The following is a 56,771-nucleotide window of genomic DNA, read 5'->3' as shown; positions in this document are numbered from 1 at the left end:
AGCGCACGCGCAGGGTGTCGCCGCTGGTTGGCTCCTTGTCCATACCGATGAACCACTGCGCAGTAGCGCGGTAGATCAGCGGGGTCTTGTGGCGCCAGCAGTGCATGTAGCTGTGTTCGATGACGGTGGTGTGCATCAGCGCACCGACTTCGGTCAGTTTTTCGACGATGGCCGGGTTGGCCTTCCAGATGAACTGGCCGCCAAAGAATTCCAGCGACGGCACGTACACGCCGTTGCTCTGTACCGGGTTGAGGATGTCGTCGTTGACCATGCCGTATTTCTTGCAGGTCACAAAGTCGTCCACGCCGTAGGCCGGGGCGGAGTGAACCACGCCGGTGCCAGCGCCCAGTTCAACGTAGTCAGCCAGGTACACCGGCGACATACGATCGTAGAACGGGTGACGGAAGTTGATCAGCTCCAGCTCTTTACCGGTGGTGGTGGCGATGACCGAACCTTCCACGCCGTAGCGCGCCAGGCAGGCTTCGACCAGCTCTTCAGCCAGCACCAGCAGCTTGTCGCCGATATCGACCAGGGCATAGTTGAATTCCGGGTGCACGTTCAGCGCCTGGTTGGCCGGGATGGTCCACGGGGTGGTGGTCCAGATCACGATCGCAGCAGGTTTGCTCAGCGACGCCAGACCGAACGCGGCAGCCAGTTTGGCCTCGTCAGCGATCGGGAATGCAACGTCGATGGTCGAGGACTTCTTGTTCTCGTACTCGACTTCCGCTTCAGCCAGAGCCGAACCGCAATCGAAGCACCAGTTCACCGGCTTGAGGCCCTTGAAGACAAAACCACCCTTGACGATTTCGGCGAGGGCGCGGATTTCACCGGCCTCGTTCTTGAAGTCCATGGTCTTGTACGGATTGGCGAAGTCGCCGAGCACGCCGAGACGGATGAACTCGGATTTCTGCCCTTCGATCTGCTCGGTGGCGTAGGCACGGCACAGCTCACGGGTCTTATCCGCGCCAAGGTTCTTGCCGTGGGTCACTTCCACCTTGTGCTCGATCGGCAGGCCGTGGCAATCCCAGCCCGGGACATACGGCGCGTCGAAACCCGACAGGGTTTTCGAGCGGATGATCATGTCCTTGAGAATCTTGTTCAGTGCGTGACCGATGTGGATCGTGCCGTTGGCGTACGGAGGGCCGTCGTGCAGGACGAACTTCGGACGATCCTTGCCAATCTCGCGCAACTTTCCGTACAGGCCAATACTGTCCCAGCGCTGCAGGATCTGCGGTTCGCGCTGTGGCAGGCCGGCCTTCATTGGGAAGGCGGTGTCCGGAAGGTTTAGCGTGGCTTTATAGTCGGTCATTTAAGGCTCTTCATTAGCGATGGGCGCTAGGTGCGGCTAGTGCACGGGCGGTGGCGACATCCGCATTGATCGCCGTTTTCAATGCCTCCAGAGAGGCGAAGCGCTGCTCTTCACGCAGCTTTTGGTGGAAAACCACCGTCAAACGCCGGTCATACAGATCGCCGGCAAAATCTAACAGATGGACCTCGAGGTGGGCTTTGCCATCCCCTTGCACCGTGGGGCGCACGCCGATATTGGCGACGCCGGGCCAGGTCTTGCCGTCGATGTCGACATTCACCAGATACACCCCGGTAAACGGCACGCGACGACGCTTGAGTTGAATGTTGGCAGTGGGCGTGCCCAGTTGCCGGGCCAGTTTCTGACCATGCAGCACGCGACCGGCGATGCGGTACGGACGGCCGAGCAGGCGTTCGGCCAAGGCAAAATCGGCCGCAGCCAAGGCGTTGCGCACCTGCGTGCTGCTGACGCGAATGCCGTCCAGCTCGACGGTTTGCGCCGCTTCGACGGTGAAACCGTGAACCTGCCCGGCCTGCATCAGAAAATCGAAATCGCCGAGGCGGTCGCAACCGAAACGGAAATCGTCACCGACCTCCAGATGCTGCACGCCAAGGCCATCGACCAGAATGGTATCGACGAACTCACTGGCGCTGAGCTTGCTCAGCCGCTGGTTGAACGCCAGGCACAGCACCCGGTCGACGCCTTCAGCGGCCAGTAATTGCAGCTTGTCGCGCAACCGCGCCAGACGTGCCGGTGCGGTGTCGGGAGCAAAGAACTCCCGTGGCTGCGGCTCGAAAATCACCACGCAGCTGGGTACGCCCAACTCGAGCGCACGCTCACGCAGCCGGGCCAGGATAGCCTGGTGACCACGGTGAACACCGTCAAAGTTGCCAATAGTGGCGACGCAGCCCCGATGCTGGGGGCGCAAGTTGTGGAGGCCTCGAACCAGCTGCATAACGCGCTTCTTGCTCATAAAGTGGTCGATTATAACCACACCCGACGGCCGACGACAGGCAACACCGTAACGCAAAGTGAACGAGCCGACAAAACCGCCGGCCCGTGCCTGTCGATAAAGGCTGAAACCTCAGCTCAAGGCTTTGCGATTGAAGTCGCGCAGGCGGAAACCCAGCAGCAGCAACATACCGAAATACGCCACCACACCGGCCACCACCAGTGCGCCCAGGCGCAGGAAGCGCTCTAGCATATGCCCCTCATCCCAGGCGGGCATGAAATGCATGCCGGCCAGCAACACCGCCGACATCACGGTCACTGCAACGACCAGCTTGAAGCCGAATTTGCCCCAGCCCGGTTGCGGTTGATACATCTTTTGCTTGCGCAGTTGATAGAACAGCAGCCCGGCGTTCAGGCAAGCACCGGCACTGATCGCCAAGGCAAGGCCGGCATGGGCCAGTGGGCCGATCAACGCCAGGTTGAACAACTGGGTACAGACCAGCGTGAAAATCGCGATTTTCACCGGGGTGCGAATGTTCTGTTGCGCATAAAAGCCCGGCGCCAGCACTTTGATCACGATAATCCCGAGCAGGCCGACCGAATAGGCAATCAGCGCACGCTGGGTCATCTCGGCATCAAAGCCACTGAACTGGCCGTACTGAAACAATGAAACAGTCAGCGGTTCAGCAAGAATCCCCAGCGCCAATGCGCACGGCAGCACCAGCACAAAGCACAGGCGCAACCCCCAATCGAGGATCCGCGAATACTCGTGGCGATCCTTGCTGGCGTAGGTCTTGGCCAGCGTTGGCAGAAGAATCGTGCCGAGCGCCACGCCCAATACGCCCGACGGCAATTCCATCAAGCGGTCGGCGTAATACATCCACGACACCGAACCCGCGACGAGAAACGAGGCGAAGATGGTGTTGATGATCAGCGAAATCTGACTGACCGACACGCCGAGAATCGCTGGCAGCATCTGCTTCATCACCCGCCACACGCCGCTGTCGCGCAGGTTCAGGCGCGGCAGCACCAGCATGCCGATCTTTTTCAGGTGCGGCAGCTGATACAGCAACTGCGCCAGACCGCCGACCAGCACCGCCCAGCCAAGAGCCATGACCGGCGGATCGAAATACGGCGTGAGGAACAGCGAAAACACGATCATGCTGACGTTGAGCAGAGTCGGTACGAAGGCCGGCACCGAGAAGCGGTTCCAAGTGTTGAGGATCGCGCCGGCCAGCGACGATAGCGAGATCAGCAATATATAAGGAAAGGTCACCCGCAACAGATCGGAGGTGAGCTGGAATTTCTCCGGGGTATCGGTAAAACCGGGCGCTGTGGCCCAGATCACCCAGGGCGCAGCGATCATGCCCAGCGCCGTCACCACCGCCAACACCAGCGTCAACAGGCCCGATACATAGGCAATAAAGGTGCGCGTCGCCTCTTCGCCCTGCTGGCTTTTGTATTCGGCAAGGATCGGCACGAACGCCTGGGAAAACGCCCCCTCGGCGAAAATGCGCCGCAGCAGGTTGGGCAGTTTGAACGCAATAAAGAAGGCATCCGTGGCCATCCCGGCGCCGAATGTCCGCGCGATCAGCGTGTCACGAACAAAACCCAGAATCCGGGAAAGCATCGTGATAGAGCTGACGGCGGCCAACGATTTGAGCAGATTCATTGAGAGAGTTTGTGCCTGTCGATAAACAGCAGGCGAACAATGCGCCTACTTGTGCGATACTCCGCGCCGCAACAGCACAGAGCCAAAGCTCGCGAGTTTACAGGTCAAGCGCCGGAAATAAATATCCCGCCTCTTTATACCTACCACTTAGCGGAACGATTCAAGTGCCCTTGACAAGACAAGTCTTCATCGGCATGATTCGCGGCCTATTTTGTTTGCTATTTCCTAAAAAGTCTTTCGAGGAGCTCGACGGTGGCCAACTCACCTTCCGCCAAAAAACGTGCAAAACAGGCTGAGAAGCGTCGCAGCCACAACGCCAGCCTGCGTTCCATGGTTCGTACCTACATCAAGAATGTAGTTAAGGCCATCGACGCAAAAGACGCTGAAAAAGCTCAAGCTGCATACGTTCTGGCTGTGCCAGTTATCGACCGTATGGCCGATAAAGGCATCATCCACAAGAACAAGGCTGCTCGTCATAAGAGCCGTCTGAATGGCCACGTCAAAGCGCTGAAAGAAGCCGCTTAATCGACGTAGTCATTAAAAAACCGACCTCAGGGTCGGTTTTTTATTGCCTGTGATTTAACAAGCTACAGGCAAAAAAATGTGGGAGCGAGCCTGCTCGCGAATGCGATCTGCCAGTTGGTATTTCTATCGACCGACATGACCTCTTCGCGAGCAGGCTCGCTCCCACAGTTCGGATTGGTGGCGCTTATTGCTGGACCGGCACCCACGGCAGGATCGGGATAGCCGTGACCGCATTCTGCGGACTGCCCTCGATCAAGCGATCGCTGTAGACCAGGTACACCAGCGTGTTGCGCTTCTTGTCGAGGAAACGCACCACCTGCATGGTCTTGAACACCAGCGAAGTGCGCTCCTTGAACACCTCATCGCCATCCTTCAGCTCACCCTTGAACTTGATCGGCCCGACCTGGCGACAAGCGATCGACGCCTCAGCACGATCCTCGGCCAGACCGAGACCACCCTTCACTCCACCAGTCTTGGCGCGCGACAGGTAGCAGGTCACGCCCTCGACTTTCGGATCGTCGAAGGCCTCGACCACGATCCGGTCATTCGGCCCGACAAACTTGAACACCGTCGACACCTGACCGATTTCCTCGGCCGAGGCCAGCAATGGCATGGCCATCAGCAGGCCCAACAATCCTTTCGCTACACGCATCGAATTTTCCTTAGACCAGAATCAGGTTGTCACGGTGAACCAGTTCCGGTTCCGCCATGTAACCGAGCAAACCGACAATCGCATCCGACGACTGACCGATGATTTTTTGCGCTTCCAGAGCGCTGTAATTGGCCAGACCCCGAGCGATCTCCCGACCGTCCGGCGCCACACAGACGACCATCTCACCGCGACGGAAACTGCCTTGAACCAGTTTCACACCCACCGGCAGCAGACTTTTGTTGCCCTTGGACAACGCCGACACCGCCCCCTCATCCAGCACCAGAGTGCCACGGGTTTGCAGGTGACCGGCCAGCCACTGCTTGCGCGCCGCGAGCATGCCACGCTCCGGCGATAGCAGCGTGCCGATGCGCTCGCCCGCCTTCAGGCGATCGAGCACACGCTCAAGGCGCCCGCCGACGATGATGGTGTGCGCACCGGAACGCGCTGCCAGGCGCGCTGCACGCAGTTTGGTCTGCATGCCGCCGCGCCCCAGCGCACCGCCGGTACCACCGGCAACCGCATCGAGCGTCGGATCATCGGCGCGTGCTTCATAAATCAGCTGCGCATCGGGATTGTTGCGCGGATCGGCGTCGAACATGCCGTCGCGATCAGTGAGGATCACCAGCAGATCGGCCTCGACCAGATTGGCCACCAGCGCCGCCAGCGTGTCGTTGTCGCCAAAACGGATTTCATCGGTGACCACGGTGTCGTTTTCATTGATCACCGGAATGACTTTCAGCTCGACCAGCGCACGCAAGGTACTGCGGGCGTTGAGGTAGCGCTTGCGGTCGGACAGGTCGTCGTGGGTCAGGAGAATCTGCGCAGTGTGCCGGCCATGCTCGGCGAAGCTCGACTCCCACGCCTGCACCAGCCCCATCTGACCGATTGCAGCGGCCGCCTGGAGCTCGTGCATGGCACTGGGTCGCGCGGTCCAGCCCAAGCGACTCATGCCGGCCGCCACCGCCCCGGAGGACACCAGCACCAGCTCGACGCCCGCTTCATGCAGCGCCACCATCTGCTCGACCCAGACACTCATTGCCGCGCGATCCAGCCCTTTGCCGTCAGCTGTCAGCAAAGCGCTGCCGATCTTCACGACCCAACGCTGCGCACCTGTCACCTTGCTCCGCATCATCTTCAACCTTAGCTTGAGGGCAGCGCGACCTGGCACTGCCCGTGACGTTAATCGTGGCGATTGCTGACCAACGATCGATTTCCGGATACTAAAACGCCGCTCGATTGAGCGGCGTTCAAGTTTATCGCAACGGATCAGTCACGCACGTAAATGATTTCCGGACCGTCTTCGTCATCCACATCTTCTTCGTCCCAGTCATCGTCGCCGATGTCATGGACCGACTTAACGCCGCTGCGACGCAGGGCACGCTTGTCGTCCAGCGCCTGCAACTGCGCACGGGCTTCGTCTTCGATGCGCTGATCGAGATCGGCCAGCTCTTCCTTGTACGCAGGATCTGCGGCGAGGCGATCGGCACGGTCTTCCATGTAACGCATGATGTCGTGGCACAGACGCTCGGTACCGATCTTGGCGATGGCCGAGATCACGTACACCGGACCGGTCCACTCCAGGCGATCGACGATTTCCTTGACCCGAGCATCGTGCTCTTCTTCAAGGATCTGGTCGCACTTGTTCAGCACCAGCCAGCGATCACGCTCGGCCAGCGACGGGCTGAATTTGATCAGCTCGTTGACGATCACTTCAGCTGCATCCGGAGCACTGGAATCATCCAGCGGCGCCATGTCGACGAGGTGCAGCAGCAAACGCGTACGCGCCAGGTGCTTGAGGAAGCGAATGCCCAGGCCGGCACCGTCGGAAGCGCCTTCGATCAGACCCGGAATGTCGGCAATGACGAAGCTCTTCCAGCGATCGACGCTGACCACACCCAGGTTCGGCACCAGCGTGGTGAACGGGTAGTCGGCGACTTTCGGCTTGGCCGCCGAGACCGAACGGATAAAGGTACTTTTACCGGCGTTCGGCAAGCCCAGCAGACCGACGTCGGCCAGCACTTTCATTTCCAGTTTCAGGTCGCGCTGCTCGCCCGGCTTGCCCGGCGTGGTCTGACGCGGTGCACGGTTGGTACTGGATTTGAAACGGGTGTTGCCCAGACCGTGCCAGCCGCCCTGCACTACCATCAGTTTCTGACCGGCCTTGGTCAGGTCGCCAATGACTTCCTGAGTGGCAGAGTCGATCACGGTGGTGCCGACCGGCACGCGCAGGATCAGGTCTTCGCCCTTCTTGCCGGTGCAGTCGGTGCTGCCACCGTTGGAGCCACGCTCGGCATCGAAGTGACGGGTGTAACGGTAGTCGACCAGGGTGTTGAGGTTCTCGTCGGCCATCATGTAGATGGAACCGCCGTCACCGCCATCACCGCCGTTCGGGCCACCGTTTTCAATGAATTTTTCCCGGCGGAAACTCATGGCACCGTTGCCACCGTCACCGGCCTTTACGCGAATCGATACTTCATCAACAAACTTCATAACCAACGCCTCTCGCCGTACGGACGAGCCGAAAAACAATCAAGACATAAGACTCTTGCAAAAATGAGCGCAGCGACCCCAAGACACGACCTGCATCGCACGCCGACAGCCCATACAAACAGCTTTGCAAGAGACTCACCCCACAAACGAAAAAGCCCCGTCGCAAGACAGGGCTTCTCCAGCGATCTCGCGATTAAGCCGCGATTACGCTCACGTAACGACGACCGAAGGCGCCCTTTACTTCGAACTTGATCACGCCTTCGATTTTAGCGAAGAGAGTGTGATCCTTGCCCATGCCAACGCCGTAGCCAGCGTGGAATTGGGTGCCGCGCTGACGCACGATGATGTTGCCGGCCTTGATGACCTGGCCGCCATACATCTTCACGCCAAGGCGTTTGGCTTCTGAGTCGCGACCGTTACGGGTACTACCACCAGCTTTTTTGTGTGCCATGAGTTCAATTCTCCTAGTGAGGAATTAGGCTGTAATTAAGCCTGAATACCGGTGATTTTGATCTCGGTGAACCACTGGCGGTGGCCCATACGCTTCATGTGGTGCTTACGGCGACGGAACTTGATGATGCGGACTTTATCGTGACGACCTTGGGAGATCACTTCAGCCTTGACGGTTGCGCCAGCAACAACTGGTGCGCCGATGTTCACGTCGTCGCCGTTGGCGACCAGCAGAACGCGATCAAAAGTCACGGATTCGCCAGTAGCGATTTCCAGTTTTTCGATCTTCAGGTATTCACCTTCAGCGACCTTGTATTGCTTACCGCCGGTAACGATTACTGCGTACATGGTATTTCTCCGATAATCCTGCTCACCCAGCTCTTTATAAGAAGAGGTATTGGCTGGCATGGCTGCATGGGGCTGGAACGGCCCAAGTGCAATTGCGTAAGGCAGGTGCTGCCCAGGAAGTTCAGGGTGCGCGATTGTACGCAAGCAATCTGCCTCGCGCAAGTGGCCGTCCATCGCGCCTTGACAGGTCTGGACGGGGGTCCTAGCATGCCGCGCAACCCTTCTGGAGCGACTCTCGCTGATGCAACCCCAAGCTTTCTACCGCGCGGTGGCGGACGATTTTAGCGCCGTCGACGGCATCATCAAGAAGCAGCTGACGTCTCGAGTGCCGCTGGTATCGAAAATCGGCGATTACATCACGTCGGCCGGCGGCAAACGCCTGCGTCCTTTATTAGTGTTGCTGTGTGGCAAGGCCCTGGGTCGCGAAGGCGACGACATGCGCCTGCTGGCCGCCACCATCGAATTCCTGCACACCGCGACCCTGCTGCATGACGACGTCGTCGACATGTCCGGCATGCGTCGTGGCCGCTCGACCGCCAACGCCATGTGGGGCAATGCCCCGAGCGTGCTGGTCGGCGACTTCCTGTACTCGCGCTCGTTCGAAATGATGGTCGAACTCGGCTCGATGCCGGTGATGAAGATTTTGTCTCAAGCCACGCGGATCATCGCTGAAGGCGAAGTGTTGCAGTTGTCCAAGGTGCGTGACGCCAGCACCAGCGAAGAAACCTACATGGAAGTCATCCGCGGCAAGACCGCGATGCTCTTCGAAGCCTCGACCCACAGCGCCGCCGCGCTCGCCGGCGCGACCGCCGAGCAGAGCGAAGCCCTGCGCACGTTCGGCGATCACTTGGGTGTGGCGTTCCAGCTGGTTGATGACCTGCTCGACTATAAAGGCGACGCGGAAACCCTGGGCAAGAACGTCGGCGACGATCTGGCCGAAGGCAAACCGACCCTGCCGCTGATCTACACCATGCGCGAAGGCACAGCCGAACAGGCGGCACTGGTGCGTCAGGCGATCCAGAAAGGCGGGATCGAAGACCTGGAAAGCATCCGCATCGCCGTCGAAGCGTCCGGCTCGCTGGAGTACACCGCGCAACTGGCCCGCGATTACGTGGCCCGTGCGATCAAGTGCCTCGAGGCGCTGCCGGCTAGCGAATACCGCGATGCGCTGGTGGAACTGAGCGAGTTCGCGGTAGCCCGCACGCACTGATTCATCCCCTGTGGGAGCGAGCCTGCTCGCGAAAGCAATCTGCCAATCGACTCAATGTTGACTGACACAGCGCTTTCGCGAGCAGGCTCGCTCCCACAGTTGTTTCTGCGCTATGCCCTCCTCCGCGTAAAACCCTATACAATGTGCGCCCTTTAGTCCTCCTGATACCCAAGGAACCTTAGTGAGCACGTTGCCACCCTGCCCGAAATGCAATTCCGAATACACCTACGAAGACGGCACCCAACTGGTCTGCCCCGAGTGCGCCCACGAGTGGTCTGCCAGCGGCGAAGCCGAAGTGGCGGCTGATGATGCCGTGAAGAAAGATTCGGTCGGCAACGTCCTGCAGGACGGCGACACCATCACCGTGATCAAGGACCTCAAGGTCAAGGGCACATCGCTGGTGGTCAAGGTCGGCACCAAGGTCAAGAACATCCGCCTGTGCGATGGCGATCACGACATCGACTGCAAGATCGACGGCATCGGTCCGATGAAGCTCAAATCCGAGTTCGTCAGAAAAGTCTGAGCCTTGCGTCATCCATCCTGCGCCAGCCGTGGGATGGAGCTTTGCCCTCCCCGCTTCGGCTCAATGAATCCGCGCATGGCCATCAGCCAGTCATTTTGACCTGACACAACCTTTACCCGGAAAACTCCACGATCCGCCAATAGGCACTTGCTATTTGATGAATAAGAATTATTCTCATTGAAACCTTTCAAGGAGATGAACCCCATGACTTATTTGATCGACGCCTGGCTGGATCGCCCACACCCTTACCTCAGAATCCTCCATCGGGAAACCGGCGAAGTCTGTGCGGTGCTTGAAGAAGAAGCCTTGCATGAGCTGCAGGATCAAGGCGATCTGGACGTCAGCAGCCTCAATTCCAGCGAGCCGCTGGTGCTCAAGGAGCTGGTGCGCAATCTGTTCCTGTTCTGCTATGCCCGGGCGTTGCGCCCGACCAATGAGCTGCACAACAAGATCGAAATATGAGCAGCATTAAAAAAACCTGTGGGAGCGAGCTTGCTCGCGAAAGCGATAAATCAGTCAACGAATGAGTCGACTGAAAAACCGCCTTCGCGAGCGAGCTCGCTCCCACATTTTTCAGCCCGCCATCAAGGCAGGCTCGGTATTACAGAACGTCCAGCAGCTCGACGTCGAACACCAGAACGCTGTGCGGCGGGATGCTGCCCACGCCTTGTGCGCCGTAAGCCAGTTCGCTCGGCACGTACAGGCGCCATTTGCTGCCGGCATTCATCAGTTGCAGGGCTTCGGTCCAGCCAGCGATCACGCCGCCAACCGGGAATTCTGCAGGCTGGCCGCGCTCGTAGGAGCTGTCGAACACAGTGCCGTCGATCAGGGTGCCGTGGTAGTGCGTACGCACCTGGTCTTCACGGGTCGGCTTGGCGCCTTCGCCCTGAGTCAGCACTTCGAATTGCAGGCCGGAAGCCAGGGTGGTGATGCCGTCACGCTTGGCGTTTTCGGCGAGGAAGGCCAAGCCTTCGCCAGCCGCGGCTTCAGCCTTGGCAGCTGCTTCGGCTTGCATGATCTCGCGGATCACTTTGAAGCTGGCGGACATTTCTTCCTGGCCAACACGGCTTGGCTTGCCGGCGAAAGCGTCGGTCAGACCGGCCAGGATCGCGTCCAGGCTGACACCCGGTGGCGGGTTATCGCGCAGCTGGTCGCCGAGTTGACGGCCGATACCGTAGCTGACGCGGGTTTCGTCGGTGGACAGATTTACTTCGGACATGACACTGCTCCGCTGTGCGGACGGCCACAGGACTTGCCGTGCGTGCACAGCGCGTCCCGGCGCGCCCGGAACCAAAAGGGCGAGCAGACTAGCACAGATACCCCGGACTTGGGGCCGAGCCTACAGGGCCGAGCGCCAGGCGAGCGGCACTTTCAGGCTTTCATCGAGGTCAGCGACCAGCCCGCACATTTCGTCATGGACTGAGGTGTGCACAAGGTTGAATGGCAGAACCGGGAAGGCATGCAGCAGATCCCGCGCGTGCTCCACTGAGCGCAGCGTCAGCATATTGCCCTTGAGATCGCTCAACGGATACGCCGTCCCATGCATCCTCGCTTCCAACAGGTAAATGCCTCCTTCCATGGAGATCAGGTTCAACTCGTCGACCTTTTTGGCAACAGCAAACGCGTTCAACTCTTGCAGGTTCATGGAAGCACCTCACGCCGTGGCGAATCGCACCGTTACAGGCATAGGCCGCTGCGCTTGAAAGCACAAGCCACAAACGAAACCGCCCGTCTGTTTCGCAACAGACGGGCGGTTTTTTTGCCTTGATCGGCTGATCAGTGCTTGGTGACCTTGTCCAGGTAACCCATGGCAAACGCGGACACCACAAAAGTCATGTGAATGATCACGTACCACATCAGATGCTCGGGATCGACGTTCTTGGCATCCATGAAGATGCGCAGCAGATGGATCGAAGAAATCGCCACGATCGACGCCGCGACTTTCATCTTCAGCGACGACGAGTCCATGGTGCCCAGCCAGCTGAGCTTCTCTTTGCCTTCGTCGATGTCCAGTTGCGAGACGAAGTTCTCGTAGCCGGAAATCATCACCATCACCAGCAGACCGCCCACCAGCGCCATGTCGATCAGCGACAGCAGCACCAGAATCAGATCCGATTCAGCCATGGCGAAGACGTTGGGCAGGATATGGATGATTTCCTGGAAGAACTTCAATGCCAGCGCCAGCAGACCGAGGGACAGGCCGATGTAGATCGGCGCCAGCAGCCAGCGGGTGGCGTACATTGCATTTTCGATAAAGCGTTCCATTGACTCTCACACAAGGGGCTGGAAATGGCGGCGAGTATAACAGCCCGCTGTGACAGCCAGAAACCGCCGGAAAATCCGCCACCTGCGTGTGTGTGACAAAGTTTTTCTGCTAGTGTCCAAAGCATTGACAGCCCAATGACAGTGGACAGGACGCGTGGAAATGGATGTGCGATCAGCCTTGACGACTGCCGGAATCTGCCTCGCCTTGCTCATCGGCGGTTGCTCGCCCGGCGATGAAAAACAAGTCGCCAACCTCGACGAAAAGACCGCCACCTTCGAACAGTCACTGGACACGATCAGCGATCCCAAGCTCAAGGACGCCATCACCGAACTCGGCGGTTCGCTGCTGTTGCTCGAACGCGCCCGGCTCAAGCTCGACGACATCGCGCCGCACACCGAATACGGCGCAGACGCCCTCGCCGTGCTCAAGCACTACCCTACCTCGCAAGCGCTGGTCGATACCTTCATCGACGGCCTGTTCGTGCTGCACAAGGACGCCAGCTCGGATTACCTGACCGATCTGCAGCCGGTATTCCCGTTCAACCTGAACATTCCCGGCGGGTTCCTGTTCCCGCACGGCATCGAATGGCACTCGGTCACGCTGAGCAACAAACGCGTGATCGCCTGGCAGCCGGAGTGGTCGGAAACCGATCCAGGCATTCAGCTCAGCCCGTCCAGCTCCAACGTGACCAACCCCGATGACCTGACGGTGACCTACCCGTTCATCGATGGCCTCAACGTCGACAAGAAAACCCTGCCACAACCGGTCAGCCTGCAAGGCCAGGTCGAAGTCATCGCGCCGCGTCGCCTGTACAGTTTCGACCTGACGCAGAAAGACGTCGGCCAGACTCGCACGAACGACAACCTCAGCGTCAAACTGCTCAAGCTGGAAAAGAACTATGCCGAGGTCGAAGTCAGCAACAGCCTGCCGCTGGCGGCAGAAGTCGCCGAAACCCGGATCAATCCGCTGATCGTCCAGGCCCGCGACGCCAGCGGCCAATACCTGGTGCGCGCCGGCTCGATCAACGAAAGCCCGGAGCAGGTCGCGTTTTACCAGAAGCAACTGGCGCAGTTACAGAAGCAGAAGAGCTGGAGCGACACCCTGGAAAAACAGCTCAGCGACGACCAGCAAGCCTTCGAGAAAGACCACCCGCGCCGCTACAACAAGGTGTATTTCCACGGCCCGATCGAGACCCTGGAAGTCAGCGTGCTCGACTTCTCTTCGGCGACGGTGACGCGCAAATCCCTGGATCTGCCGGTGCGCACCTTCAATCCGCACACCACGGCCAAAGCCGTGCAGCCGCTGGACCTGCCAGTTGTGGTGTATGACGATCTCGCCGCCAACTGGCTCAAAGGCGCGGACCTGACCGAGGAACAATTGAAGGCCGGCGTGCGCATTCATCAATCGGTTGAAGAGCCGAGCGCGGCGCGTATCGAGTTTTCCCACCGCCGCACCTTCAATGACGAATTGCTTGGCGACGAACTCAACCCCGGCGTCAGTCCCGTGACCTTCTTCACGGAAAAGCGCGGCGGCAAACTCGACGAGCCGATCGAACTGCCGCCCGAGGCATATCAGGTTGATCCGCTATCAGCGACGATTACTTATGATCTGAACCTGTTTCCGGAAACCCCGGCGATTGCCGTGGGCTCGATGCCGTTGTTCCTGGCGACTGTGGCGAAGCAATCCTACGACGCGCAGTCATTGCCCAAAGGCCTGGCGATCAAGGACAACACGCTGGTAGTCGACCTGAAAGCCTTCCCGGCCAACGAATGGCGTTTCTTCGTCAAGGACGACAGTGGCCATTACCTCAAGCAGATTCTTTCGGTCAGCCACGACGCCAGCACCGAAGGCCCGGCGCTACTCGGCGTGCACTACTTTTATGGTCGCCCGACTCGCGTGGAAACCTATCAGCGCACCGACCTCGCCACCGTGCAATACGGCTTTGAGGTCAAGCTCGACAAGGCGCCGGTGGACCAGAAAGCGCCTTAACCGTTGAGGCTGCGCCCACGACCGCCGTTGATCTGCCGCAACTGCGCTTGCAGATGCAAGCTCCAGATCTGCGGATCATCGGCCAGTTCGTAACCATGCAAGGTCAGGCTTTCAACGATGGTGTCGAGAATCGACTCGGCCGCGACCGGGCCGTGAAACGGGCCCTGGGCTTTGATCGCGGAAGGTTGTTCGCCGGCCATGCCGGCCGCGAAGAGCAGCGTCCACATGCCGTTGTCGCCGGCCAGCGGCTTGACGGCGCATTCGATCCGGGTCACCAGACCCAGGCATTGACGGGTGAGACAGAGGTTGCGCGACATGGCGGCGACCCTCGGTAAAGCCGGTATTCAGCCCCCACGGGAGGACTGGCTCGATCCAGTGATACTGTCGATATCCTTGACCTGAGAATAGAAGAAAAGTGTCCCGCGCAAGCCAAATGGAACCAGAAGGCGCCGAATGGTCATTGTGTGAATATTGGCGTCAGAGTAGTGACACATTCCCCGAAGATCCCCGCAGAGATCAATCTGGAAAAGCACTGTGGGAGCGAGCCTGCTCGCGAAGACGATGGATCAGCCAACTCATTCGTCGACTGATACAGCGCTTTCGCGAGCAGGCTCGCTCCCACAGGGTCTGGCGTGAACTGATCAGGCCGGTTTGGCTTCGGCGAGAGCCTCCTGCGCCAGTTCCTTCTCGGCCTCTTTCAGGTCCTCTTCGCTGATCATCTCGGCGATATCGCGCAGGCGCTCGACCACTCGCGCATTGATGCTGCCTTCGGGGAATTCGCCATCGGCGTTCGGCTCCCCGGCCGGCTCACCCACCAGCAGGCTCAGCGCCTCATCGGCCTGACGCACCGCATATACGTGGAACTGGCCGGCGCGCACGGCGGCGAGGACTTTTTCATCGAGCATCAGCGTGGCGACGTTGGCCTGGGGAATGATTGCGCCCTGCTCGCCGGTCAGGCCGCGTGCTTCGCAGAGGCGGAAGAAGCCTTCGATCTTCTCGTTGACCCCGCCGACAGCCTGCACCTCACCGAACTGGTTGATCGAACCGGTGATGGCAAAACATTGCTTGAGCGGGGTTTTCGACAGCGCCGAAATCAGCGTGCACGCCTCGCCCAACGATGCGCTGTCGCCGTCGACATAACCGTACGACTGTTCCAGCGCAATGCTCGCCGAGATCGCCAGCGGAAATTCCTGGGCGTAACGGCTGCCCAGATAACCGGTGAGGATCATCACGCCTTTGGAGTGAATCGGCTGGCCGAGGTTGACCTCACGCTCGATGTCGACGATGCCGCTGCCGCCCGGGTAGACCGTGGCGGAAATCCGCGCCGGCACGCCGAACGCCGAATCGCCGACCTCCAGCACTGTCAGCCCGTTGCACTTGCCGACCGCCGCACCGTCAGTGTCGATGAGGATAATTCCGGCGAGCATGTCGTCGAGAATCCGCGCCGAGACGCGCCCGGTGCGGGTGGCCTTGGCTTTCAGGGCGCGTTCGATATGGCCTGCGTCGGTCATTTCATCGCCGGCCAGATGGCGAATGAAATCCGCCTCGCTGACCAGTTGGAACAGATCACCAATGCGCGCCGACAAGCGCCCCTGATGCTCGGCCAGCCGTGCGCTGTAGGTCGCCAGTCGTGCCACCGCATCGGCGGTCAGCGGCGCCATGCCTTCTTCCGAAGTACGGGTTTTCAGGAGCTGGGCGAACTGCTCGAGGCTTTCATCGACCATCGGGATGTCTTCGTCGAAGTCGACCAGAACGCGGAACATCTCCTGGAAGTCCGGATCGAGATCCTGCAGCGTGTAATACAGCTGCCGCGCACCGATGATGATGACTTTGACCTGCAACGGGATGTGCTGCGGATTCAGGGTCATGGTGGCGAAGCGGCCCATCTCGCCCAGCGGCGATTCCATTTTCAGTTTGCGCGATTGCAGGGCGCGCTTGAGCGCATCCCACACGAACGGCTCGCTGAGCATTTTTTCCGCTTCAAGAATCAGGAAGCCGCCGTTGGCGCGGTGCAGCGCACCCGGACGCAACTGCCGGTAAGTGGTGTAGAGCGCGCCCTGATCGGTGGTGTACTCGATGCGGCCGAACAGGTTTTCGTAAGTCGGATGCGGCTCGAACACCACCGGCGCACCGCCGCTGGCCGGATGCCCGACCACCAGGCTCGGTGCGTATTGTTCTTCCAGCAACTTGCGCGCGACGGCGTCAGTCTTGCTGTCGTCGACCAGTTGTTCGACCACGGTTTTCAGCAGGTAGACCTGCATCGCTTGCAGGTAACCGCAGACCCCGGCGTTCTCTGCGTACTTCTCCGACAGCGGCGCCAGTAACGGCTGCAAGGCCAGGGTGATGGTTTCTTCGTTGAGCGAACGCAGTTGATTGTTCGACTCGCGCTTCCACTGCGGCAGGCTGGCGAGTTCTTCGTTCAGGCGCTCTTCGAGGCCGGAAATGTCATCGTGAAAACGCTCGCGCTCGGCTTCCGGCAACTGCGCGAATTCGGCTTCGTCCAGGGCCTTGCCGTCGAGCATCGGGGTGAAGGCGATATTGCTGCTGTCGCGGTACAGCGCGACGTCCTTTTCCAGGGCCAGACGCTCGATGATGTCCAGCGCCTTGTCGTAGCGCTGATTGAAGGCGCGGTCGATGGCGCTTTTTTTCTGCTGGTAGGACGGGTGTTCGAAAACTGCTGGAAAAGTCGCCAGCAGGTTGTCGATCAGGCCGTTGATGTCGCCGATGAACGAGGCCGCCGTGCCCGATGGCAGCTCCAGTGCACGCGGCTCGCGCGGTTCATCGAAGTTGTTGACGTAGACCCAGTCCGCCGGGGTCTGCAGGCGCTTGCCTTCGGCTTTCAGATAGCGTTTGACGAACGAGAACCGGCCGGTGCCGGGCTCGCCCATGACGAATACGTTGTAACCGGGGCGTGGCATCGCCACACCGAACTGCAAGGCTTCGACCGCGCGTTCCTGGCCGAGCACACCGCGAAAGGGCTCCAGATCATTGGTGCTGGTGAAGCTGAACTGTTCAGCGGAAAACGGACGAGTCAGCGCTTCGGGCGCAAGACGCAGGCTGGCAGCAACAGGATCAGGCATCGGGCTTCCTTAACAATCAGGCGGGGCAGGTAGCGGCATTCTGGCGCTGCCCGTGCCCCACTGGCAAGGCGCGCCACATGACAAAGCATAGACAAGCGCGCGTCCGGCCGACGGGTCCCGATAAATCAGAGGTTTATTCCAAATATTTTGCAAAAAGTCACGGAACCGCTGGAACGTGCCTAAACTCCAAACTGCGCGGCTGGAACTAATACCGGCCCACTGACACTTTCGGCTTTGTCCTCGGGCAGAGCGCGAAGGGCCAGAACCCTGTCCATTGGTATGCACATAAAGAGAACAAAGCTATGAAACGGATTCTTCTCGGTACTCTCTTCACCGCTGTATCCATCAACGCAATGGCGCAAGCCCCGGGCGGCCCGGATTGCGGTTGGGGCAACATGCTGTTCGAAGGTCAGCGTGGCACCCCGGCGCACTTCCTTGCTTCCACCACCAACGGCACTTCCGGTAACGCTACCTTCGGTATGACCTCCGGCACCAACGGCTGCTCGACCAACGCGTCCCTGACTTATGGCGGCAAATCCTGGTTCGCCATGAATGGCATGATGAACGAGCTGTCCGAAGACATGGCCAAAGGCAACGGCGAAGCGCTGACCACTTATGCCGTGGTCCTGGGCGTAGCACCGGAAGATCGTGCGCACTTCGCGCAAGTGACCCACGAGCACTTCCAGCAGATCTTCAGCAAAGCTGACGTGACCGCTGAAGACGTGCATACCAACACCCTGGCAGTACTGAAATCGGACCCACGTCTGGCCAAGTACGCAACTCAGGCTTAAGCTCGACCCCGCCCGCTTCCTTCGGGAAGCGGGTCTTATTTTGACTACGGTCTGTAGCGAGGGGATTTATCCCCGTTCGGCTGCGAAGCAGTCGTAAAACCTGTGCATGCGATGTATCCGATGCATTGGTGACACAGCTTATGGGGCCCTTCGCAGCCCAGCGGGGATAAATCCCCTCGCCACAGGGTGCAGTGATTACCCCCGATCCGGGATTTGTTTTCTTTCGACTTAAGTTGCCACCTATGCTCAAACGCCTTGCCTGGCTGGCGCTCTGTGTCTGCGCCCCGCTGTCCGCCGCGCCTCACATCGATCCTCAACGTTTGCAGCAACTGGCCAACGACCGCTTCTGGATTTCCCTCGGTCATTACGAAACCGCCAAGCTTGGCGGCTGGCGCAGCTATGTCAGCGACAAGAAGTTCTTTCTCGCTCCCGACGGCAATGAACATCCGGACCGCGAACTGGCCGCCACCGTGCAGGCGCTGTACGCCCCGGCCAGCCTCGGCGAGCAACACGCACAATGCGTATACCCCGCGCGCACGCGCTGGCTGAAAGCGCAGCTCAATCTCGCTGACCTGCCAACGCCGGAATGCGCCGAATACAAGCAATGGTTCAAGGACGTCTCGCCGCACAGTGCGGTGATGATTTTCCCGGCGGCGTATCTCAACAGCCCGTCGTCGATGTTCGGCCACACCCTGCTGCGCATCGATCAGGCGGATGTGCAGGCCGACAAGACCTCGCTGCTCAGCTACGCGATCAACTTCGGCGCCTACATCGAAGGCTCGGACAACAGCATTCTGTATGCCTGGAAAGGCTTGATGGGCGGCTACCCGGGGCTGTTCGCGCTGGTGCCGTACCAGGAAAAACTGTCGGAATACCGAAGCCTGGAAAACCGCGATCTGTGGGAATACCGCCTCAACCTGACCCAGGAAGAAACCGCACGCATGGTCGAACATGTGTGGGAGCTCAAGCAGATCCAGTTCGACTATTTCTTCTTCGACGAAAACTGCTCGTATCGCTTGCTGGAGCTGCTGCAAGTGGCGCGGCCGAGCCTGCGCCTGACCGAACAATTCCCGCTGACCGCGATCCCGACCGACACTGTCAAAGCGGTGAAAGAGGCCGGGCTGGTCGAGCACATCGAATATCGCCCGTCCCGCGAACGTGAACTGCTCAGCCGCGCCGAGCCTTTGAGCGATGACGAACAGCAATGGGTGCTGAAAGTCAGCGCCGATCAAAAAGTCCTGCAAGAGCCAACGTTCAAAGCCCTGCCGCGCGCACGTCAGGCGTTGATTGTCGATGCCGCCTATCGTCTGGAGCGCTACCGCGCCAATGGTCAGGAGCGCGACCCGCAACGAGCGCAGCGCAGTTTCGAACTGCTGCGGGCGATCAACAAGAACCCGGCGCCGGAGCTGGAAATACCGCGACCCGGTCTGCCCGAAGATGGCCACGAGTCCCGCACCTGGCAGGCCGGCCTCGGTACGCGCGGCGATCGCGCGTTCGGCGAATATGGCCTGCGCATGGCTTATCACGACCTCAATGACAATGCCGAAAGCTTCCCCCTCGGCGCGCAGATCGAGATCCTGCAACTGAAGCTGCGCCAGTACGAAGGCAATGACTGGCAGTTGCAGCAACTGGACCTGGCGACCATTCGTTCGCTGACACCGCGCAACGAGCTGCTGCAACCATTGTCGTGGCAAGTCACCGGTGGCCTTGAGCGCGTGCCGGGCAAGCATGACGACGAAACGCTGGTCAGCCATGTCAACGGTGGCGGCGGCGGCACGTGGCAGTTGGGCGAAGACGTGCTCGGCTTTGCGCTGGGCACGGTGCGCGTGGAACATAACAACGACTTCGCCGAGTTTGTTTCCCCGGCCGGTGGCTTCAACACCGGCGTGCTATGGAAAAACCCGCTGGGCAATCTGAGCCTGGAAGCCAAGGGCGACTACTTCTTCAACGGTGAAGTGCGCCGCAGCCTGAGCCTGAATCAGCAGTGGGAACTGTCGCGCAACCTCGGTTTGCGCCTGAGCGCGCAGCGTGAATTCAGCCAGCTCGCCAGCCCCGAGACGGAAGTCATGCTGGAAGTGAAGTGGTATCACTACTGATCCCGAGCCTGTGTAAATCTCCCTGTGGGAGCGAGCCTGCTCGCGAAAGCGGTGGTTCAGTCAATAGTAGTGTTGCCTGACACGACGCCTTCGCGAGCAGGCTCGCTCCCACAGGTGCTTTGTGGTGTGCAATGGATTTTTCACAGGCCTTCGACAGCCGCCTCATGAATCGCCTTCTAGACTTTCCTTATGAGCCGAGTATCGGCGCGGGAGAGTGCGATGTGGCGGTGCGTGGGATTGTTGGCCGTTGTATTGGCGCTGGGCGGTTGCCAGACCACCCATGAAGACTTGATCGCCAAAGGTTATCCACCGGCCTTCGCCGACGGTTTCGATGACGGTTGCGTCAGCGGCCGGCAAGCGGCGGGCTCGATCAGCGGTGAGTTTCGCAAGAACGTGCCGCGCTATCTCAAGGATCAGCAATACGCCGACGGCTGGGTCGACGGCTTCCGCCAATGTCAGGCGATGCTGGAAAACAGGGATCGCGAGCAATATCGCAACGAGCATTGGGACGAACGCGAACGCTCCTGGCAGCAGCAGAAGGACCAGGACGTCGGGCGGGCTTATCGCTCGCAATAGGTCGTTTGCAGACATCCGTTGAAACCAAATGCCGGCAATCATGGCCCAAATCCTTTAACAGGAGGACTTCATGAGTCGCGCATTCGTCAACGAAGACAACGCCGCCGCGCAGGCCGATCAGCCGGTCGAACGTCAGGTCAGCACGCAGCCCAACTACGTCACCCCGCAAGGGCTGGCGCAGTTGCAGGCGAAAGTCATCGAGTTGCAGAGCCTGCACGCCGAGCAAACGGCCAAGGGCGAGCAGGCCGACAAGCAACGTCTGGCCGATCTGCAACGGGATCTGCGCTATTTCACTCAACGCCTGAGCAGCGCCCAAGTCGCAGTCGCTGCGACCTCCACCGACAAGGTCCAAATCGGTAGCTGGGTGACTTTTGCCGATGAACACGACACAGAACACCGCGTGCAACTGGTCGGCGAGGATCAGGCCGACGCCAGTCAGGGCCTGATCAACTGGGCCTCACCGCTGGGCCGGGCCTTGCTCGGCGCCCGGCTCAACGATGAAGTGCTATGGCAGCGACCTGCCGGCGATCAACTGATCGAAGTGATCCGCATCGAACCGGCTTAAACCACGCCTTGCGCCAACATCGCATCGGCGACTTTGACGAAGCCGGCAATGTTCGCGCCTTTGACGTAATTGACCTGACCGTTGTCTTCGCCGTAATGCACGCAGGCGTGGTGGATCGACTGCATGATCGCGTGCAGCTTGCTGTCGACCTCGCCCGCCGTCCACAGCAGGCGCATGGCGTTCTGCGACATCTCCAGACCGCTGACGGCCACACCGCCGGCATTCGACGCTTTGCCCGGAGCGAACAGAATGCCGGCCTCGATAAAGATATCCACAGCCTCCAGCGTGGTCGGCATGTTCGCGCCTTCAGCCACGCAGACGCAGCCATTGCGCAGTAGAGTGCGCGCGGCTTCGGCGTCGAGTTCGTTCTGCGTCGCGCAGGGCAGCGCGATGTCGCACGGCAGCGACCACGGATGTTGGCCGGCGCGGAATTCCAGACCATGGGCGCTTGCCAGTTCGCTGATGCGCCCGCGCTTGATGTTTTTCAGCTCCAGCAGCGCCAGCCACTGTGCTTCTCTCAATCCTGCTTCGCAGTACAGCGTGCCTTCGGAATCGGACAGGGAAATCACCTTGCCGCCCAGATCCATGACCTTGCGCGCCGCGTACTGCGCGACGTTGCCGGAACCGGAAATCGCCACGCGCTTGCCTTCCACGCTCTGCCCGCGGCGCTTGAGCATTTCTTCGGCGAAGTACACGCAGCCGAAACCGGTGGCTTCCGGGCGAATCAGGCTGCCGCCGTAAGTCATGCCCTTGCCGGTGAGGACGCTGGTGAACTGGTTGCTCAGGCGCTTGTACTGGCCAAACAGGAAACCGATCTCCCGCGCACCGACACCGATGTCACCGGCCGGCACGTCGACGTCGGCACCGATGTGGCGATACAGCTCGCTCATGAACGCCTGGCAGAAGCGCATGACTTCAGCGTCGCTCTTGCCCTTCGGATCGAAGTCGGAACCGCCCTTGCCGCCGCCCATGGGCAGGGAGGTCAGCGAGTTCTTGAAGGTCTGCTCGAAGGCGAGGAATTTCAGCACGCCGAGGTTCACCGACGGATGGAAGCGCAGGCCGCCCTTGTACGGGCCGATGGCGCTGTTCATCTGGATACGGAAGCCGCGATTGACCTGGACCTTGCCCTGATCGTCGACCCACGACACCCGAAACACCAGCGCACGCTCCGGCTCGCAGATGCGTTCGAGAATCCCCGAAGTCAGGTAATGCGGATTGGCCTCAAGAAACGGCCACAGACTGCGCAGGACTTCTTCGACAGCCTGATGGAATTCGGGTTGATCCGGGTCGCGTTTTTTCAGGCGCGCAAGGAAGGATTCGACGGATTCGATCATGGGCAAAGTCTCGGCAAATTTATTGTCGTTGGAGGAGATTGGGCCGGACTGTAACAAACGAATTGCGCACAGGAACAGAGCAAAATGTCGCAGTTATGAAATTAAATGGTGCACAGGATATAAATCCAAGGGGTTTTTGATCCGTTTTTGCACCTGAGCGGGGAGCACAGATTCAAGACTTGCACCAACAGCTACACCATCTTCGCGAGCAGGCTCGCTCCCACATTTGGAATGCGTTACCCCTGTGGGAGCGAGCCTGCTCGCGAAAGCCGCAACTCGGTATATCAGGAAAAAACCAGGGCAAAAAAAACGGAGCCCGAAGGCTCCGCTCTTTCTGCAACCAACCCGATATCAGGCCAGTTTCTTGTGACGTACCCGGTGTGGCTGGGCCGCTGCTTCGCCGAGGCGCTTTTTGCGGTCGGCTTCGTACTCGGTGTAGTTGCCTTCGAAGAACACCGCTTGTGAGTCGTCTTCGTACGCCAGAATGTGCGTGGCGACACGGTCAAGGAACCACCGATCGTGAGAGATCACAATGGCGGCGCCAGGGAAGTCCAGCAGGGCTTCTTCCAGCGAACGCAGGGTTTCCACGTCGAGGTCGTTGGACGGTTCGTCGAGCAGCAGGACGTTGCCGCCCTCCTTCAGGGTCAGCGCCAGGTGCAGACGACCGCGCTCACCGCCGGACAGATCCTTGACGAACTTCTGCTGGTCGCCGCCCTTGAAGTTGAAGCGACCGACGTAGGTACGCGACGGGATCTCGTAGTTGCCGATGCGGATCTGGTCGGAACCGTCGGAAATCTGCTGGAACACGGTCTTGCTGCCATCGAGGTCTTCGCGGCTCTGGTCGACGCAGGCCAGCTGCACGGTTTCACCGATTTCGATGCTGCCCGAATCCGGAGTTTCCTTGCCCATCAGCATGCGGAACAGCGTCGATTTACCGGCACCGTTACCGCCGATCACGCCGACGATGGCGCCCTTCGGCATGGAGAACGACAGGTTGTCGATCAGCACGCGATCGCCGTAGCCCTTGGTGACGTTCTTGAATTCGATGACCTTGTCGCCCAGGCGTGGACCGGCCGGGATGTAGATCTCGTTGGTTTCGCTGCGCTTCTGGAATTCCTGCGATTGCATTTCTTCGAAGCGTTGCAGACGTGCCTTGGATTTCGACTGGCGAGCCTTGGCGCCTTTGCGCACCCACTCCAGTTCTTCTTTCATGGCTTTTTCGTGAGCCGACTGCTGCTTGGATTCCTGGGCCAGACGATCGGACTTGGCTTCGAGCCAGCCCGAATAGTTGCCCTCGTAAGGAATGCCCGCGCCGCGGTCGAGTTCCAGAATCCAGCCGGCGACGTTGTCGAGGAAGTAACGGTCGTGCGTGATCGCGACCACGGTGCCCGGGAAGTCGTGGAGGAAATGCTCCAGCCACGCCACCGAATCAGCATCCAGGTGGTTGGTCGGTTCGTCGAGCAGCAGCATGTCTGGCGCGGACAGCAGCAGGCGGCACAGGGCGACACGGCGCTTTTCACCACCGGACAGGTGTTCGACTTTCGCGTCCCAGGCTGGCAGACGCAGCGCATCGGCGGCGACTTCCAGCTGCCGCTCAAGGTTGTGGCCGTCGCTGGCCTGCAGGATCGCTTCGAGCTTGGCCTGTTCAGCAGCAAGCTTGTCGAAGTCGGCATCCGGGTCGGCGTAGGCCGCGTAGACCTCGTCCAGACGCGCTTGCGCATCCTTGATCACGCTGACCGCTTCCTCGACCACTTCACGCACGGTCTTGGCAGGGTCGAGCTGCGGCTCTTGCGGCAGGTAACCGATGTTCAGGTCCGGCATCGGACGGGCTTCGCCTTCGAACTCGGTGTCGACGCCGGCCATGATTTTCAGCAGCGTGGATTTACCCGAACCGTTGAGGCCGAGCACGCCGATCTTGGCGCCGGGGAAGAAGGACAGCGAAATGTTCTTGAGGATTTCCCGCTTCGGCGGAACAACTTTGCCCAGCCGATGCATGGTGAAGACGTATTGAGCCATGGAGAACCTTGGGTCAGTGACAGATGAATGATTGGAGCGCAGGCGATGCCTGGCCAGACTGTGCGCGTCGTTCACTTGATCGCGATCAATGCGTGCGCGCTGGAAAAAGTCTGATTGTAGGGGCTGGAACGCCCCCGGTCTAACCGGCAAAGCTACCTTAATGCTGGAAGGCAGTCCAGCCGAGAGGGGCTGGCACTTCGCCACGAGTCAAGGCATGCTAGCCGCCCTTCGGGCGTCCGGCTTATAGTGCACGTCGCGCCAGTCCAGCCAAATCGCAGGATCACAGCTTGACCAATGTCACTCCGCCAGCCTCTGTGAGCAGCACCCCACCGGCGCCCGGCTCGCCCCTGCGCGGGACATTAAAGGGTGCGCTGGCCACCCTCGTGCTGTTATTGCTCGCGTTGCTGTTCTGGCAACTGCTCGATCAATTGCGCGAAACTCAGAAAAATCAGCGCCAATACACCATCGACTACACCGCCGACCTCGCCGCCCAGGTCAGCCTGAACATGGCGCTGAATGCGCAAATCGCCCTCAATCTGCTACCGATCGTCGAACAACCGCAAACTGCCGACGAACAGCAGATGCTTCTGCGCAAATTGCAACGCTCACTGCCCGACCTGCGCAGCATGGCCCTGCTCTCGCCCTCCGGCCGGATCATCAGCGACAGCGCCACCGACAGTTCCGACGCCGATTACCTGACCGAACTGGTGCGCCGCAGCCGTGTCCAGGCGCATTACTTCAGCAATGCCGATGACGGCTCGGTGGTGCATCTGCTACTGCATCAGGCCAGCGGCAGCAGTCGCGGTTACTGGGCCTTGCGCCTGACGCCAACCTTCTTCGACTCGCTGACCAAACAGGACGCCACCGCCCTGCGCCCGTTATGGCTGGTGGAAAACCGCCTCAATCACCAGATCATCAGCCGCGACGCCGGGCTGCCCTCGGTCAAGGCTGGCGGGCTGACGCCCGACGATGTCGCCAACACCGTGCTGACCGTGCCGCTGAGCAGCAGCGACTGGCAATTGCGCGGGCTGTTCGACCGCCAGCGCGTACTGGAAGAGTTGCTGCCGGCGTTCATCGGCAAATGCCTGCTCGGCCTGGCGTTCTCGATGTTGCCGGTGATCGCGCTGCTGAACATGCGTCGGCGTCAGCGCCAGGTGCATGAAGGCCGGCGGCGTTATCAGGATATTTTCGAAGGCACCGGCGTGGCCTTGTGCGTGCTTGACCTGTCCGGCCTCAAGCAGATGTTCGACAAGGCGCAGATCCAGACCAGTGACCAGCTCAAGGCCTGGCTCGACCAACCGCAGCAGCGCCAGCATTTGCTCGCGGAAATGCGCGTCACCGAAGTCAATCAGGTCGCCCTGCAACTGCTCGATGTGCACTCCTGCGACGATGCCTGGCAACTGCTGATCGATGGCCAGCGCCATCCGCAGTGCGCGATCGGTCAGCAGATCCTCGACGCCGTCCTGCAGCAGCAGAAACAGCTGGAACTGGAAATCAAACTGCCCAACAGCAACGGTCGCGACCAGCATCTGTGGATGGTTTTGCGCCTGCCGAGGGAGCAGCACGACTATAAAGCGGTGATCCTCAGCATCAACGACATCACCAGCCGCAAGCTGATCGAACTGTCGCTGCTGGAGCGTGAAGGTTTCTGGTCGGATGTGGTGCGCACCGTGCCCGATCATCTGTATGTGCAGGACGTGATCAGCCAGCGGATGATTTTCAGCAACCACCACCTCGGCCAGACCCTGGGCTACAACCGCACTGAACTGCATCAGATGGGCGAGTACTTCTGGGAAATCCTTCTGCATCCGGAAGACGCCGACTATTACCATCGCTCGCGGCAGTTGCAGCGTCACGCCGGTTACAGCCAATTGTTGCAATGCCAATTGCGCTTCCGCCATCGCGACGGCAAGTGGCGGCGCTTCGACATCCGTGAACAGGCGCTGGCACGGGACAAGCACGATCAGGTCACGCGGATCATCGGCGTGGCCAAGGACATCACCGAACAGATCGAGGCCAGCGAATCGCTGCGTGACAGCGAGCAGCGCTACCGCATGCTCGCCGAGAGCATCAGCGACGTGATTTTCTCCACCGACAGCAAGCTCTCGCTGAACTACGTCAGCCCGTCGGTGCAGGCGGTGCTCGGTTACAACGCCGATTGGATTTTCCAGAACGGCTGGCAATCGATCATCGCCAATCCCGGGCAACTGAACGGCATTCATGTGCTGATGGACCGCGTCAGCAAGGCGCTGGACAAGCCCGAGCAACTGGCATTGCTGCGCAGTCAGGTGCAAACGCAGCTGTTCCTCTTCGATTGCCTGCGCGCCGACGGTCGCAAGATTCCGATTGAACTGCGCCTGGTGCTGGTGTGGGACGAACACGGCGCGTTCGAAGGCGTGCTCGGCGTCGGCCGCGATATCAGCCAGCAGCGCCGTGCCGAAAAAGATCTGCGCATGGCCGCCACGGTATTCGAGCACTCGACTTCGGCGATCCTGATCACCGACCCGGCCGGCTACATCGTCCAGGCCAACGAAGCGTTCAGTCGGGTCAGCGGCTACAGCGTCGGCGAAGTGCTCGACCAGTTGCCGAACATGCTCACCGTCGACGAGCAGCAGGACGCGCACTTGCGCTACGTGCTCAAGCAGTTGCACGAGCACAGCACCTGGGAAGGCGAAGTGTGGATGAAGCGCCGTAACGGCGAACATTACCCGGCGTGGGTCGGCATTACTGCCGTGCTCGACGATGAGGGCGATCTGGCCAGCTATGTGTGTTTCTTCAGCGACATCAGCGAGCGCAAGGCCAGCGAGCAGCGCATCCACCGCCTCGCCTATTACGATGCCCTCACCCATTTGCCGAACCGCACGCTGTTCCAGGATCGTCTGCACACCGCGCTGCAAGCGGCCGAACGGCAGAAGTCGTGGGTGGTGCTGATGTTCCTCGACCTCGACCGTTTCAAACCGATCAACGACTCCCTCGGCCACGCCGCCGGCGACCGCATGCTCAAGGACATGGCCACGCGCCTGCTGGCCTGCGTCGATGACGACGACACCGTCGCGCGCATGGGTGGCGACGAATTCACCCTGCTGCTGCAGCATCGCTCCAACCGAGAATTGGCGCTGAACCGGGCGATTCACGTGGCCGAGCAGATTCTCGCCAGCCTGGTGCGGCCGTTCGTGCTCGAGGGCCGCGAGTTCTTCGTCACCGCCAGTATCGGCATCGCCCTGAGTCCGCAGGACGGCAACGAACTCAGCCAGTTGATGAAGAACGCCGACACGGCGATGTACCACGCCAAGGAACGCGGCAAGAACAACTTCCAGTTCTATCAGGCCGACATGAACGCCAGTGCGCTGGAGCGTCTGGAACTGGAAAGCGATTTGCGCCATGCGCTGGAGCAGAACGAATTCGTCCTGTATTACCAGCCGCAGTTCAGTGGCGACGGCAAGCGCCTGACCGGCGCCGAAGCGCTGCTGCGCTGGCGCCATCCGCGTCGTGGGCTGGTGCCGCCGGGGGATTTCATTCCGGTGCTGGAAGAGCTCGGCCTGGTGGTGGACGTTGGCGACTGGGTCATCAGCGAGGCCTGTCGTCAGCTGAAAACCTGGCACCAGCAACGGGTGCGGGTGCCGAAGGTGTCGGTGAACATTTCCGCACGGCAGTTCTCCGACGGCCAGTTGGGCACGCGAATCGCGACGATCCTGCGCGAAACCGGCCTGCCGCCGGCGTGTCTTGAGCTGGAACTGACCGAAAGCATCCTGATGCGCGAGGTCAGCGAGGCGATGCAGATTCTTGCCGGGCTGAAGAACCTCGGCCTGAGCATCGCGGTCGATGACTTCGGCACCGGTTATTCATCGCTCAACTACCTCAAGCAATTCCCGATCGACGTGCTGAAGATCGACCGTACTTTCGTCGACGGCCTGCCGTCCGGGGAACAGGACGCGCAGATCGCCCGGGCGATCATCGCCATGGCCCACAGCCTGAACCTGGCGGTAATCGCCGAGGGTGTGGAAACCCATGAGCAACTGGACTTCCTGCGTGAGCATGGCTGCGATGAGGTGCAGGGATATCTGTTCGGCCGGCCGATGCCGGCGGGACGGTTTGAAGCGCAGTTCTGTAACGACGCGCTCTTCATGTTCGACTGACCTGAGCCGCTTCGGGCGGCTCAGGTCAGTTGAACATGAAGAGGAGCTGCTAGAGGTTAGCTGCAAGCTGCAAGTGGAAGCCGAAGCGCTTTTGACTTGTAGCTTGTAGCTTGCAGCTTGAAGCCCGCTTATCCACAACCTGACTGTGTTTCATAGCCCTTCTAAAAGCGGTTGGGTTAGAATGCCCCCCTTTTCTGCCCCCCGATCCTTGAGGACCGCCATGTTCAGCCGTGATTTGACTATTGCCAAGTACGACGCCGACCTTTTTGCCGCCATGGAGCAAGAAGCTCAGCGTCAGGAAGAACACATTGAGCTGATCGCTTCGGAAAACTACACCAGCCCAGCGGTGATGGAAGCTCAAGGCTCGGTCCTGACCAACAAGTACGCCGAAGGCTATCCGGGCAAGCGTTACTACGGTGGTTGCGAATATGTGGACGTGGTTGAGCAACTGGCCATCGACCGCGCCAAGGAACTGTTCGGGGCCGATTACGCCAACGTTCAACCGCACGCCGGTTCCCAGGCCAACGCCGCTGTTTACCTGGCTTTGCTGCAAGGTGGCGACACCATTCTGGGCATGAGCCTGGCCCACGGCGGTCACCTGACCCACGGCGCCAGCGTTTCCTCCTCGGGCAAGCTGTACAACGCCGTTCAATACGGTATCGATGCCAACGGCCTGATCGACTACGACGAAGTCGAGCGCCTGGCGGTCGAGCACAAGCCGAAAATGATCGTTGCCGGTTTCTCGGCCTACTCGCAGATTCTCGACTTCCCGCGCTTCCGCGAGATCGCTGACAAGGTCGGCGCTTACCTGTTCGTCGACATGGCTCACGTCGCCGGTCTGGTTGCCGCTGGTGTCTATCCGAACCCGGTGCCGTTCGCCGACGTCGTGACCACCACCACGCACAAGACCCTGCGCGGTCCACGTGGCGGTCTGATCCTGGCCAAAGCGAACGCCGAGATCGAGAAGAAGCTCAACTCCGCAGTATTCCCGGGCGCCCAGGGTGGCCCGCTGGAGCACGTGATCGCGGCCAAGGCGATCTGCTTCAAGGAAGCGCTGCAGCCTGAGTTCAAGGCTTACCAGCAACAAGTGGTGAAGAACGCCAAGGCTATGGCCGAAGTGTTCATCGCACGCGGTTTCGACGTGGTATCGGGCGGTACTGAAAACCACCTGTTCCTGCTGTCGCTGATCAAGCAGGACATCTCCGGTAAAGATGCCGACGCCGCTCTGGGCAAAGCGTTCATCACCGTGAACAAGAACTCCGTGCCTAACGATCCACGCTCGCCGTTCGTCACCTCCGGCCTGCGCTTCGGTACTCCGGCTGTGACCACTCGCGGTTTCAAAGAGGCCGAGTGCAAAGAGCTGGCCGGCTGGATCTGCGACATCCTGGCTGACTTGAACAACGAAGCGGTGATCGACGCCGTTCGCGAGCAAGTCAAAGCCATCTGCAAGAAACTGCCGGTGTACGGCGCTTGATGCATCGTTAATCCGCAATAAAAAACCGGTCACGATGGCCGGTTTTTTATTGCCATAAATTCAATAAAAAAATACCACCCGAATAAAGCAGCAACCTGCTAATCCCGTCCAGCAGGATTGTTCATCTCGTTGTTCAAACCAAACTCTTGCAACACACATGCAAACCGCCATAAATGAAAACCGCTTAGTCTGAAACCCGACTTGATAAATGGATTTCATCATGACGAGCAATATCGAAAAATCTTTCATCGCAACGCTGAGAATGTTCGACCACAGGGTCGGCTTTCTTGAACAGCTGTACGGCAAACCGGCGATGGCTACCATCAGTCTGTTCAGCGGCGGTTTCTATACCGGACGCCCGCAAACACGGGATCAGTCTCACCTGCTCGGCATCCGGAGCAACGAGCAGAGCGGCCGGATAAAACCGTTGAAGCTGCATTTCGGTCATACCCCTGACGGCTACATCCTCACCGTGAAAAACCAGGGCAACTATTTCAATCAGGTGATCAGCAATCACTGGCTGGACACCGTCGAGGCCGTCAAGCCAGACACTGACAGCTTGACCACGTTTATTCTTGTCGACCATAGCGGCACCGCTATTACGCTGGACAACTTAACGGGTGTACATACAGCTGTTTCTCTCAAACTGAAAAATCATGCCTATCTGGGCGGTATAAAAATCACAAGTCTGCCTTACGTCTATCTGGGCAAAACCGAAGAACGTTCAAAGATCATTTTCATCCTGAGCATCGTCGAAAGGCATGTACCAAACATCAAAACGTGACTCACACCCCGCGCAGAAAAAAGGCATAGCCGCCGATTTTTCTCAAATGCTCAAGACCGGGCCATCCAGACAACTGGTAAGACCGGTCATGCCAATTTTCGAATTTCTCCTTGCGATCCACGAAAACCTGCGCCTAGACTGCGCCTGCACTGGACATACCGGTAAGACCACAATAATTAAGTCCTGAATCCGCTGCGCCACGCGTACGGCAGCCAGGACACCGACCCAGGATTTCTCCCATGCTCAGATGGTGCTCGCGTTCTATCTTCCTCCAAGTGGTTCTCGGACTGATGCTCGGCATCGTCTGCGGGCTGACCCTTCCTGAATACTCGGCCCAGCTCAAACCGCTCGGCGATGGCTTCATCAAACTGATCAAGATGCTCATTGGCCTGATCGTGTTCTGCGTGGTGGTCAGCGGCATCAGCGGCGCGGGCGATCTGAAAAAGGTCGGGCGCATCGGCCTGAAGTCGGTGATTTATTTCGAAGTGCTGACCACCATCGCTCTGGTGATCGGTCTGGTGTTCGCCTTCAGCACCGGGATCGGCAGCGGCGCGAATATTCATCTGGAGCAGCTCTCCAGCGCCGACATGGGCGACCTCGCCGAGCGCGGCCAGCACATGCACACCACCACGCAATTTCTGATGGACCTGATCCCGACCTCGGTGATCGGCGCCTTCGCTGACAACAATATTCTGCAAGTGCTGCTGTTCTCGGTGCTGTTCGGCAGTGCGCTGAATCTGGTTGGCGAAGCCGCTTCCGGGATTTCGCGATTGATCAACGAACTCAGCCACGTGATCTTCCGCATCATGGGCATGATCGTGCGTCTGGCGCCGATCGGCGTGTTCGGTGCCATCGCCTTCACCACCAGCAAATACGGTCTCGACTCGCTGCAGCACCTGGGCAGTCTGGTCGGTCTGTTCTACCTGACCTGCGTCGCCTTCGTCGCGCTGATCCTCGGTCTGGTGATGCGCGTTTCCGGTCTGCGCATGTGGCCGCTGCTCAAGTACCTGCGGGAAGAACTGCTGATCGTCATGGGCACCGCCTCTTCCGACGCCGTGCTGCCGCAGATCATGCGCAAGCTCGAACACCTCGGTATCGGCAGTTCGACGGTCGGTCTGGTGATCCCGACCGGGTACTCGTTCAACCTCGACGGTTTCTCGATCTACCTGACCCTGGCCATCGTGTTCATCGCCAACGCCACCGGCACACCGCTGGCGATGACCGACTTGCTGACGATTCTGCTGGTGTCGCTGATCACCTCCAAAGGCGCCCACGGCATTCCCGGTTCGGCGCTGGTGATTCTCGCCGCGACGCTGACGGCGATCCCGGCGATTCCCGTAGTCGGTCTGGTGCTGGTGTTGGCGGTGGACTGGTTCATGGGCATCGGCCGCGCGCTGACCAATCTGATCGGCAACTGCGTCGCCACCGTGGCCATCGCCCGCTGGGAAAAGGACATCGATGTACAGCGCGCGAACAAGGTGCTCAACGGTGAGCAGGGCTATAACTTTCAACCGCGAAAAACCGTCGCTCAGGCGGCGGCCAAAGAATTCTGAATGAGTGCCGTGCCTGCCAATATGCAGGCACGGCGCAGGGAGCCAATACGTGATTACAACTTCAACCGTCGTCAATTCAGTGGTGGAAAAACTCCGCGCCGCGTTGGCCCGTGGCCAATGGCGCTCCGGCGACATGCTGCCGGGCCAGCGCGAACTGGCCGAACAGCTGGGCATCAGCCGGCCCAGCCTGCGCGAAGCGGTGATCGTCCTCGAAACCCTCGGCCTGGTGCGCTCGATGCCGGGCAAAGGCGTAGTCGTGCTCGACGCACAACTCAGCGACAGCCAGAGCCACGACAGCGCAGTCGCCGGCGCCAGTCTCGAAGACGTGCTGCAACTGCGCTACACCCTTGAGCCGTTCATCGTCGGGCTGGTCGCGCAATCGATCAGCAGCAAGGAAGTCGGCCAATTGCGCCTGACCCTGATGGACATGCGCGAAGCCCTCGAGGCCGGTGACAGTGAGGCCGGAGTCAGTGCCTACATCGCTTTCCACGAAGAACTGTTCACGCTGACCTCGAACCCGATTTTCCAGAGCGTGGTACAGCAGACCAGCAACGCCCTCAAGCAAAGCGCCGAGGTATTGCGCAATTCCCCGGAACATCTGGCCGAACGCCTGGAAGAAAACGAAGCGGTAGTCCGCGCGATCCGCAGCAAGAACAGCGCTCAGGCCAGCGCCGAAATGCGTCGGCACATTCTGCGCGAAGGCCAGCGCATGGGCGTTGAGCTGAATATTCCGGACGACAACTTGCCCACCTGATTTGCCAGGAGAACGGCCATGAACAGTTTTGCTTCAGCCTCGCATGCCAATTCGGCCGCCCTGCCCGTCTCTCGGCTCGGCACGCCGACGGAAGATCTGTATCCGCGACTGTTCGACGCGATTCTCGAGCAGCGTATCGATGAAGACAGCCGGTTCACCGAGGACAGTCTGCAAACGATGTTCGGCGCCGGCCGCGCCGATGTACGACGGGTGCTGACGCAGTTGTCCCACGAGCAGATCGTGGTATTGCGCGCCAATCATCGACCACGAGTGGCCGCGCCTGATCGGGAGCTGATCCGGCAGACCTTGCATGCGCGACGGCTGGCTGAGCACACCTTGGTGCGGTTGGCCTGTCAGCGTCCGCAGCCAGACGATCTGAAATGCTTGCGCACGTTGATAGAGCGCGAGAAGCGCGCCATCGAGCAGGATCGGCGCGGGGCGGCGATTCGGTTGTCGGGGGAGTTTCATCTGCAGTTGGCACGGATGGCGGGAAATCTGCCGCTGGCGCATTTTCTGCGCAGTCTGGTGCCGTTGACGTCGTTGGCGATTGCGCGGAGTCAGAGCCCGACGCGCAGTTGTTGCGCATGGCAGGAGCATTTGGCGTTGGTTGAGATTGTGGAGCGAGGTGATGTTTCCAAGGCCGGCATGTTGATGGATCGGCATCTGGATCATCTTGAGCAGACACTGCTCGGTCCAGACCTTGAGCATTGTGCTGTCGGTTAGACCGCCTTCGCGAGCAGGCTTGCTCCCACAGTTGACCGCATTTCTCTGGACGGAATACGGTCTCCTGTGGGAGCGAGCTTGCTCGCGAAGACGCCATCACTGACAACCAAGATCCATCAGGCAGAAGCAACCCTGGCAAACCCCACCCGAATCTTCTCTTCCGGCAAATCATCGGCAATAAACACGATCACACTCTCCCGCGCCTCGCCCTCGGCCCATTCGGTGTCCCAGTCGAAACCATAGAGTTTCAGCACACCCTGAAATACCAACCGCCGATCTTCGCCGGCAATGTTCAGCACGCCTTTGTAGCGCAGCAATTGCTTGCCGTGCTCTTCCAGCAACTCGTTCATGAATTCGCTGAGCTGATCGATATCCAGCGCCTGATCGGTGCGCAGCACCAGGCTGGAGATGCGATCGATCGACGGCGCCTTGCTCACCGGACGAAGGCTCAGACCGCCGCCCAGGTCAGCATTGAGGTTGAAACCACGCACATCCAGCAATTCAGCCAGATCGATATTGCCATGCTCGACCACGCGGATCGGCGCGCGGCGGTTGATTCGCGTGAGACGTTCGCTCAGCGCAGTGAACGTCGCCTCATCGACCAGGTCGGTCTTGCTCACCAGCAAGCGATCGGCGAAACCGATCTGCGCCTGGGCGATGGTCTGGGTCAGGTGCACGTCGGCGTGAGCGGCGTCAACCAGGGTGATGATGCCGTCGAGCAGGTAACGCTCGCGCAGTTCTTCATCGATGAAGAACGTCTGCGCCACCGGCGCCGGATCAGCCAGACCGGTGCACTCGATCACCAGACGATCGAAGGCGATCTCGCCACTGTCCAGGCGCTCGAGCAGCAAATACAGCGCCTTGGTCAAGTCGGTGTGAATGGTGCAGCAGACGCAGCCGTTGGCCAGGGTCATGACTTGCACCGGCTCGTCACCCAGTAACTGAGTGTCGATGCCGGCGTCGCTGAATTCGTTTTCGATCACGGCGATTTTCAGGCCGTGCTCGGCTTTCAATAAATGACGCAGCAAGGTGGTCTTGCCGGCGCCGAGGAAACCGCTGAGGACCGTTACCGGAATGGGAGATGACAAACGCTTTCTCCTTCAAAAATAAATGAACAACACAAAAACAAATGTGGGAGCGAGCCTGCTCGCGAAAGCGGTGTATCAGTCAAATCATTCATCAACTGACACTCCGTATTCGCGAGCAGGCTCGCTCCCACAGGGGATTACCTCAACCTGATGCTGTCAGCTCAACAGCACTTCGGCCCACCCTTGCCACCGTAACGGGCTTCCTGACGTTCGCGAAAGAACATCTCGTAGCTCATCACCGGCTTGTCCGGGTGTTTGGTTTGCATATGCTCGACGTAGGTGTCGTAGTCGGGCATGCCGACCATCAGGCGTGCGGCCTGACCGAGGTATTTACCGAGGCGACTCAGGTCATTGAACATGCTGCAATCCTCTGGTTACGCATCCGGCAGGGCCTGGAATGGCGATTCTTTATCCGTACGCTCTTTTTTTCCCCAGGCGGCAATGCCAACCTTGAGCGCATAGAACAGGATGCTGAACACCACGAACAGGAACAGCGCGGTGAGTGTGGCGTTGGTGTAGGCGTTGAAGATCACGTGCTGCATCTGCTCGACGCTCTTCGCCGGCGCCAGCACCTGACCGTTGGCCAGCGCATCGCTGTACTTCTTGGCCAGGGACAGGAAGCCGATCGCCGGGTTGGCGTCGAACAGCTTGATGAAGCCAGCAGTAGTGGTGCAGATCAACAGCCAGGTGGCTGGCAACAGGGTGACCCAGATATAGCGCTGGCGCTTCATCTTGATCAGGACCACGGTGCCGAGCATCAGCGCGATGCCGGCGAGCATCTGGTTGGAGATGCCGAACAATGGCCACAGGGTGTTGATGCCGCCCAGTGGATCGATCACGCCCTGATACAGCAACCAGCCCCACATCGCCACACAACCGGCGGTGGCGATCAGGTTGGCGCCCCACGATTCGGTGCGTTTGAGCGCCGGTACGAAGGAGCCGAGCAGGTCCTGCAGCATGAAGCGTCCGGCACGGGTGCCGGCGTCCACAGCGGTGAGGATGAACAGCGCTTCGAACAGGATCGCGAAGTGGTACCAGAACGCCATGGTGTTTTCACCCGGCAGGACACTGTGTAGGATCTGTGCGATACCGACCGCCAGGGTCGGCGCACCACCGGCGCGAGCCAGAATGGTGGTTTCGCCGATGTCATGGGCAACCGCTTGCAGCGCTTCCGGCGTAATCGCAAAGCCCCAACTGGTGACAACCTGCGCCACCGAAGCGACGTCACTGCCGACAACTGCGGCCGGGCTGTTCATGGCGAAGTACACGCCTGGCTCGATCACCGAAGCGGCAACCATGGCCATGATCGCCACGAACGATTCCATCAGCATGCCGCCGTAACCGATGTAGCGGGCGTTGGTTTCGTTATCCAAAAGCTTCGGCGTCGTGCCCGACGAGATCAGTGCGTGGAAACCCGATACCGCGCCGCAGGCGATGGTGATGAACAGGAACGGGAACAGACCGCCCTTCCACACCGGCCCGGTGCCGTCGACGAACTGGGTCAACGCCGGCATTTTCAGCTCGGGCATGGTGATCAGGATGCCGATCGCCAGGGCGACGATGGTGCCGATCTTGAGGAAGGTCGACAGATAGTCACGTGGCGCCAGAATCAGCCAGACCGGCAGCGACGCGGCGACAAAACCGTAACCGACCAGCATCCAGGTAATCTGCACACCGGTGAAGGTAAAGGCTTTGGCCCATACCGGATCGGCAGCGATCTGCCCGCCCAGCCAGATCGAGCCGAGCAGCAGCAACACACCGACCACGGAGATTTCGCCGATGCGGCCCGGGCGGATGTAGCGCATGTAGATGCCCATGAACATCGCGATCGGGATGGTCGCCATCACGGTGAAGATGCCCCACGGGCTCTCGGCGAGGGCCTTGACCACGATCAGCGCCAGCACCGCGAGGATGATGATCATGATCAGGAAGCAGCCGAACAGTGCAATGGTTCCGGGAATCCGGCCCATCTCTTCACGCACCATGTCGCCCAGGGAACGGCCGTTGCGTCGGGTCGACATGAACAGGACCATGAAGTCCTGCACCGCGCCCGCCAGCACCACACCGGCTATCAGCCAGAGTGTGCCGGGCAGATACCCCATCTGCGCCGCCAGCACCGGACCGACCAGTGGCCCCGCGCCAGCGATGGCCGCGAAGTGGTGACCGAAAAGAATGTGTTTGTTGGTCGGCACATAGTCCAGACCATCGTTGTTGAGCACGGCGGGGGTGGCCCGACGCGGATCCAGTTGCATCACGTTGTTGGCGATGAACAGACTGTAGTAACGGTACGCAACCAGATAAATGGCCACGGCAGCGACCACAATCCACAAGGCGTTGATCGCCTCGCCGCGGCGCAATGCCACTACGCCAAGGGCGCACGCTCCTACGATTGCCAGCACGAGCCAGGGTAAGTGGCGCAGCAGGCTATTATTATTTTTCATTTTATTATTCCAGCCAGGGTGGACAAGAAAGACAGCCACCCCGAGTTTAGCGCTTACGGCGCCAAAGGCCATACCCCGACATAGGTCTAGACGCTTGAGCGATTGGCTGGCGCCCGCATTCGCGGTCTATAGTCAGCGAACCTTCATGAGGATTGCGCCATGAGCGAGCACCCCGCCAATCGACGTCGTTTCAAACGTATTGCGTTCGATGCCAGAACCGAGCTGAAACAGGGCGAGTACATCTGGCCGGTCAAGTTGATCGACCTGTCGCTCAAGGGCCTGCTGATCGAGCGACCGGAGCCGTGGCTCGGGGATAAAGAGCAGGACTTCTTCGTCGACATTCATCTGAGCGAAGACGTCGATATCGAGATGGACGTGCATCTGGCCCACGAAGAAAACGGCCACTTGGGGTTCATCTGCCGCCACATCAGCCTGGAATCGATCCAGCGCCTGCGCCGCTTGATCGAACTGAATCTGGCGGATGAGGCCGAGCTGGAGCGCGAACTGGGTGCCCTGATCGAAATCTAGGCCCCCCAATCCGATTTGGAATGCCCTGTGGTGAGGGGGATCTATGTGGTGAGGGGATTTATGGGGTGAGGGGATTTATGTGGCGAGGGGATTTATCCCCGTTGGGCTGCGCAGCAGACCCGTTTTTTCAGGGCCGCTACGCGCCCCAACGGGGATAAATCCCCTCACCACAGAGGTTCGGCGTTCACTCAAACAGTGCGTCAAGGGCCTGTTCAAGGCGGCTCACGGCGATGATCTGCAAGCCGGGAGGCGATTCCTTCGGTGCGTTACCCTTGGGCACGATCGCGCGTTTGAAGCCGTGCTTGGCCGCTTCCTTAAGCCGCTCCTGCCCGCTCGGCACCGGGCGCACCTCGCCAGACAGGCCGACTTCGCCGAACACCAGCAGGTCATGGGGCAGCGGCCGGTTGCGCAAACTCGACATCACCGCCGCCATCAACGCCAGATCCGACGCCGTCTCCAGCACCTTCACGCCACCCACCACGTTGAGGAACACGTCCTGATCGTGGGTCGGAATCCCGCCGTGGCGGTGCAGCACCGCGAGCAACATCGCCAATCGGTTCTGATCCAGCCCCAGCGTCACCCGACGCGGGTTGGCCAGATGGCTGTCATCGACCAGCGCCTGCACTTCGACCAGCATCGGCCGGGTGCCTTCCCACGTCGCCATGACCACACTGCCCGGGACTTCTTCCTGAGCACGGGTAAGAAAAATCGCCGATGGGTTGGAGACTTCTTTCAGGCCCTTGTCGGTCATGCCGAACACGCCCAACTCGTTGACCGCGCCGAAACGGTTTTTCACCGCCCGCAGCAGACGCAGTCGACCATCGGATTCACCTTCGAAATACAGCACCGTGTCGACCATGTGTTCCAGAACACGCGGCCCGGCCAGCGCACCTTCTTTAGTGACGTGGCCGACGAGGAAGATCGCCGTGCCGCTCTGTTTGGCGTAACGCACCAGCAACGCCGCGCTCTCGCGCACCTGGGATACGCCGCCCGGCGCCGATTGCAGTTGTTCGGTGAAGATGGTCTGGATCGAGTCGATCACCATCACCTTGGGCTTTTCCTGGCGGGCGGTGGCGATGATGGTTTCGATGCAGGTTTCGGTCATCACCCGCAGTTGATCCTGCGGCAGGCCGAGACGGCGAGCGCGCATCGCTACCTGCTGCTGGGATTCCTCACCGGTGACGTACAGCGCTGGCATGCTCTTGGCCAGATTGCACAGGGTCTGGAGCAGGATTGTCGATTTACCGATCCCCGGATCACCGCCGATCAGCACCACCGAGCCATCGACCAGACCACCGCCGAGCACGCGGTCGAGCTCACCGGACGCGGTGGAAAAACGTGGAATCTCTTCGATGCTGACTTCCGCGAGCGTCTTGATCTGCGCCTGCTGGCCAGCCCAACCGGTGCGCCCGGTGGGAGCCGTGGCGCCGCCGCTTTCGATCATGGTTTCGGTCAGGGTGTTCCAGGCACCGCACTCGCCGCACTGCCCGGCCCACTTGGGAAAGGTTGCGCCGCACTCGGTGCAGCCGTACATGCGCTTGGCCTTGGCCATCAGAACCCCCGGAACAAAAGACGCGATGATAACGCAGCCATCGCCGATCAGCGCGGCGCAGCGGTACGGATTTCGCCGCTGGCCAGACGCGCGGCACTGTTGCCCAGCGGATCCTCGGCATTGAGGTCGGCGCCCTTGGCTTTCAACGCATCAAGCAGTTCCAGACGCTTGAACAGCCCGGCGTACATCGCCGCAGTCTGCCCGGCGCCGTTACGTTGGTCGGGGCTGCAATGGGTGGCCATCAGGCGCCGGGCGATCTGCAACTCGCCTTTGAATATCGCGCCCATCAGCGCCGTGTTGCCGCGTTGATCCTGAGCACAGGCGTCCGCGCCCGCTGCCAACAGTCGCTCAACCGCCGGCGCCTGACCGTGGTAGGCGGCCAGAATCAGCGCGGTGTAACCCTTGCTGTCGCGGGTATCGAGGGAATAGCCGGACTCGATAAAGGTCTCGAGCATCGGCACGTCACCACGGCGGGCGGCGTCGAAGTAGTAATCCTGCAACTGCGCCTTGATTGCCTCGGGGCTTTGCTCGACCGGTGCCGCCCACGCGGTGAACGACAGGCACCCGGCCAGGCATAAAAGAAAAATACGCATCGGGCTCTCCTTGAGCGCACGCGAGGCGGGACAGCCCTCGCGTACGCCGCATCGCTATCAGTCGGTCAGTTTGGCCGCCAGTGCTTTCACACGGCTGAGATCGCCCTTGGCCACTTCGGTTACACCGCTGCCGTACTCAGGGTCGGCCTTGTACAGGAAGGACAGGATGATGTGCTTGCTCTCGTCATCGGTGGTGGCCAGCGAGCCGCCGAAGCTGTCGATCAGGTCGCGGCGTTCCTGCTTGCTGTACGAGCGATACAGATCACCGGCCTGCTTGAAGTTCTGCTCACGCTGAACCTTCGCCTGCTGCGTGCTGCCCGCCAGCGCCGACTGGCTGTAACGCGCCGCTGGCGTTTCTTCACGCGGTTGCAGGCGGCTTGGCTGGTAGTTGACGCCGGACTGGCTGGCGCCAAAATTCATCGCGCCATCCTGATTGCCATTGTTCACTGCGGTTTTCGGTGCGTTGATTGGCAATTGCAAAGCGTTGGCGCCGAGGCGATACATCTGCGTATCGGCGTAAGAGAACACTCGGCCCTGCAATAAACGATCTTCCGAAGGTTCGATACCCGGAACTACGTTGGCCGGTGCCATGGCAACTTGTTCAGTTTCCTGGAAGACATTGGCCGGATTACGGTTCAAGACCATTTGTCCAACTTTGCGCTCGGCAATACCCGGCCAGATCTTGGTTGCATCAAGCGGATCGAAATCAAACTTGGACAAATCCTGTGGCTTGAGAATTTGCACGTACAAGTCCCACTTCGGAAAGTTGCCTTTGTTGATGTTATTCACCAAGTCATTGGTCATATGACTGTAATCCTGACCTTGAACTTCGCCAACTTGTTTTGGCGTAAGGTTCTTGATGCCTTGAAGACTCTTCCAGTGAAACTTAACGTAGTGAACTTCATTCCTGGCATTGATCAGCTTATAGGCATGAACACCATTGCCATCCATTTCCCGATAACTGGCCGGAGTGCCGTAGTTGGAATACAACTCGGTCAGTGTGCGGGTGGCTTCCGGCACGTGGGAAAAGAAATCGAACCGGCGCGAATCGTCGTCGAGGTTGGTGCGTGGATCGGGCTTGAAGGCGTGGACCATATCCGGGAATTTGATCGCATCGCGGATGAAGAAGGTCGGGAAATTGTTGCCGACCAGATCCCAATTACCGTCAGCGGTGTAGAACTTGGTGGCGAAACCCCGCGGGTCACGCAGGGTTTCAGGAGAATGGTTGCCATGCACCACCGCCGAGAAACGCACGAATACCGGCGTGCTCTGGCCTGCGGCGAACACTTTGGCCTTGCTCAGGTCGCTGAGGTCATCGGTCACGGTGAAGGTGCCGTGAGCGCCGGTGCCGCGTGCGTGTACCACGCGCTCGGGGATGCGTTCACGATCGAAGCGCTGCAGCTTCTGGATCAGTTGCACGTCCTGCAGCAGCACCGGGCCGGTGGCGCCGGCGGTTTGCGAGTTCTGATTGTCACCGACAGCAGCGCCGTTATCGCGGGTCAGCGGAGCGGCGTTGACCGAGAAGGTCAGCAGGCTGGCGGTGAGAACGCCGAGAATGCGGCGATGGGGAAAAGCCCCCAGTCCAAGAGCGGAAGTCATATCAGGTTCCTCTGGTTTTATTGAGCGCATCCAGGTGCGCCACAGCAAGGCTAGAGGCCCCCGCCGAGGAACATAAATAGAAAGAACGTAACGCCATGATTGAAGAAATTGGCTTTCCCGTCAGCGGGTTAGCGCGTATTCCGCGCGCGATTGCTGGCATTTTGCAAACTAATCGTCAATTGATGTGTCGATAAAAACGGGCATTGTAAGAAGGTGTTTCGCGCAGGAGGCGTTTCGCTGATTTACACTGCCTACACCAAACTCATCTGTAACAAGGAAATAACTATGGGCGTGCTTAGCGAGTTCAAGGCCTTCGCGGTCAAAGGCAATGTGGTCGACATGGCCGTCGGTATCATCATCGGCGCGGCGTTCGGCAAGATCGTTTCGTCGTTTGTCGGCGACGTGATCATGCCGCCGATTGGCCTGTTGATCGGTGGGGTGGACTTCAGCGATCTGGCTGTCACGCTCAAAGCCGCCCAGGGCGATGCGCCCGCCGTGGTGCTGGCTTACGGCAAATTCCTGCAGACGGTGCTGGATTTCGTGATCGTCGCATTCGCGATCTTCATGGGCGTCAAAGCCATCAACCGCCTCAAGCGCGAAGAAGCCGTAGCCCCGACCGCGCCGCCGATCCCGAGCAAGGAAGAGCAACTGCTGGGCGAAATCCGCGACCTGCTCAAGGCGCAGAACGAGCGGCCCTGAGGCATTCGCTACACATCAAAACGGCACCCGCGGGTGCCGTTTTCGTTACCAGTAATTCTCCACCGCAACCTGCCCCGGCTTGCGCGTCAGGCTCAGGCGCATGTCGCGCTGTTTCAGCAAGGCGCGTGTGTCGTCGATCATCTGCGGATTGCCACACAGCATCACTCGCGAATGCTCTGGCGAGAGTTCAACCCCTGCCGCTCGCTCCAGTTCGCCGTTTTCGATCAACGTGGTAATCCGGCCCTGCAACGCGCCTGGATGCGCTTCGCGGGTCACAGTGGGGATGAATTGCAGCTTGTGGGCGTATTCGCTCAGATAGCCACGTTGCGCCAACCCGCCGATCAACTCCTGATAAGCCAGTTCCCGCGCCTCCCGCACGCTGTAAACCAGAATGATTCGCTCGAATTTCTCCCAGACCTCGAAGTCCTGCAGGATCGACAGAAACGGCGCCACCCCGGTGCCGGTCGACAATAACCACAGGTCTCGGCCGTTGACAAAACGATCCAGCGTCAAATAGCCGAACGCCTGGCGCTCGACCATCAGGCTATCGCCGACCTGTAGCCGGCTCAGCTCACTGGTGAATTCGCCGCCCGGCACGACGATGGAAAAGAACTCGAGAAACTCATCGAACGGCGACGACACCATCGAATAGGCGCGCCAGACCGTGCTGCCATCGGCCTTGGTCACGCCCAGCCGGGCGAACTGGCCGGCACGAAAGCGAAAGCCGGGATCACGGCTGGTGCGCAGCGTGAACAGGTTCGGCGTCAACGGTTGCACATCGAGCAAGGTCTGGGTGGTGTACTTCTCGGCACTGGCAGTCATGAGGCACTCCTTGAAACGATTGCCCACAGTGTCCCGCAAAATCGCGCTGCCAAACACTCGTGATTGGTAATGGTATTGACGGGATCAGCGCTAGACATTCGATTTGTTGGCAATGCTGGATCTAGAGCAATAACTTTAAGATGCCAATTAAAATATAACAGCCTGTATTGCTAAGAACACTTTATAAAAAACATCAAAGTTTCAATCTCGAAAAAATGTAAGGCGTTTCGCAGGAAAGATCCTACACTTCGATTCGTGCCGGATTTTTTGGATCCATTTGGCGCCCCTATATCAGGATGGAGGCAAAGTTCATGGAAACGTGGAAGGAATCACAATTGAAACAACTGACATTTGCCAAAGGCATTGAGGTGGCATACCCGATACTGCTGAGATTTGCCGAGAATCTGGGCTTTAACTATTGTGCGATAGCGGTCACCTCCCCCCATCGGGATGTCCATTTGAATGCCTTGCAAATCAATAACTATCCGAAAGAATGGAACATCCAGTACAACAAAGAGAACTTCCGCAATATTGATCCGGTAATAGCGCATTGCAATCATTCGGTATTGCCGATCGTCTGGGAAGAAAGAGTGTTCACCGATGCGCCAGAATTGTGGCAGGCGTTGAAGAAAAATGGACTGCAGCATGGCTGGTCGCAGGCCTTTCATGACGACACCAGCGGTTTGTGCAGCATCATCAGCCTGGCGCGCACCCACTGCCCGATCAGCCCGCTCGAACTGTATGAACATTACGGTTATCTGTTTTTTGCCAACCGACACTTCAGTGACCTGTACGCCCGCACCGTTCCCACACCAGCCAAACCCAGCAAGCCGAGGCTATCGTCCCGGGAGCTGGAGATCATGAAATTGTCCGCCATGGGCAAAACCGCTCACGATATTTCGAGAATCCTCAGCCTGAGCGAACGCACCGTTAACTATCATGTGCAAAACGTCATCGAAAAATTCAACGTCTGCAACAAGATTTCCGCAGTGATCGCCGCCGCTCGTGCCGGCATCATCTGACAGCTGAGCGTTATCGCACGGTAATCCTGCGAGTATTTAGGCGCAAAAAAACGTACCATTCAGGCCTTTCCAAGTGATGACGCAACCTGCTTGCATCGCAGTCCACTTGGTCGGATCCCGTCGCACCATCTGCCGGCAACGGGATATCTGCCGAATATCCTGAGTCCCCGCCCCATGCCCTTGCTCGAAACGCCTTTCGCCCAGCTCGACCTGATCCGCCAGCCTGAACAGCAGAATGAACCGCTGCAAGCCTTCGATGCGGCGGACGAATACCTGCTCAATCATCTCGCCAGCGAACAACCTGCGAGCAGCACCCGCGTGCTGGTGCTCAATGACAGCTTTGGCGCCTTGGCGATCAGTCTGTTGGACAAGGTCGAGGTAAGCAGCAGCGGCGACTCGTTCCTGGGTTTCGTCGGGCTGGAAAAGAATTTGCTGCGCAATGGTCAGGCGTTCGACGCGATTCGTCCGATTCCGGCCAGTGAGCCCTTGGTCGGGCCGTTTGATCGGGTGCTGATCCGCGTTCCCAAGACGCTGGCGCTGTTGGAAGAACAGCTGATCCGCCTGCAAGGACAACTCGCTCCCGGCGCGCAAGTGATCGCCGCCGCCATGGTCAAGCATCTGCCGCGCGCTGCCGGCGACTTGCTGGAGCGCTACATTGGCCCGGTGCAGGCGTCGCTGGCCGTGAAGAAAGCCCGACTGCTGATCGCCACGCCTGAAAGCAAAGCGCCCGCCACATCGCCCTACCCCACTCGCTATCGCCTCGACGAACCGGCGATCGAATTGCTTAACCACGCCAATGTGTTCTGCCGCGAAGGCCTCGACATCGGCACTCGCGCGTTTCTGCCGCATCTACCGAAAAACCTTGGCCACGCGCGAGTCGCCGACCTCGGTTGCGGCAACGGTGTTCTGGCAATCGCCAGCGCCTTGCAGAACCCGGATGCACATTACACGCTGGTCGACGAATCGTTCATGGCGGTGCAATCGGCTGCCGAGAACTGGCGCGCGGCATTGGCCGATCGCGAAGTCAGCGTGCGCGCTGGCGATGGTCTGGCCGGGCAGGCGCCGCAGTCGCTGGACGTGGTGCTGTGCAACCCACCGTTCCATCAGCAGCAGGTGGTTGGCGATTTCCTCGCCTGGCGCATGTTCCAACAGGCGCGCGAGGCACTGGTGGTCGGCGGTGCGCTGTACATTGTCGGCAACCGGCATCTGGGCTATCACAGCAAACTGGCGCGCCTGTTTCGTGGTGTCGAGCAAGTGGCGGCGACGCCGAAATTCGTCATCCTCAAGGCGCGCAAATAAAACTGCGGCGTAAAAAAACCCTCCGTGAGGAGGGTTGCAAATCCATACCCGAAGGCGCCGGGACGGGATGTTTCAGTGGGTGGTCAAACCTGCGGCATTCATGAACATGCGCATCAGGCTGGCGGCGATGAACAACACGCCGACACTGCCAACCCAGATCAGGGCCAACCAGCCGAGCCGCTGCCACAGTGGCTTTTTTTCGGCTTCTTCAATGTCGTGCAGGGAATGTTTGCCGGTCATTGCATCGATCTCCGTTAAGCCAAGGCGTCACTGCGGACGCCTTCGCGAGCAGGCTCGCTCCCACAGGGCAAGCCCAGCATGGGATTAGTGGTAACCGTCTTCGTGGGTGACCTTGCCGCGGAACACGTAGTAGCTCCAGAAGGTATACCCCAGGATGAACGGAATGATGAACAACGTGCCGACCAGCATGAAGCCCTGACTTTGCGGCGGCGCGGCGGCGTCCCAGATCGATATCGACGGCGGCACGATGTTCGGCCACAGGCTGATGCCCAGACCGCTGTAGCCGAGGAAAATCAGCACCAGCGTCAGCAGGAACGGCGTGTAGTTGGCATTACGCGCCACCGCGCGAATCAGGCCGTACAAGGTGACGAGCACCAGAATCGGCACCGGCATGAACCAGAACAGATTCGGCATGCTGAACCAGCGCGAGGCGATTTCCGGATGTGACAGAGGCGTCCACAGGCTGACGATGCCGATGACTGCCAGCAGCACGAATGCCAGCGGTCGCGCCAGATCATGCATCTGCTCCTGCAACTTGCCTTCGGTTTTCATGATCAGCCAAGTACAGCCGAGCAAGGCATAGGCCACCACCAGCGCCGCGCCGCAGAACAGCGTAAACGGCGTCAGCCAGTCCAGTGAACCACCGGCGAACTGGCGATTGACCACCGGCAGACCATCGATGAACGCTCCCAGCGCCACGCCCTGAAAGAACGTTGCCGCGATCGAACCACCGATGAATGCCTTGTCCCACAGATGACGTTTTTCATCCTTGGCCTTGAAGCGGAATTCGAAAGCCACGCCGCGGAAAATCAGGCCCATGAGCATGAAGATCAGCGGCAGGTACAGCGCCGACAACACCACCGAATAGGCCAGCGGGAAAGCGCCGAACAACGCCGCGCCACCCAGCACCAGCCAGGTTTCGTTGCCGTCCCAGACCGGGGCGACGGTGTTCATCATCACGTCGCGATCGGTCTTGCCGGGTACGAACGGGAAGAGAATGCCGATGCCCAGGTCGAAGCCGTCCATGACCACGTACATCATGATGCCGAAGATGATGATCACGGCCCAGATCAGCGGAAGATCAATACCCATGAGTCAAATCTCCTTGGTCAAGCGAGTGTTGTCTTCGTGCTCGCCCTCGGCCGGATCGTCGGCTGCGGACAACGGACGCGCCGGGGTGCGTTTCTTGCCTGGACCACCGTCCGGCGTTGCGCTGCCTTCGCTGATCTTCGGCCCTTTGCGCACCAGGCGCATCATGTAGCCGAGACCGGCGCCGAACAGGGCGAAATAGACCACGACGAACATGATCAGGGTGATGCTCATCTGCATGAAGCTGTGGTTCGACGAAGCATCGGCAGTGCGCATCAAACCGTAGACCACCCATGGCTGACGGCCGATTTCCGTGGTGAACCAGCCGGCGAGAATCGCGATCAGACCGGACGGCCCCATCCACAACGCCAGATGCAGGAACGGCCGCGAGGTATACAGCGAGTCACGTTTGCGCAGCCACAGGCTCCACAACCCGGTGAAGATCATCAGGAAACCGAGGCCGACCATGATCCGGAACGACCAGAACACGATGGTCGAATTCGGCCGGTCTTCCGGTGGAAATTCCTTCAGCGCCGGCACTTGTTTATCCAGCGAGTGGGTGAGGATCAGGCTGCCGAGGTATGGAATCTCTACGGCGAACTTGGTGCGTTCCTCTTTCATGTCCGGCCAGCCGAACAGGATCAGCGGCGTCGCCTCGTCGCCATGGTTTTCCCAGTGGCCTTCGATCGCCGCGATTTTTGCCGGCTGGTGCTTGAGCGTATTGAGGCCGTGGAAGTCGCCGATCACAGCCTGTATCGGCGCGACGATCAACGCCATCCACATGGCCATCGACAGCATGGTGCGGATCGCCGGGTTGTCTCTGCCGCGCAGCAGGTGCCAGGCCGCTGACGAACCGACGAAGAACGCCGTCGCGACGAACGCCGCCGTGGCCATGTGCATCAGCCGGTAAGGGAATGACGGGTTGAAGATGATTGCCAGCCAGTCGGTGGGGATCACCTGACCGTTGACGATTTCAAAGCCTTGCGGGGTCTGCATCCAACTGTTGGAGGCGAGAATCCAGAAGGTCGAAATCAGCGTGCCGATCGCCACCATCACCGTCGAGAAGAAGTGCAGGCCGCGCCCGACCTTGTTCCAGCCAAACAGCATCACGCCAAGGAAACCGGCCTCAAGGAAGAACGCCGTAAGTACTTCATAGGTCAGCAACGGCCCGGTGACGGCGCCGGCGAAGTCGGAGAACCGACTCCAGTTGGTGCCGAACTGATAGGCCATGACCAGCCCGGAAACCACGCCCATGCCGAAGTTGACGGCAAAAATCTTCGACCAGAAATGGTAGAGATCGCGGTAGGTGTCGTTGCGGGTCTTCAGCCACAAACCTTCGAGCACTGCCAGGTAACTCGCCAGGCCGATGGTGATGGCCGGGAACAGAATGTGGAACGAGATGGTAAACGCGAACTGAATTCGGGCGAGATCGAGAGCCTCTAAACCGAACATATGGCTTCCTCTGTCAGGTAATACGGGTAGCTGGCCCGGAGGCCTGCACCACTGCCCCCACGGATATGGAGTGCGGCGAATTCGGATTCGTTCTTTTTTTGCAACCATCGCAACGCAGGGAGTCTGGCCAAATGGCCGCCAGATCAGTTCCGGTCGGGGTCTTGATCTGGATCAAGCAACGTTGAAAGAGTAGTCCCATTTTTGCCAATGAACTGCGTGGTGGTTTGCCGCGTGACAAGTTGCCTCACTCCCCTGTGGCGAGGGGATTTATCCCCGTCCGGCTGCGCAGCAGTCGTCGTTTCGAGATTTTGGGGCCGCTGCGCGACCCAACGGGGATAAAACCCCTCACCACAGGGCTGATTGTCAGCATGAAAGATCGATGTCTGGCTAACTGAATTGTTTCTCGTAGCAACTTCCTGTTACAGACTGGTGATAATCTCGCCCTTCACTCGTCCAAGACCTGCCTTCAGATGCCCACACAAGAGCCCCTGCTGTTACGTCACCATCGTCCGTTCATGGCTTTCTGGCTGGCGCGGATCTTTACCGCCAGCGGGTTCCAGATGCTTACCGTGGCAATTGGCTGGAACCTGTATCAACTGACCGGCAACGTGCTGGATCTGGGCCTGGTCGGGCTGGTCGAATTCGCCCCACGGGTGCTGTTCATGCTGCACACCGGGCATGTCGCTGATCGCTACGATCGGCGCAAGGTCGCCGCGCTTTGCCAGTCGTTGCAGGCATTGATTGCCTTGGCGCTGGCTATCGGCAGCGCCACCGATCACGTCACCCGCGAGATGATTTTCATCCTCGCCTTCCTGCTCGGCGCCGCCCGTTCGTTCGAGATGCCGACGACTCAGGCGCTGCTGCCGAGCATCGTCCCCAGTGCGCTTTTCCCCCGCGCAGTTGCCGCCGCGCAATCGGCGCAGCAGTCGGCCACTATCGTCGCCCCGGCCCTCGGCGGTTTGCTCTATGCATTCGGCAGCGTCTGGGTCTACGGCCCGACCGTGCTGCTGTATGTGATCGCCTGTTCGCTGATGCTCAACCTGCCGGCACGCCAGACGCCATTGAATAAAGGTAAAGCCACGCTGGACTCGCTGCTGGCGGGGATTCGCTTCATCCGCAGCCGCCCGGACATCCTCGGCGCGATATCCCTGGACTTGTTCGCCGTGTTGCTCGGCGGCGCCACGGCGTTGCTGCCGGTGTTCGCCAAGGACATTCTGCTGACCGGCCCGTGGGGTCTGGGCTTGCTGCGTTCGGCACCAGCGGTGGGTGCCCTGCTGATGTCGCTGTTTCTCGCGCGATATGCCGTCGAACGCAACGTGGGCCGAGTGATGTTCACCGCCGTCGGCATCTTTGGCGTCGCGACCATCGCTTTCGGTCTGTCGACCTCGTTCTGGTTCTCGCTGGCGGTGCTGGTGGTGCTCGGCGCAGCAGACATGATCAGCATGGTCATCCGTGCCTCGTTCGTACAGCTGGAAACTCCTGACGAAATGCGCGGCCGGGTCAGCGCGGTCAACGGGCTGTTCATCGGCGCTTCGAACCAGTTGGGCGAATTCGAATCCGGCCTCACTGCCCACTGGTTCGGCACCGTGCCGGCGGTGGTCATGGGCGGGATCGGCACCCTGGTGGTGACGGGGACGTGGATCAAACTGTTTCCGACGTTGGCGAATCGGGACCGGATGCATGTGCCGGTGGAAGAGAAGGTCTGAATCTTTCAGGCCATCAACTCCCCCGCCACCCTCGCCCGCAACGCCTTGCCGCCAAGCTGCTCAACCAGGGTCAAGGCAAACTCCAGTGCCGCGCCCGAGCCTTGGGCGGTGATGCAGTTGCCGTCGACCACCACCGGTTGATCAACAAACGTACAGCCGGACAACTGATGGCTGGCGCCGGGCAGGCAGGTCATGCGTCGCTGGCGCAACACGCCTGATGCCTGGAGGGCGGTGGCTGGGGCTTCGCCGATGGCGGCGAACAGGCGGCCGGCGCTGGCTTGGTCCTTGAGCAACTGCTGCAAGGGCTGATGCGCCGCCAGATGCAGGGAACCGACGGCACCGCCCGGCAGGGCAATGAGGTCAAAAGTCTGTGCCAGTACATCGACCAGCATGCCGTCGGCAGTCAGCCGGGTGCCGCGTGCGCAGGTCAGCATGCGCCGGCCTTCGATGCTGGCGGCAACCACTTCGATGCCGGCGCGGCGCAGCACGTCGATCAGGGTCACGCTTTGCAAATCGTCGATGCCTTCGGCGAGGGCAATCAGGGCTCTGGAAGTCATGGGCGCTTTCCGCTGGGTAGTCAGTCAAGCGTAGTCAGCTTTGTCCCACCTTGTTCGCAGACAGCCGTTACTTGATGTAAAGCTGAGTCGAAAGCGTGTTGCGCGGAGCGTTGATCGAGGTGTTGCTGAAGTTGAAGGTGCCTTGCTGTTTGCCGGCCAGATCGAAGGTATAAAGAGAACCGACGGTTTTGCTGCCAGGGGTGCATTCCGTGAGATTGCCATTATCGAAGGCGCACACCGGACCTCGGGTGCCGTTGACCTCGAAGCCATCCAAAGTCACGTGTGGCTGGTTCTGGCCATAGCCGACTTCCAGCACATAGACCTTGATATTCGGCCCGCTGTGATTGCATTGGGTTTGCGGCTGGTTATCGGCAATATCTTCCAGACCGCAGGATGGCGATTGCACTTTGATCACCTTCACCTCGGTGAGCGGCGGCGCCGATGCCGCGAACGCCGGAGCTGTCACCAGTAGTGCTGCAATCCATCCGAAAATCCTGATCCCGCCGTTGCGCATGCCTGCCCACTCCAAAAAATCAGCGCGCAGTATGGCGCAGTTGTCGGCTGCGCAAAACTTCGCCGACGATCGACACCAACATCCGCCAAATTCCTCACGCGGCTGGTATGATGCGCGGCTTTTTCCGGCCCACGACAATTTCCCAGGCGCTTGCGACGGTCTGTGCTTTGCTGTTGAGGTCGATACATTCACGGCGCCACGCGCGCCACGGGGAGCAGACATGCTGGAAAGGCTGTTTCAACTCAAGGCACACAACACCAACGTGCGCACCGAAATTCTTGCGGGCGTCACGACTTTCCTGGCCATGGCTTACATTCTGTTCGTCAACCCGAGCATCCTCGGCGAGACCGGCATGGACAAGGGCGCGATCTTCGTCGCCACCTGTCTGGCGGCCGCCATCGGCTCGACCGTGATGGGCCTGATCGCCAACTACCCGATCGCCCTCGCTCCGGGCATGGGCCTGAACGCCTTCTTTACCTACACCGTGGTGCTGCACATGGGCCACACCTGGCAGGTGGCGCTGGGTGCGGTGTTCATTTCCGCCGTGCTGTTTTTCCTGCTGTCGATCTTCCGCATCCGCGAATGGATCATCAACGCCATTCCGCTGCCACTGCGCTCAGCGATCGCCGCGGGTATCGGCCTGTTCCTGGCGCTGATCGCCCTGCACAACGCCGGTATCGTGGTCAGCAACCCGGCGACCATGGTCGGCCTCGGCGATCTGACCAAACCGGCGCCGATTCTGGCCACCGTCGGCTTTGCCGTGATCGTCGCCCTCGAAGCACTGAAAGTGCGCGGCGCGGTGCTGATCGGCATTCTCGCCGTAACCATCGCCTCGATCGTACTGAACGTCACCGAGTTCGGCGGCATCATGTCGATGCCGCCGTCGCTGGCGCCGACCTTCCTGCAACTGGACATCAAAGGCGCACTGGACATCGGTCTGGTCAGCGTGATTTTCGCCTTCCTGTTCGTCGACCTGTTCGACAACTCCGGGACCCTGATCGGCGTCGCCAAGCGCGCCGGCCTGATGGGCAAGGACGGCCACATGCCGAAAATGGGCCGTGCGCTGATCGCCGACAGTACGGCGGCCATGGCCGGCTCGCTGCTGGGTACTTCGACCACCACCAGTTACATCGAATCCGCTGCCGGCGTCAGTGCCGGTGGCCGCACGGGCCTGACCGCCATCGTCGTGGCGATCCTGTTTCTGCTGGCGCTGTTCTTCTCGCCACTGGCGGCCAGCGTTCCGGCCTTCGCCACCGCGCCAGCGCTGCTGTTCGTCGCCGTATTGATGACTTCGGGCCTGGCGGAAATAGACTGGGACGACATCACCGTGGCGGCGCCGGTTGTGGTCACCGCACTGGCGATGCCGTTCACCTATTCGATCGCCAACGGCATCGCCTTCGGCTTCATCGCCTGGACCGCCATCAAGCTGCTGTCCGGCCGTGCCCGAGAGCTGAACCCGGCACTGGTGATTCTGTCGATTCTGTTTGTGATCAAGCTGGGTTGGTTCAACGCATGAGTTTCGATTCCCAAGCCTACGCCGAACAACTCGAAGCCAAGGTCACGCGCTTGCGTGATCTGCTGGCGCCGTTCGATGCACCCGAGCCGTCGGTCTTTGATTCGCCGCTGCAGAACTTCCGCCTGCGCGCCGAATTCCGCCTGTGGCGCGAGGGCGGCGAACGCCATTACGCGATGTTCTCTCAGGACGACAAGCGCACGCCGATACTCATCGAAGAATTCCCGATTGCCAGCCTGCGCATCAACCAGTTGATGCCGCAGTTGAAGGCCGCGTGGCAAGCCAGTTCGGCGCTGAGCCACAAGCTGTTCCAGGTCGAATTTCTGACCACACTGGCCGGCGACGCGATGATCACCCTGTGCTATCACCGTCCGCTGGACGAGCACTGGCATGCGGCAGCCACTCAGTTGTCGGCGGATCTGGGCGTGAGCATCATCGGCCGCTCCAAAGGCAAGCGCGAAGTGCTCGGTCAGGACTATGTCGTCGAGAAACTCGAAGTCGGCGGTCGCACCTTCAGCTATCGCCAGCCCGAAGGCGCGTTCACCCAGCCCAACGGCACGGTGAACCAGAAGATGCTCAATTGGGCATACGAAGCCTTGGGCGATCGCAGCGACGATCTGCTCGAGCTGTACTGCGGCAACGGTAACTTCACCCTGCCGCTGGCGACTCGCGTGCGCAAAGTGCTCGCCACCGAGATCAGCAAGACTTCGGTCAACGCGGCCCTGAGCAATCTCAGCGAAAACGCTGTGGATAACGTCACGCTGGTGCGTTTGTCCGCCGAGGAGCTGACCGAAGCGCTCAACGAAGTGCGCCCGTTCCGTCGCCTGCACGGCATCGATCTGAAGAGCTACGAATTCGGCAGCGTCTTCGTCGACCCACCGCGCGCCGGCATGGATCCGGACACCTGCGAACTGACCCGGCGCTTCGACAACATCCTCTACATTTCCTGCAACCCGGACACCCTGGCGGCTAACATCGCCCAGTTGCATGACACCCACCGCATTACCAAGTGCGCGATGTTTGACCAGTTCCCGTGGACCCATCACATGGAATCCGGTGTGCTGCTGACCCGGCGTTGATTGCGGGTAGCTGATACGGAAAAGCCGTCGTGATTGACGGCTTTTTTGTGGGGAATCTTTTGATCTGTGCGATCACCGAACATAAAACGCCAAGGTCATTTCTGTCCAATTGACCGATGTAACCATCTAGTACATTTTATCTCCACAGGTCGGAACCTCTCGGCTGATGCCAAAAACAAGAAGTGGAGTTACCCCATGTCCCCTACCGTTCTGGTGCTTAACGGCCCGAACCTGAACCTGCTCGGCACCCGCGAGCCGGCGACTTATGGTCATGAAACCCTGGCGGATATTTCCGCGCTGTGTGGTCGCGCGGCTGACGAGTTCGGTCTGACCGTGGAATTTCGCCAGACCAATCATGAAGGCGAGCTGCTCGACTGGATTCACGCCGCGCGTGGTCGTTGTGCCGGGATCGTGATCAATCCGGCGGCGTGGACGCACACGTCCGTGGCGATTCGCGATGCCTTGGTCGCCAGCGAGCTGCCAGTGATTGAAGTGCACCTGTCCAACGTCCACGCCCGTGAGCCGTTTCGTCATCATTCATTTGTTTCCGGCATTGCCACGGCGGTGATGTGCGGGTTCGGCAGCCATGGCTATCGCCTGGCGCTGGAGCATTTCAGCCAGCGGTTGCAGAGGTAAGAACCATGTCGCGTTCCAAGGTGATACTCGCCGGGCTGATCGGCGCCGGGATTCAGGCTTCACGCACGCCGGCACTGCACGAGCACGAAGGTGATGCGCAGGGCCTGCGGTATCTGTACCAGCTCATCGACCTCGATCAATTGCGCCTCGACAGCACGGCTCTGCCCGACTTGCTGCAAGCGGCGGAGCGGATGAATTACACCGGGCTGAACATCACCTTCCCGTGCAAACAGGCAGTCATCCCGCTGCTCGATGAGTTGTCGCCGGAAGCCCGTGGCATCGGCGCGGTGAACACGGTGGTGCTGAAGGACGGCAAGCGTGTCGGCCACAACACCGATTGCCTCGGTTTCGCCGAGGGTTTTCGCCGGGGTCTGACAGACGCTGCCCGTGAACGCGTCGTCCAGATGGGCGCCGGTGGCGCTGGCGCGGCGGTGGCCCACGCGCTGCTCAGCGAAGGCGTACGGCAATTGACGATTTTTGATGTGGACCGCGAGCGTGCCGAGAGCCTGGCAAACAATCTGAATCAACATTTTGGCGCCAGTCGCGCGCAGGCGGGGCGGGATTTGCCCGGGGCGCTGGCGCAGGCCGATGGCCTGGTCAATACCACGCCGATGGGTATGACCAAGCTGCCGGGGTCACCGGTGCCGGCCGGGTTGCTGCGCAAGGCAATGTGGGTCGCGGAGATTGTGTATTTCCCGCTGGAAACCGAACTGCTGCGCGACGCCCGCGCCTTGGGTTGCCGCACGCTGGATGGCGGCAACATGGCGGTGTTTCAGGCGGTGAAGGCGTTTGAACTGTTCAGCGGCGTGGTGCCGGATGCGCAGCGCATGCTCGAGCATTTTCAGAGCATGAATGGCTGAATATCAAAGCGGCCCCTGTGGGAGCGAGCCTGCTCGCGAAGGCGCCGATTCAGTCAACGAACAGGCCGACTGACACACCGCTTTCGCGAGCAGGCTCGCTCCCATAGGGGGGATCGACTCAGGCCTTCAGGTAGCGCAACACCGATTCGCAGATCATCTCGCGGTGGCGCTGCTTGATGGTTTCGTCCGGCAGGTCGATCTGGAAGATTTCCCCCAGCGTGTGGCGGTTCGACACGCGATAGAAGCAGAACGAACTGATCAGCAGATGCACGTCCAGCGCATCGATGCCACGCCGGAACAGACCTTCGTCCGCGCCTCGTTGCAGAATCCCGCCCAAGGTATCGAGGATCGTGTTGTTCAGCGCCTTGATCGCATCGGAACGCTTTACGTACTCGGCGTTGTGGATGTTTTCGATGCTGACAATGCGCACGAAATCGACGTTGTGGTCGTGGTGATCGAAGGTGAATTCCACCAGCCGGCGGATCGCCAGCTCGGGCGGCAGTTCGTCCAGATGCAGGCGGTTTTCCGTGCTGCGGATATCGCCGTAAAGCTTCTCCAACACCTCGACGTACAACTGCTCCTTGCTGCCGAAGTAGTAATAGATCATGCGCTTGGAGGTGTGGATGCGCTCGGCGATCGCGTCGACGCGGGCGCCGGACAAACCCTGCTGGACGAACTCGACGATCGCCTCCTGGAGAATGTTTTCGCGGGTCTTTTCCGGGTTGTTCTTGCGACTCTTGCGCGGCACTGCCTCGGACTCGACAGCAGCGGCGGAAAGTTCTGAATTCATGGTCATCGCGGGCTCACGGCCATCACTGCACAAGCTGGCGATTATGGGCCGCGCGGGACAGTGAAGGAAGCCGCGCAGCCGGTGTTTGATCCCGCGTTTACGAATTTCCTACAACTTCGCCTGACGCACCGCACCACTGCGGGATTTGGCCATCGCCGCCAGCCGCACCGCAACGTTGGCCGCGCCGTAGCCGGCATAGCCATTCTTACGCTGGATGATCTCGAAAAAGAAACGCCCTTCGAACGGCTCGGTGTAGACATGAAACAACTCGCCGCCTTGGGCGTCACGGTCGTAGAGCACGTTGTAATAGGCCAGCTCGCTGAGAAACTCATCGTCGAAATCGAAACGCGCGGCGAGGTCGTCGTAGTAATTCAGCGGGATGTCCAGCAGCGGCACGCCAGCCTCTTTGGCGCGACTGACCTGGGCGA

At 59.9% G+C, this 56,771-nt stretch carries 53 protein-coding genes (2 of these 53 cut by a window edge); 24 read left to right on the top strand and 29 right to left on the bottom strand.

What is annotated here, in order from left to right:
• The 3 genes from ileS to murJ form a co-directional block, all read right to left on the bottom strand.
• A protein-coding gene (ileS, locus tag JWU58_RS04760) for an isoleucine--tRNA ligase (protein ID WP_206421543.1) crosses the window boundary here: on the bottom strand, positions 1–1,309 show its start. Its footprint begins 1,523 nt before the window's first position; only the first 1,309 of its 2,832 coding nucleotides appear in the window; the start codon lies at positions 1,307–1,309; its stop codon lies beyond the left edge, outside the window.
• A 13-nt stretch (positions 1,310–1,322) separates the two neighbouring features.
• Positions 1,323–2,261 (bottom strand): bifunctional riboflavin kinase/FAD synthetase, encoded by a 939-nt coding sequence (ribF, locus tag JWU58_RS04755; protein WP_016773125.1) that lies wholly within the window; start codon positions 2,259–2,261, stop codon positions 1,323–1,325.
• Positions 2,262–2,390: 129 nt separating this feature from the next.
• Positions 2,391–3,929: a murein biosynthesis integral membrane protein MurJ gene (gene murJ / locus JWU58_RS04750; protein WP_016773124.1), complete on the bottom strand. Its 1,539-nt coding sequence runs from the start codon at positions 3,927–3,929 to the stop codon at positions 2,391–2,393.
• A 252-nt stretch (positions 3,930–4,181) separates the two neighbouring features.
• On the opposite strand from murJ, the gene rpsT reads away from it, so the two are divergent.
• Positions 4,182–4,454 (top strand): 30S ribosomal protein S20, encoded by a 273-nt coding sequence (gene rpsT / locus JWU58_RS04745; RefSeq protein WP_003228351.1) that lies wholly within the window; start codon positions 4,182–4,184, stop codon positions 4,452–4,454.
• 184 nt (positions 4,455–4,638) lie between these two features.
• On the opposite strand, the gene JWU58_RS04740 is transcribed toward rpsT, so the two are convergent.
• The 5 genes from JWU58_RS04740 to rplU all read right to left on the bottom strand — a co-directional run bounded on the left by JWU58_RS04740 (position 4,639) and on the right by rplU (position 8,394).
• Positions 4,639–5,106 (bottom strand): CreA family protein, encoded by a 468-nt coding sequence (locus tag JWU58_RS04740; protein ID WP_039761698.1) that lies wholly within the window; start codon positions 5,104–5,106, stop codon positions 4,639–4,641.
• A 10-nt stretch (positions 5,107–5,116) separates the two neighbouring features.
• Positions 5,117–6,235, bottom strand: a complete 1,119-nt coding sequence (proB, locus tag JWU58_RS04735; protein WP_039761700.1) for a glutamate 5-kinase — start codon at positions 6,233–6,235, stop codon at positions 5,117–5,119.
• Between the two features lie 137 nt (positions 6,236–6,372).
• The gene (gene cgtA, locus JWU58_RS04730; RefSeq protein ID WP_016773122.1) at positions 6,373–7,596 is read right to left on the bottom strand and encodes an Obg family GTPase CgtA; all 1,224 of its coding nucleotides are present in this window, start codon (positions 7,594–7,596) and stop codon (positions 6,373–6,375) included.
• Between the two features lie 193 nt (positions 7,597–7,789).
• The gene (gene rpmA, locus JWU58_RS04725) at positions 7,790–8,047 is read right to left on the bottom strand and encodes a 50S ribosomal protein L27 (protein WP_016773121.1); all 258 of its coding nucleotides are present in this window, start codon (positions 8,045–8,047) and stop codon (positions 7,790–7,792) included.
• A 35-nt stretch (positions 8,048–8,082) separates the two neighbouring features.
• Entirely contained in the window at positions 8,083–8,394 is a 312-nt protein-coding gene (gene rplU, locus JWU58_RS04720) for a 50S ribosomal protein L21 (protein ID WP_007924746.1), read from the bottom strand.
• A 241-nt stretch (positions 8,395–8,635) separates the two neighbouring features.
• Here rplU and JWU58_RS04715 point away from each other — a divergent pair, with 241 nt between their 5' ends.
• From JWU58_RS04715 to JWU58_RS04705, 3 genes are all read left to right on the top strand, one after another.
• Positions 8,636–9,604 carry a polyprenyl synthetase family protein gene (locus JWU58_RS04715; protein ID WP_016773120.1) on the top strand — a complete coding sequence of 323 codons (969 nt, stop codon included), beginning with the start codon at positions 8,636–8,638 and terminating at the stop codon, positions 9,602–9,604.
• Between the two features lie 181 nt (positions 9,605–9,785).
• Positions 9,786–10,127 carry a zinc ribbon domain-containing protein YjdM gene (locus JWU58_RS04710; protein ID WP_016773119.1) on the top strand — a complete coding sequence of 114 codons (342 nt, stop codon included), beginning with the start codon at positions 9,786–9,788 and terminating at the stop codon, positions 10,125–10,127.
• 204 nt (positions 10,128–10,331) lie between these two features.
• Positions 10,332–10,589 (top strand): PA4570 family protein, encoded by a 258-nt coding sequence (locus JWU58_RS04705; protein WP_016773118.1) that lies wholly within the window; start codon positions 10,332–10,334, stop codon positions 10,587–10,589.
• Between the two features lie 139 nt (positions 10,590–10,728).
• On the opposite strand, the gene JWU58_RS04700 is transcribed toward JWU58_RS04705, so the two are convergent.
• The 3 genes from JWU58_RS04700 to JWU58_RS04690 form a co-directional block, all read right to left on the bottom strand.
• Positions 10,729–11,346, bottom strand: coding sequence for a BamJ family beta-barrel-assembly machinery protein (locus JWU58_RS04700; protein WP_039761705.1), 618 nt, complete (start codon positions 11,344–11,346; stop codon positions 10,729–10,731).
• 120 nt (positions 11,347–11,466) lie between these two features.
• The gene (locus JWU58_RS04695) at positions 11,467–11,772 is read right to left on the bottom strand and encodes a DUF6482 family protein (protein WP_110603155.1); all 306 of its coding nucleotides are present in this window, start codon (positions 11,770–11,772) and stop codon (positions 11,467–11,469) included.
• A gap of 131 nt (positions 11,773–11,903) precedes the next feature.
• Positions 11,904–12,392, bottom strand: coding sequence for a TIGR00645 family protein (locus tag JWU58_RS04690; RefSeq protein ID WP_016773116.1), 489 nt, complete (start codon positions 12,390–12,392; stop codon positions 11,904–11,906).
• Between the two features lie 160 nt (positions 12,393–12,552).
• On the opposite strand from JWU58_RS04690, the gene JWU58_RS04685 reads away from it, so the two are divergent.
• Positions 12,553–14,382, top strand: coding sequence for a hypothetical protein (locus JWU58_RS04685; RefSeq protein WP_206421542.1), 1,830 nt, complete (start codon positions 12,553–12,555; stop codon positions 14,380–14,382).
• Here the strand turns inward: JWU58_RS04685 and JWU58_RS04680 are convergent.
• Positions 14,379–14,699 (bottom strand): PA4575 family protein, encoded by a 321-nt coding sequence (locus tag JWU58_RS04680; RefSeq protein WP_016773114.1) that lies wholly within the window; start codon positions 14,697–14,699, stop codon positions 14,379–14,381. The two genes, JWU58_RS04685 and JWU58_RS04680, sit on opposite strands and share 4 nt — an antisense overlap.
• A gap of 324 nt (positions 14,700–15,023) precedes the next feature.
• Positions 15,024–17,462 carry a Lon protease family protein gene (locus JWU58_RS04675; protein ID WP_024014367.1) on the bottom strand — a complete coding sequence of 813 codons (2,439 nt, stop codon included), beginning with the start codon at positions 17,460–17,462 and terminating at the stop codon, positions 15,024–15,026.
• Between the two features lie 302 nt (positions 17,463–17,764).
• Between JWU58_RS04675 and JWU58_RS04670 the strand changes: the two genes are divergently transcribed.
• The 4 genes from JWU58_RS04670 to JWU58_RS04655 all read left to right on the top strand — a co-directional run bounded on the left by JWU58_RS04670 (position 17,765) and on the right by JWU58_RS04655 (position 21,490).
• Complete coding sequence (locus JWU58_RS04670; RefSeq protein WP_016773112.1) at positions 17,765–18,253, top strand: DUF3015 domain-containing protein; 489 nt, start codon at positions 17,765–17,767, stop codon at positions 18,251–18,253.
• A 242-nt stretch (positions 18,254–18,495) separates the two neighbouring features.
• The gene (locus JWU58_RS04665) at positions 18,496–20,349 is read left to right on the top strand and encodes an Lnb N-terminal periplasmic domain-containing protein (RefSeq protein WP_206421541.1); all 1,854 of its coding nucleotides are present in this window, start codon (positions 18,496–18,498) and stop codon (positions 20,347–20,349) included.
• A 219-nt stretch (positions 20,350–20,568) separates the two neighbouring features.
• The gene (locus JWU58_RS04660) at positions 20,569–20,925 is read left to right on the top strand and encodes a hypothetical protein (RefSeq protein WP_206422161.1); all 357 of its coding nucleotides are present in this window, start codon (positions 20,569–20,571) and stop codon (positions 20,923–20,925) included.
• Positions 20,926–20,995: 70 nt separating this feature from the next.
• The gene (locus JWU58_RS04655) at positions 20,996–21,490 is read left to right on the top strand and encodes a GreA/GreB family elongation factor (protein ID WP_039761720.1); all 495 of its coding nucleotides are present in this window, start codon (positions 20,996–20,998) and stop codon (positions 21,488–21,490) included.
• Here JWU58_RS04655 and gdhA read toward each other — a convergent pair.
• Both gdhA and ettA read right to left on the bottom strand, forming a co-directional pair.
• Positions 21,487–22,824, bottom strand: a complete 1,338-nt coding sequence (gdhA, locus tag JWU58_RS04650) for an NADP-specific glutamate dehydrogenase (RefSeq protein ID WP_206421540.1) — start codon at positions 22,822–22,824, stop codon at positions 21,487–21,489. The genes JWU58_RS04655 and gdhA overlap by 4 nt on opposite strands.
• A 351-nt stretch (positions 22,825–23,175) precedes the next feature.
• Positions 23,176–24,840 carry an energy-dependent translational throttle protein EttA gene (gene ettA, locus JWU58_RS04645; RefSeq protein ID WP_016773108.1) on the bottom strand — a complete coding sequence of 555 codons (1,665 nt, stop codon included), beginning with the start codon at positions 24,838–24,840 and terminating at the stop codon, positions 23,176–23,178.
• Positions 24,841–25,127: 287 nt separating this feature from the next.
• On the opposite strand from ettA, the gene morA reads away from it, so the two are divergent.
• The 6 genes from morA (at position 25,128) to JWU58_RS04615 (ending at position 34,264) form a co-directional block, all read left to right on the top strand.
• On the top strand, positions 25,128–28,976 hold the full coding sequence (gene morA / locus JWU58_RS04640) for a cyclic di-GMP receptor MorA (protein ID WP_206421539.1): 3,849 nt from the start codon (positions 25,128–25,130) through the stop codon (positions 28,974–28,976).
• Between the two features lie 220 nt (positions 28,977–29,196).
• On the top strand, positions 29,197–30,450 hold the full coding sequence (glyA, locus tag JWU58_RS04635) for a serine hydroxymethyltransferase (protein ID WP_206421538.1): 1,254 nt from the start codon (positions 29,197–29,199) through the stop codon (positions 30,448–30,450).
• 220 nt (positions 30,451–30,670) lie between these two features.
• The gene (locus JWU58_RS04630; protein ID WP_241196150.1) at positions 30,671–31,234 is read left to right on the top strand and encodes a hypothetical protein; all 564 of its coding nucleotides are present in this window, start codon (positions 30,671–30,673) and stop codon (positions 31,232–31,234) included.
• 239 nt (positions 31,235–31,473) lie between these two features.
• Positions 31,474–32,787 carry a C4-dicarboxylate transporter DctA gene (locus tag JWU58_RS04625; protein WP_110603140.1) on the top strand — a complete coding sequence of 438 codons (1,314 nt, stop codon included), beginning with the start codon at positions 31,474–31,476 and terminating at the stop codon, positions 32,785–32,787.
• A 49-nt stretch (positions 32,788–32,836) separates the two neighbouring features.
• The gene (locus JWU58_RS04620; protein ID WP_016773102.1) at positions 32,837–33,541 is read left to right on the top strand and encodes a FadR/GntR family transcriptional regulator; all 705 of its coding nucleotides are present in this window, start codon (positions 32,837–32,839) and stop codon (positions 33,539–33,541) included.
• Between the two features lie 18 nt (positions 33,542–33,559).
• Positions 33,560–34,264: a GntR family transcriptional regulator gene (locus JWU58_RS04615; protein WP_206421536.1), complete on the top strand. Its 705-nt coding sequence runs from the start codon at positions 33,560–33,562 to the stop codon at positions 34,262–34,264.
• A gap of 116 nt (positions 34,265–34,380) precedes the next feature.
• Here JWU58_RS04615 and yjiA read toward each other — a convergent pair whose 3' ends face one another.
• From yjiA to JWU58_RS04600, 3 genes are all read right to left on the bottom strand, one after another.
• Positions 34,381–35,352 carry a GTPase gene (gene yjiA, locus JWU58_RS04610; protein WP_206421535.1) on the bottom strand — a complete coding sequence of 324 codons (972 nt, stop codon included), beginning with the start codon at positions 35,350–35,352 and terminating at the stop codon, positions 34,381–34,383.
• Positions 35,353–35,513: 161 nt separating this feature from the next.
• Positions 35,514–35,711 (bottom strand): YbdD/YjiX family protein, encoded by a 198-nt coding sequence (locus tag JWU58_RS04605; protein ID WP_003228401.1) that lies wholly within the window; start codon positions 35,709–35,711, stop codon positions 35,514–35,516.
• A gap of 15 nt (positions 35,712–35,726) precedes the next feature.
• The gene (locus tag JWU58_RS04600) at positions 35,727–37,793 is read right to left on the bottom strand and encodes a carbon starvation CstA family protein (protein ID WP_016773099.1); all 2,067 of its coding nucleotides are present in this window, start codon (positions 37,791–37,793) and stop codon (positions 35,727–35,729) included.
• A 159-nt stretch (positions 37,794–37,952) separates the two neighbouring features.
• Between JWU58_RS04600 and JWU58_RS04595 the strand changes: the two genes are divergently transcribed.
• The gene (locus tag JWU58_RS04595; RefSeq protein ID WP_071173654.1) at positions 37,953–38,321 is read left to right on the top strand and encodes a PilZ domain-containing protein; all 369 of its coding nucleotides are present in this window, start codon (positions 37,953–37,955) and stop codon (positions 38,319–38,321) included.
• 184 nt (positions 38,322–38,505) lie between these two features.
• On the opposite strand, the gene radA is transcribed toward JWU58_RS04595, so the two are convergent.
• Genes radA through JWU58_RS04580 form a run of 3 tightly spaced genes read right to left on the bottom strand, consistent with a single transcriptional unit; the run spans position 38,506 to position 42,065 of the window.
• Complete coding sequence (gene radA, locus JWU58_RS04590) at positions 38,506–39,873, bottom strand: DNA repair protein RadA (protein ID WP_024014403.1); 1,368 nt, start codon at positions 39,871–39,873, stop codon at positions 38,506–38,508.
• A gap of 47 nt (positions 39,874–39,920) precedes the next feature.
• Positions 39,921–40,466, bottom strand: a complete 546-nt coding sequence (locus JWU58_RS04585; RefSeq protein ID WP_123443303.1) for an ankyrin repeat domain-containing protein — start codon at positions 40,464–40,466, stop codon at positions 39,921–39,923.
• Positions 40,467–40,523: 57 nt separating this feature from the next.
• Positions 40,524–42,065 carry a catalase gene (locus JWU58_RS04580; protein WP_206421534.1) on the bottom strand — a complete coding sequence of 514 codons (1,542 nt, stop codon included), beginning with the start codon at positions 42,063–42,065 and terminating at the stop codon, positions 40,524–40,526.
• A gap of 285 nt (positions 42,066–42,350) precedes the next feature.
• Between JWU58_RS04580 and mscL the strand changes: the two genes are divergently transcribed.
• A complete protein-coding gene (gene mscL, locus JWU58_RS04575; protein ID WP_024014404.1) occupies positions 42,351–42,764 on the top strand; it encodes a large-conductance mechanosensitive channel protein MscL in 414 nt (137 codons plus the stop codon).
• A gap of 45 nt (positions 42,765–42,809) precedes the next feature.
• Here mscL and JWU58_RS04570 read toward each other — a convergent pair whose 3' ends face one another.
• Positions 42,810–43,586: a ferredoxin--NADP reductase gene (locus JWU58_RS04570; protein WP_206421533.1), complete on the bottom strand. Its 777-nt coding sequence runs from the start codon at positions 43,584–43,586 to the stop codon at positions 42,810–42,812.
• A 311-nt stretch (positions 43,587–43,897) separates the two neighbouring features.
• On the opposite strand from JWU58_RS04570, the gene JWU58_RS04565 reads away from it, so the two are divergent.
• Positions 43,898–44,608 (top strand): autoinducer binding domain-containing protein, encoded by a 711-nt coding sequence (locus tag JWU58_RS04565; protein WP_206421532.1) that lies wholly within the window; start codon positions 43,898–43,900, stop codon positions 44,606–44,608.
• 174 nt (positions 44,609–44,782) lie between these two features.
• Positions 44,783–45,907: a methyltransferase gene (locus JWU58_RS04560; protein WP_206421531.1), complete on the top strand. Its 1,125-nt coding sequence runs from the start codon at positions 44,783–44,785 to the stop codon at positions 45,905–45,907.
• 72 nt (positions 45,908–45,979) lie between these two features.
• Here JWU58_RS04560 and JWU58_RS04555 read toward each other — a convergent pair whose 3' ends face one another.
• From JWU58_RS04555 to JWU58_RS04545, 3 genes are all read right to left on the bottom strand, one after another.
• Positions 45,980–46,147, bottom strand: coding sequence for a DUF2474 domain-containing protein (locus JWU58_RS04555; RefSeq protein ID WP_016773090.1), 168 nt, complete (start codon positions 46,145–46,147; stop codon positions 45,980–45,982).
• Positions 46,148–46,231: 84 nt separating this feature from the next.
• A complete protein-coding gene (gene cydB, locus JWU58_RS04550; protein ID WP_016773089.1) occupies positions 46,232–47,239 on the bottom strand; it encodes a cytochrome d ubiquinol oxidase subunit II in 1,008 nt (335 codons plus the stop codon).
• Positions 47,240–47,242: 3 nt separating this feature from the next.
• Positions 47,243–48,688: a cytochrome ubiquinol oxidase subunit I gene (locus JWU58_RS04545; protein ID WP_041477768.1), complete on the bottom strand. Its 1,446-nt coding sequence runs from the start codon at positions 48,686–48,688 to the stop codon at positions 47,243–47,245.
• 470 nt (positions 48,689–49,158) lie between these two features.
• Between JWU58_RS04545 and JWU58_RS04540 the strand changes: the two genes are divergently transcribed.
• Positions 49,159–50,394 carry an MFS transporter gene (locus tag JWU58_RS04540; RefSeq protein ID WP_206421530.1) on the top strand — a complete coding sequence of 412 codons (1,236 nt, stop codon included), beginning with the start codon at positions 49,159–49,161 and terminating at the stop codon, positions 50,392–50,394.
• 5 nt (positions 50,395–50,399) lie between these two features.
• On the opposite strand, the gene JWU58_RS04535 is transcribed toward JWU58_RS04540, so the two are convergent.
• Positions 50,400–50,951, bottom strand: a complete 552-nt coding sequence (locus JWU58_RS04535) for a DJ-1 family glyoxalase III (protein WP_123443300.1) — start codon at positions 50,949–50,951, stop codon at positions 50,400–50,402.
• 67 nt (positions 50,952–51,018) lie between these two features.
• The gene (locus JWU58_RS04530) at positions 51,019–51,465 is read right to left on the bottom strand and encodes a DUF4879 domain-containing protein (protein WP_206422160.1); all 447 of its coding nucleotides are present in this window, start codon (positions 51,463–51,465) and stop codon (positions 51,019–51,021) included.
• 220 nt (positions 51,466–51,685) lie between these two features.
• Here JWU58_RS04530 and JWU58_RS04525 point away from each other — a divergent pair, with 220 nt between their 5' ends.
• From JWU58_RS04525 to JWU58_RS04510, 4 genes are all read left to right on the top strand, one after another.
• A complete protein-coding gene (locus JWU58_RS04525; protein ID WP_016773083.1) occupies positions 51,686–52,981 on the top strand; it encodes an NCS2 family permease in 1,296 nt (431 codons plus the stop codon).
• A complete protein-coding gene (trmA, locus tag JWU58_RS04520; RefSeq protein ID WP_024014413.1) occupies positions 52,978–54,057 on the top strand; it encodes a tRNA (uridine(54)-C5)-methyltransferase TrmA in 1,080 nt (359 codons plus the stop codon). The genes JWU58_RS04525 and trmA overlap by 4 nt, the downstream gene beginning before the upstream one ends.
• Before the next feature lie 195 nt (positions 54,058–54,252).
• A complete protein-coding gene (aroQ, locus tag JWU58_RS04515) occupies positions 54,253–54,693 on the top strand; it encodes a type II 3-dehydroquinate dehydratase (RefSeq protein ID WP_016773081.1) in 441 nt (146 codons plus the stop codon).
• 5 nt (positions 54,694–54,698) lie between these two features.
• Complete coding sequence (locus JWU58_RS04510; RefSeq protein ID WP_206421529.1) at positions 54,699–55,553, top strand: shikimate dehydrogenase; 855 nt, start codon at positions 54,699–54,701, stop codon at positions 55,551–55,553.
• 118 nt (positions 55,554–55,671) lie between these two features.
• On the opposite strand, the gene JWU58_RS04505 is transcribed toward JWU58_RS04510, so the two are convergent.
• Together JWU58_RS04505 and quiC are read right to left on the bottom strand one after the other, a co-directional pair.
• Positions 55,672–56,349, bottom strand: a complete 678-nt coding sequence (locus JWU58_RS04505; protein WP_024014415.1) for a TetR/AcrR family transcriptional regulator — start codon at positions 56,347–56,349, stop codon at positions 55,672–55,674.
• Positions 56,350–56,451: 102 nt separating this feature from the next.
• Positions 56,452–56,771 carry the end of a 3-dehydroshikimate dehydratase QuiC gene (gene quiC / locus JWU58_RS04500; RefSeq protein WP_024014416.1) on the bottom strand. The gene runs 1,582 nt beyond the window's last position, so only the last 320 of its 1,902 coding nucleotides appear in the window; its start codon lies beyond the right edge, outside the window; it ends in the stop codon at positions 56,452–56,454.

Source organism: Pseudomonas atacamensis, assembly GCF_017167965.1.
Lineage (GTDB): Bacteria > Pseudomonadota > Gammaproteobacteria > Pseudomonadales > Pseudomonadaceae > Aquipseudomonas > Aquipseudomonas atacamensis.
The sequence above is the reverse complement of the archived record's forward strand: the minus strand, read 5'-3'. Positions and strand labels throughout refer to the sequence as shown.

Excerpts from the sequence above, each read along its gene's own strand:
- ribF (WP_016773125.1), bottom strand. The coding sequence starts at position 2,261 with ATGCAGCTGGTTCGAGGCCTCCACAACTTGCGCCCCCAGCATCGGGGC.
- murJ (WP_016773124.1), bottom strand. The coding sequence starts at position 3,929 with ATGAATCTGCTCAAATCGTTGGCCGCCGTCAGCTCTATCACGATGCTT.
- JWU58_RS04740 (WP_039761698.1), bottom strand. The coding sequence starts at position 5,106 with ATGCGTGTAGCGAAAGGATTGTTGGGCCTGCTGATGGCCATGCCATTG.
- proB (WP_039761700.1), bottom strand. The coding sequence starts at position 6,235 with ATGCGGAGCAAGGTGACAGGTGCGCAGCGTTGGGTCGTGAAGATCGGC.
- cgtA (WP_016773122.1), bottom strand. The coding sequence starts at position 7,596 with ATGAAGTTTGTTGATGAAGTATCGATTCGCGTAAAGGCCGGTGACGGT.
- rpmA (WP_016773121.1), bottom strand. The coding sequence starts at position 8,047 with ATGGCACACAAAAAAGCTGGTGGTAGTACCCGTAACGGTCGCGACTCA.
- rplU (WP_007924746.1), bottom strand. The coding sequence starts at position 8,394 with ATGTACGCAGTAATCGTTACCGGCGGTAAGCAATACAAGGTCGCTGAA.
- JWU58_RS04715 (WP_016773120.1), top strand. The coding sequence starts at position 8,636 with ATGCAACCCCAAGCTTTCTACCGCGCGGTGGCGGACGATTTTAGCGCC.
- JWU58_RS04705 (WP_016773118.1), top strand. The coding sequence starts at position 10,332 with ATGACTTATTTGATCGACGCCTGGCTGGATCGCCCACACCCTTACCTC.
- JWU58_RS04700 (WP_039761705.1), bottom strand. The coding sequence starts at position 11,346 with ATGTCCGAAGTAAATCTGTCCACCGACGAAACCCGCGTCAGCTACGGT.
- JWU58_RS04695 (WP_110603155.1), bottom strand. The coding sequence starts at position 11,772 with ATGAACCTGCAAGAGTTGAACGCGTTTGCTGTTGCCAAAAAGGTCGAC.
- JWU58_RS04690 (WP_016773116.1), bottom strand. The coding sequence starts at position 12,392 with ATGGAACGCTTTATCGAAAATGCAATGTACGCCACCCGCTGGCTGCTG.
- JWU58_RS04685 (WP_206421542.1), top strand. The coding sequence starts at position 12,553 with ATGGATGTGCGATCAGCCTTGACGACTGCCGGAATCTGCCTCGCCTTG.
- JWU58_RS04680 (WP_016773114.1), bottom strand. The coding sequence starts at position 14,699 with ATGTCGCGCAACCTCTGTCTCACCCGTCAATGCCTGGGTCTGGTGACC.
- JWU58_RS04675 (WP_024014367.1), bottom strand. The coding sequence starts at position 17,462 with ATGCCTGATCCTGTTGCTGCCAGCCTGCGTCTTGCGCCCGAAGCGCTG.
- JWU58_RS04670 (WP_016773112.1), top strand. The coding sequence starts at position 17,765 with ATGAAACGGATTCTTCTCGGTACTCTCTTCACCGCTGTATCCATCAAC.
- JWU58_RS04665 (WP_206421541.1), top strand. The coding sequence starts at position 18,496 with ATGCTCAAACGCCTTGCCTGGCTGGCGCTCTGTGTCTGCGCCCCGCTG.
- JWU58_RS04660 (WP_206422161.1), top strand. The coding sequence starts at position 20,569 with ATGTGGCGGTGCGTGGGATTGTTGGCCGTTGTATTGGCGCTGGGCGGT.
- JWU58_RS04655 (WP_039761720.1), top strand. The coding sequence starts at position 20,996 with ATGAGTCGCGCATTCGTCAACGAAGACAACGCCGCCGCGCAGGCCGAT.
- gdhA (WP_206421540.1), bottom strand. The coding sequence starts at position 22,824 with ATGATCGAATCCGTCGAATCCTTCCTTGCGCGCCTGAAAAAACGCGAC.
- ettA (WP_016773108.1), bottom strand. The coding sequence starts at position 24,840 with ATGGCTCAATACGTCTTCACCATGCATCGGCTGGGCAAAGTTGTTCCG.
- glyA (WP_206421538.1), top strand. The coding sequence starts at position 29,197 with ATGTTCAGCCGTGATTTGACTATTGCCAAGTACGACGCCGACCTTTTT.
- JWU58_RS04630 (WP_241196150.1), top strand. The coding sequence starts at position 30,671 with ATGACGAGCAATATCGAAAAATCTTTCATCGCAACGCTGAGAATGTTC.
- JWU58_RS04625 (WP_110603140.1), top strand. The coding sequence starts at position 31,474 with ATGCTCAGATGGTGCTCGCGTTCTATCTTCCTCCAAGTGGTTCTCGGA.
- JWU58_RS04615 (WP_206421536.1), top strand. The coding sequence starts at position 33,560 with ATGAACAGTTTTGCTTCAGCCTCGCATGCCAATTCGGCCGCCCTGCCC.
- JWU58_RS04605 (WP_003228401.1), bottom strand. The coding sequence starts at position 35,711 with ATGTTCAATGACCTGAGTCGCCTCGGTAAATACCTCGGTCAGGCCGCA.
- JWU58_RS04600 (WP_016773099.1), bottom strand. The coding sequence starts at position 37,793 with ATGAAAAATAATAATAGCCTGCTGCGCCACTTACCCTGGCTCGTGCTG.
- JWU58_RS04595 (WP_071173654.1), top strand. The coding sequence starts at position 37,953 with ATGAGCGAGCACCCCGCCAATCGACGTCGTTTCAAACGTATTGCGTTC.
- radA (WP_024014403.1), bottom strand. The coding sequence starts at position 39,873 with ATGGCCAAGGCCAAGCGCATGTACGGCTGCACCGAGTGCGGCGCAACC.
- JWU58_RS04585 (WP_123443303.1), bottom strand. The coding sequence starts at position 40,466 with ATGCGTATTTTTCTTTTATGCCTGGCCGGGTGCCTGTCGTTCACCGCG.
- JWU58_RS04580 (WP_206421534.1), bottom strand. The coding sequence starts at position 42,065 with ATGACTTCCGCTCTTGGACTGGGGGCTTTTCCCCATCGCCGCATTCTC.
- mscL (WP_024014404.1), top strand. The coding sequence starts at position 42,351 with ATGGGCGTGCTTAGCGAGTTCAAGGCCTTCGCGGTCAAAGGCAATGTG.
- JWU58_RS04570 (WP_206421533.1), bottom strand. The coding sequence starts at position 43,586 with ATGACTGCCAGTGCCGAGAAGTACACCACCCAGACCTTGCTCGATGTG.
- JWU58_RS04565 (WP_206421532.1), top strand. The coding sequence starts at position 43,898 with ATGGAAACGTGGAAGGAATCACAATTGAAACAACTGACATTTGCCAAA.
- JWU58_RS04560 (WP_206421531.1), top strand. The coding sequence starts at position 44,783 with ATGCCCTTGCTCGAAACGCCTTTCGCCCAGCTCGACCTGATCCGCCAG.
- JWU58_RS04555 (WP_016773090.1), bottom strand. The coding sequence starts at position 46,147 with ATGACCGGCAAACATTCCCTGCACGACATTGAAGAAGCCGAAAAAAAG.
- cydB (WP_016773089.1), bottom strand. The coding sequence starts at position 47,239 with ATGGGTATTGATCTTCCGCTGATCTGGGCCGTGATCATCATCTTCGGC.
- JWU58_RS04545 (WP_041477768.1), bottom strand. The coding sequence starts at position 48,688 with ATGTTCGGTTTAGAGGCTCTCGATCTCGCCCGAATTCAGTTCGCGTTT.
- JWU58_RS04540 (WP_206421530.1), top strand. The coding sequence starts at position 49,159 with ATGCCCACACAAGAGCCCCTGCTGTTACGTCACCATCGTCCGTTCATG.
- JWU58_RS04535 (WP_123443300.1), bottom strand. The coding sequence starts at position 50,951 with ATGACTTCCAGAGCCCTGATTGCCCTCGCCGAAGGCATCGACGATTTG.
- JWU58_RS04530 (WP_206422160.1), bottom strand. The coding sequence starts at position 51,465 with ATGCGCAACGGCGGGATCAGGATTTTCGGATGGATTGCAGCACTACTG.
- JWU58_RS04525 (WP_016773083.1), top strand. The coding sequence starts at position 51,686 with ATGCTGGAAAGGCTGTTTCAACTCAAGGCACACAACACCAACGTGCGC.
- trmA (WP_024014413.1), top strand. The coding sequence starts at position 52,978 with ATGAGTTTCGATTCCCAAGCCTACGCCGAACAACTCGAAGCCAAGGTC.
- aroQ (WP_016773081.1), top strand. The coding sequence starts at position 54,253 with ATGTCCCCTACCGTTCTGGTGCTTAACGGCCCGAACCTGAACCTGCTC.
- JWU58_RS04510 (WP_206421529.1), top strand. The coding sequence starts at position 54,699 with ATGTCGCGTTCCAAGGTGATACTCGCCGGGCTGATCGGCGCCGGGATT.
- JWU58_RS04505 (WP_024014415.1), bottom strand. The coding sequence starts at position 56,349 with ATGACCATGAATTCAGAACTTTCCGCCGCTGCTGTCGAGTCCGAGGCA.